Source organism: Mycobacterium kyorinense (assembly GCF_002101735.1).
In the GTDB taxonomy this organism is placed as follows: Bacteria; Actinomycetota; Actinomycetes; order Mycobacteriales; family Mycobacteriaceae; genus Mycobacterium; species Mycobacterium kyorinense.
In genome coordinates, this window is sequence record NZ_LQPE01000010.1 from 52,588 (window position 1) to 93,898 (window position 41,311).

At 66.2% G+C, this 41,311-nt stretch carries 40 protein-coding genes; 24 read left to right on the forward strand and 16 right to left on the reverse strand.

Features of this window, described 5'->3' with window-relative positions:
* Nucleotides 1-559 precede the first annotated feature (559 nt).
* The 14 genes from AWC14_RS02120 to AWC14_RS02185 form a co-directional block, all read right to left on the reverse strand.
* A complete protein-coding gene (locus AWC14_RS02120) occupies nt 560-1,780 on the reverse strand; it encodes a C40 family peptidase (RefSeq protein ID WP_045374717.1) in 1,221 nt (406 codons plus the stop codon).
* Nucleotides 1,781-1,782: 2 nt separating this feature from the next.
* Nucleotides 1,783-3,021 carry a transglycosylase SLT domain-containing protein gene (locus AWC14_RS02125; protein ID WP_048892244.1) on the reverse strand — a complete coding sequence of 413 codons (1,239 nt, stop codon included), beginning with the start codon at nt 3,019-3,021 and terminating at the stop codon, nt 1,783-1,785.
* On the reverse strand, nt 3,011-4,372 hold the full coding sequence (locus tag AWC14_RS02130) for an NlpC/P60 family protein (protein ID WP_053094024.1): 1,362 nt from the start codon (nt 4,370-4,372) through the stop codon (nt 3,011-3,013). Before AWC14_RS02130 ends, AWC14_RS02125 begins: the two co-directional genes overlap by 11 nt.
* 303 nt (nt 4,373-4,675) lie before the next feature.
* Nucleotides 4,676-6,949 carry an FtsK/SpoIIIE domain-containing protein gene (locus tag AWC14_RS02135; protein WP_235216057.1) on the reverse strand — a complete coding sequence of 758 codons (2,274 nt, stop codon included), beginning with the start codon at nt 6,947-6,949 and terminating at the stop codon, nt 4,676-4,678.
* Nucleotides 6,928-7,158, reverse strand: a complete 231-nt coding sequence (locus AWC14_RS02140) for a hypothetical protein (RefSeq protein WP_112650111.1) — start codon at nt 7,156-7,158, stop codon at nt 6,928-6,930. Before AWC14_RS02140 ends, AWC14_RS02135 begins: the two co-directional genes overlap by 22 nt.
* A 150-nt stretch (nt 7,159-7,308) precedes the next feature.
* Complete coding sequence (locus AWC14_RS02145) at nt 7,309-8,118, reverse strand: ESX secretion-associated protein EspG (protein ID WP_045385095.1); 810 nt, start codon at nt 8,116-8,118, stop codon at nt 7,309-7,311.
* Between the two features lie 30 nt (nt 8,119-8,148).
* Nucleotides 8,149-9,495: a C40 family peptidase gene (locus AWC14_RS02150; protein WP_052425703.1), complete on the reverse strand. Its 1,347-nt coding sequence runs from the start codon at nt 9,493-9,495 to the stop codon at nt 8,149-8,151.
* Nucleotides 9,492-10,658, reverse strand: coding sequence for a hypothetical protein (locus tag AWC14_RS02155; protein ID WP_045385092.1), 1,167 nt, complete (start codon nt 10,656-10,658; stop codon nt 9,492-9,494). Before AWC14_RS02155 ends, AWC14_RS02150 begins: the two co-directional genes overlap by 4 nt.
* Nucleotides 10,658-12,832, reverse strand: a complete 2,175-nt coding sequence (locus AWC14_RS02160) for a DNA polymerase thumb domain-containing protein (RefSeq protein ID WP_048892243.1) — start codon at nt 12,830-12,832, stop codon at nt 10,658-10,660. The genes AWC14_RS02155 and AWC14_RS02160 overlap by 1 nt, the downstream gene beginning before the upstream one ends.
* A complete protein-coding gene (locus AWC14_RS02165) occupies nt 12,829-15,369 on the reverse strand; it encodes an ATP-binding protein (RefSeq protein WP_236724303.1) in 2,541 nt (846 codons plus the stop codon). Before AWC14_RS02165 ends, AWC14_RS02160 begins: the two co-directional genes overlap by 4 nt.
* Nucleotides 15,369-15,782: a hypothetical protein gene (locus AWC14_RS02170; RefSeq protein WP_045377901.1), complete on the reverse strand. Its 414-nt coding sequence runs from the start codon at nt 15,780-15,782 to the stop codon at nt 15,369-15,371. The genes AWC14_RS02165 and AWC14_RS02170 overlap by 1 nt, the downstream gene beginning before the upstream one ends.
* A gap of 27 nt (nt 15,783-15,809) precedes the next feature.
* Entirely contained in the window at nt 15,810-16,061 is a 252-nt protein-coding gene (locus tag AWC14_RS02175) for a hypothetical protein (protein WP_045377898.1), read from the reverse strand.
* Between the two features lie 50 nt (nt 16,062-16,111).
* Nucleotides 16,112-17,083 carry a conjugal transfer protein gene (locus AWC14_RS02180; RefSeq protein WP_231113679.1) on the reverse strand — a complete coding sequence of 324 codons (972 nt, stop codon included), beginning with the start codon at nt 17,081-17,083 and terminating at the stop codon, nt 16,112-16,114.
* Nucleotides 17,084-17,697: 614 nt separating this feature from the next.
* Nucleotides 17,698-18,855, reverse strand: coding sequence for a hypothetical protein (locus AWC14_RS02185; protein ID WP_048892242.1), 1,158 nt, complete (start codon nt 18,853-18,855; stop codon nt 17,698-17,700).
* 149 nt (nt 18,856-19,004) lie between these two features.
* Between AWC14_RS02185 and AWC14_RS02190 the strand changes: the two genes are divergently transcribed.
* The 24 genes from AWC14_RS02190 (at nt 19,005) to AWC14_RS02295 (ending at nt 40,126) form a co-directional block, all read left to right on the forward strand.
* Entirely contained in the window at nt 19,005-19,313 is a 309-nt protein-coding gene (locus AWC14_RS02190; RefSeq protein ID WP_045377892.1) for a type VII secretion target, read from the forward strand.
* A gap of 128 nt (nt 19,314-19,441) precedes the next feature.
* The gene (locus AWC14_RS02195) at nt 19,442-20,125 is read left to right on the forward strand and encodes a helix-turn-helix transcriptional regulator (RefSeq protein ID WP_045377889.1); all 684 of its coding nucleotides are present in this window, start codon (nt 19,442-19,444) and stop codon (nt 20,123-20,125) included.
* Nucleotides 20,126-20,367: 242 nt separating this feature from the next.
* Nucleotides 20,368-20,634: a hypothetical protein gene (locus tag AWC14_RS02200; protein WP_045377886.1), complete on the forward strand. Its 267-nt coding sequence runs from the start codon at nt 20,368-20,370 to the stop codon at nt 20,632-20,634.
* Nucleotides 20,622-21,080 (forward strand): WhiB family transcriptional regulator, encoded by a 459-nt coding sequence (locus AWC14_RS02205; protein WP_081264564.1) that lies wholly within the window; start codon nt 20,622-20,624, stop codon nt 21,078-21,080. Before AWC14_RS02200 ends, AWC14_RS02205 begins: the two co-directional genes overlap by 13 nt.
* A 269-nt stretch (nt 21,081-21,349) precedes the next feature.
* Nucleotides 21,350-21,961, forward strand: coding sequence for a DUF1643 domain-containing protein (locus tag AWC14_RS02210; protein ID WP_052425570.1), 612 nt, complete (start codon nt 21,350-21,352; stop codon nt 21,959-21,961).
* Nucleotides 21,958-22,449, forward strand: coding sequence for a hypothetical protein (locus AWC14_RS02215; protein ID WP_045377882.1), 492 nt, complete (start codon nt 21,958-21,960; stop codon nt 22,447-22,449). The genes AWC14_RS02210 and AWC14_RS02215 overlap by 4 nt, the downstream gene beginning before the upstream one ends.
* Nucleotides 22,450-22,628: 179 nt before the next feature.
* Complete coding sequence (locus AWC14_RS02220; RefSeq protein WP_139800160.1) at nt 22,629-23,240, forward strand: hypothetical protein; 612 nt, start codon at nt 22,629-22,631, stop codon at nt 23,238-23,240.
* Nucleotides 23,237-23,494: a hypothetical protein gene (locus tag AWC14_RS27915; RefSeq protein WP_045377876.1), complete on the forward strand. Its 258-nt coding sequence runs from the start codon at nt 23,237-23,239 to the stop codon at nt 23,492-23,494. The genes AWC14_RS02220 and AWC14_RS27915 overlap by 4 nt, the downstream gene beginning before the upstream one ends.
* A complete protein-coding gene (locus AWC14_RS02225) occupies nt 23,491-23,844 on the forward strand; it encodes a WhiB family transcriptional regulator (protein ID WP_045377873.1) in 354 nt (117 codons plus the stop codon). The genes AWC14_RS27915 and AWC14_RS02225 overlap by 4 nt, the downstream gene beginning before the upstream one ends.
* A complete protein-coding gene (locus AWC14_RS02230) occupies nt 23,841-24,263 on the forward strand; it encodes a hypothetical protein (RefSeq protein WP_045377871.1) in 423 nt (140 codons plus the stop codon). Before AWC14_RS02225 ends, AWC14_RS02230 begins: the two co-directional genes overlap by 4 nt.
* 50 nt (nt 24,264-24,313) lie before the next feature.
* Nucleotides 24,314-24,496 (forward strand): hypothetical protein, encoded by a 183-nt coding sequence (locus tag AWC14_RS27920; RefSeq protein ID WP_048892241.1) that lies wholly within the window; start codon nt 24,314-24,316, stop codon nt 24,494-24,496.
* A gap of 437 nt (nt 24,497-24,933) precedes the next feature.
* The gene (locus tag AWC14_RS02235) at nt 24,934-25,872 is read left to right on the forward strand and encodes an alpha/beta fold hydrolase (RefSeq protein WP_052425568.1); all 939 of its coding nucleotides are present in this window, start codon (nt 24,934-24,936) and stop codon (nt 25,870-25,872) included.
* Nucleotides 25,869-28,280 (forward strand): DEAD/DEAH box helicase, encoded by a 2,412-nt coding sequence (locus tag AWC14_RS02240; RefSeq protein ID WP_045377867.1) that lies wholly within the window; start codon nt 25,869-25,871, stop codon nt 28,278-28,280. Before AWC14_RS02235 ends, AWC14_RS02240 begins: the two co-directional genes overlap by 4 nt.
* Nucleotides 28,281-28,486: 206 nt before the next feature.
* Nucleotides 28,487-28,807: a hypothetical protein gene (locus AWC14_RS02245; protein ID WP_045377864.1), complete on the forward strand. Its 321-nt coding sequence runs from the start codon at nt 28,487-28,489 to the stop codon at nt 28,805-28,807.
* Complete coding sequence (locus tag AWC14_RS27925; protein WP_084029025.1) at nt 28,804-28,998, forward strand: hypothetical protein; 195 nt, start codon at nt 28,804-28,806, stop codon at nt 28,996-28,998. The genes AWC14_RS02245 and AWC14_RS27925 overlap by 4 nt, the downstream gene beginning before the upstream one ends.
* 338 nt (nt 28,999-29,336) lie before the next feature.
* Complete coding sequence (locus AWC14_RS02250; RefSeq protein ID WP_045377861.1) at nt 29,337-30,905, forward strand: DNA cytosine methyltransferase; 1,569 nt, start codon at nt 29,337-29,339, stop codon at nt 30,903-30,905.
* On the forward strand, nt 30,902-31,726 hold the full coding sequence (locus AWC14_RS02255; protein ID WP_235215883.1) for a DNA adenine methylase: 825 nt from the start codon (nt 30,902-30,904) through the stop codon (nt 31,724-31,726). Before AWC14_RS02250 ends, AWC14_RS02255 begins: the two co-directional genes overlap by 4 nt.
* Nucleotides 31,726-32,178 carry an XF1762 family protein gene (locus AWC14_RS02260; RefSeq protein WP_045377855.1) on the forward strand — a complete coding sequence of 151 codons (453 nt, stop codon included), beginning with the start codon at nt 31,726-31,728 and terminating at the stop codon, nt 32,176-32,178. Before AWC14_RS02255 ends, AWC14_RS02260 begins: the two co-directional genes overlap by 1 nt.
* A 247-nt stretch (nt 32,179-32,425) precedes the next feature.
* The gene (locus AWC14_RS02270; protein ID WP_052425566.1) at nt 32,426-33,358 is read left to right on the forward strand and encodes a DUF5131 family protein; all 933 of its coding nucleotides are present in this window, start codon (nt 32,426-32,428) and stop codon (nt 33,356-33,358) included.
* Nucleotides 33,359-34,757: 1,399 nt separating this feature from the next.
* Complete coding sequence (locus AWC14_RS02275) at nt 34,758-35,120, forward strand: hypothetical protein (RefSeq protein ID WP_139800161.1); 363 nt, start codon at nt 34,758-34,760, stop codon at nt 35,118-35,120.
* The gene (dnaB, locus tag AWC14_RS02280) at nt 35,117-37,213 is read left to right on the forward strand and encodes a replicative DNA helicase (RefSeq protein WP_045377847.1); all 2,097 of its coding nucleotides are present in this window, start codon (nt 35,117-35,119) and stop codon (nt 37,211-37,213) included. The genes AWC14_RS02275 and dnaB overlap by 4 nt, the downstream gene beginning before the upstream one ends.
* A gap of 56 nt (nt 37,214-37,269) precedes the next feature.
* Nucleotides 37,270-37,569, forward strand: coding sequence for a hypothetical protein (locus tag AWC14_RS02285; RefSeq protein ID WP_045377907.1), 300 nt, complete (start codon nt 37,270-37,272; stop codon nt 37,567-37,569).
* A complete protein-coding gene (locus AWC14_RS02290; protein ID WP_045377845.1) occupies nt 37,566-39,401 on the forward strand; it encodes a hypothetical protein in 1,836 nt (611 codons plus the stop codon). Before AWC14_RS02285 ends, AWC14_RS02290 begins: the two co-directional genes overlap by 4 nt.
* Nucleotides 39,402-39,412: 11 nt before the next feature.
* Entirely contained in the window at nt 39,413-40,126 is a 714-nt protein-coding gene (locus tag AWC14_RS02295) for a hypothetical protein (protein ID WP_235434837.1), read from the forward strand.
* Nucleotides 40,127-40,214: 88 nt separating this feature from the next.
* On the opposite strand, the gene AWC14_RS02300 is transcribed toward AWC14_RS02295, so the two are convergent.
* Nucleotides 40,215-40,796: a helix-turn-helix domain-containing protein gene (locus tag AWC14_RS02300; protein WP_112650133.1), complete on the reverse strand. Its 582-nt coding sequence runs from the start codon at nt 40,794-40,796 to the stop codon at nt 40,215-40,217.
* Between the two features lie 177 nt (nt 40,797-40,973).
* On the reverse strand, nt 40,974-41,222 hold the full coding sequence (locus AWC14_RS02305; RefSeq protein WP_139800162.1) for a hypothetical protein: 249 nt from the start codon (nt 41,220-41,222) through the stop codon (nt 40,974-40,976).
* Nucleotides 41,223-41,311: the final 89 nt, after the last annotated feature.

Consider the following 41,311-nt stretch of genomic DNA (forward strand, 5'->3'; position numbering starts at 1 on the left):
TCTATATATGCTGGCTTTGTGGCCAAGCATCTGATCGACATTCGAGCTGCGGACTTCCACGATCAAGGAGACGGTGGACGCGGCTGTTCGCCGCGCGACGGCGCACCGACAACAGCGCGTGGCCGACGCACTGGACGCACTGGCCAACGCACCATCAGCAGGTCGCGCCGCGGCATGGCGCTGACATTTCTTGTAGACACCAGTGTGATCAAACGACTCGACCAGCCCGCAGTGCGGCAAGCGGTGCACCGCGAGCTGTGGCCGGCGAACTTGCGCGAGCCCGTATCACCGCTCTCGAGGTCGGATATTCCGCCCGCAATGAGGTCGGCACCGGCTAATAGCAGCATTGGATGCTCACCTACGCCCCGATTCCCCCAACCTGCGCTCTTGGGCCCATCGGTGGATATGAGAACGCCGCCCGGGCGGCGCTGGACCCCGATTGTGGCGTCACAGTGACGCAACGGCGTCCGGCTTCTCTGCCGGTGGCTGGGCTGTGGGCCGTCCTGGGCCAAATAGCCGGGCGGAACGGCCATTTGGGCGTTACCGGCCGATCTGAGGATCAAATTACTCGTTTGATGATGACCTGCCCGGCGGGCAGGGGGCTGACCTTGATGGGCACACCGCTCTGCTGGGCTTCGATGACGCGGCCTTGTCCCGCGTAGATCTGGACATGTTCGGGCACCCCTGGGGCGGAGAAGTTGGAGAAGACTAGGTCTCCCGGTCGGGCGTCGGCAAGGTCGGTCAAACGTCCGCAGTTGATCTGCTCGTAGGTGGTGCGGGGCAGGATCAGTTGGCCGTTGGTGGCTTGGGCAACGCTGTATTGGACCAGCCCCGAGCAGTCGAAGCCCCCACCGGTCGGCCCGGCGGCGTTGCCGCCGCCCCAGATGTAGGGCAGGCCCAGCGCCCGGCGGGCGGCGTTGACGATCTTCTCGCCCTCACTGGCGGGGGGGTCGTCATTGTGGTGGCTGGTCTCGGCGCTGGCGGTGGCCGGCGTGGCTGCTTGCTCGACGGCTTGCTCGAGTGGCTGAAGCAGCGCGGAAAGGGCGCTCATCGGTGTTGCGCCGCCGATCGGCATCCCACCCGCCGGAAGACTGGGGCTCATCGGCGTCCCGGCGCCGGTGATGGGGGGCCGTATCGGGTTCGCGGCTAATCCCGTTGGCGCGTTGGGAAGCGATGGTGCGCCGCGGCCGGTCTGGGGCGCGGGTGGGTCGCTGGCTGCCGGCGGGCGGCGCGGGTCGGGGGCGTCGGGCCGGTCGGGTCTGGGGTGTCGGGGACGCCGGGTGGGATCGTCGTCGGGATCGGGGGTGGCGTTGGGGTCGTCGATGGTGGGGAGCCCGAGCTGGGCGGTGCGGACGTTGGCGGCGGCTGTCCCGTATCGGGTTGCGGTGTCGTTGACCAGGGCTTGGGTTTCGGTGATGCGCTGATGGCCCGCCCGGTTGAGTGCTGATTGGCCTTCAGGGGTGTTGGCGAATGGTCCCAGCGCTGCTTTGTCGGATTCCCAGCTGGTTTGGATGGCATTGAGGGCGCGGTGTGCGGTGCGGGAGATGTCGGCAGCGGCGGTGAGTTGGTGGTCGGTGTGTGATTGTGCGGTGGTGAGCTGGCCGCGGGTGTTCCCCAATGTCTGGGTAGTGGCGGTCGCTGTGGTGGCGGCCGGGCCGGTCCAGGTGTGGGGCGTTAGCGGGCCGGTCGGCGGTGGATTCGCTGGTGCGGGCAGGGCTGGTGTGCCGGTGCCCAACAGGCTTCGTGCCTGGTGGAGGTAGTCGTCGACGAGTTGCCACATGGTTAGTAGGCCGCCGCGGGTGCGTGGGGGTTGGCTTGCTGGACCTTGGCCGCGAGGTCGATCGCGCTGGGTTGCACTTTGTGCACGTCCATGACGTAGCGGATGGAGGCGGCGATGTTGGCGATGGGGTCGTAGATGTTGTTGCTCAGGGTCGGCAGGCGGTATTTGCGGAAGTTGTCCGGAGTGAGCTGTGTCAAGCCGCGACTGGAGCCGGCGGGTGCGCCGTCTGGTTCTTTGGGGCCGCGCGCGTTGCGGTCGATCAGGTTGACGGCGTTGGCGTTGTTGCCGGATTCGCGGTGGATCAGGGTTTGGTAGCCGGTGTGCCAACGTTCGCGGGCGGCGGGATCGGTGATGCCGAGTGCGTCGAGGGCGGCGTCGATCGCGGCGTCTATCGAGCCGTTGGGGTATACGCGGGTGGCGCGGATGTCGCCGCCGGAGCCCGGCTGATCAGACGGGCTCGTGTCGACGAGGCCGGCGCCGGGGTGGCTTGCATAACTGGTGAGTCCGGTGAGGCTGCCTATTGCGCCGAGGGGTGTGGTGGCGGCCGCCGGTAGGGCGCCGGCCATCGGCATCAGCGCTGCTGGTGTGGCCAGTGGTGTCATGGCGGCCGGCATCAGCCCTGCGGCCGCGGGCGCGAGCGTGGCAGGGCCAAGGCCACCGGTGGTGGACGGGGCGCCGGCGGGCATTGCGGCAGTAGGTGGGATGGGTTGGTCGCGTGGGGCAGGGGGAGTGGCGGCTGCGGTGTCAGTTGAAGGGTCGTGGCCGTTGTGGGTTTCGTTGAGGTGCTCGGCGAGGTCGGTGGTGAGCGCGCGTAGTGCGTCGGCGGCTTGGTCGTATCTGGCGGCGGTGGTGAAAATGAGGTTCATCGCCTCGGTGATGCGTTGTTGTCCGCTGGCCAGTAGGGCGGCGTCGCGCAGCGGGCCCGGTGTTGTCGCGGCGGCGGCTTTGGTGTGGTTCCAGTCGGCGGCGATCGCGTCGAGCTGCTGTTGGGCTTCGGCGCTGATTCGGGCAGCGGTCGCTGTGATGTCGGCGCTGTTGTGGGCGGTGCTGTACAGGTGGGTGCGGGCCTTCTGTAGCGCTGCGCTGGCGGTGGCGGCGGTGGCGTTGGCGTTGCCGGTCCAGTCGGGGTGGGGCAGTGTGGCTGTGCTGGCCCCGGGCGGGGTCGCTGTGGGCGGGTCTGATTCTCCCAAGATTTGGCGCGCGGCCTGCAGATAGGCGTCGACGACCTGCTCAACCGACATGTTCGGTGGGTCGTGGGGGCAGGCCGAACCCCGGTGAGACCGCTGGAGTGTCGGTGGCTGTGTTCGGCGGGGGGCTTGCGAGGGTTGTGGCGCGGTCGTGTTCTGGCGGCGCGGCCGGCGGGGGCGGGCTGGACGTTGACGGGGTGTCGGCGGGTTCGGTGGGGCGGTAGAAGCCGTTGAAGCCGGGCATGTCGTTGATTACGCCCAGGGGCTGCAGTTTGCCGTCGGGGCCGATGAGTTGGCCGTTGCCGGCGACGATTGCGGTGTGGTCGTCGAAGACGGCGATGTCGCCGGGTTGCAGGTCGGCGGGGTCGATTTTGCGGCCGGGGTCGGCGCCGTCGGTGGGGATGTCGACGCCGGTGCCTGCGTAGGCGGTGGTGGCGACGTCGCCTTTGCCGGCGGGCTGGTTGATGGCGGTGCGCACCGCCTTGGCGGCGGCGGGATTGGGGGCGGTGACCACTTGCCCAGAGGGCAGGGTGATGTCCTTGGATTCCGGTGCCGGGGCCGGCGGCGGCGCTGGGGTGTTGCTCGGTTGCGCAGCGGTGCCCGGGGTTGCGGGTGCTGCTGGCGGCGTCGATGCGGGTTGGGTGGACGGGGCGGTGGACGGGGCGGCGGGCGGTGTCGCCTGGTCGGCGGGTGTGGTCAACTTCGGCGGCGCGAGCGGATCCTTGTCGGTCGCGGTGACCTTGGGGGGTTTCAACTCGTCTGCCGGGTGCGCTGTCACCGCCGGGCCGCCCAGCGGGGACAGTCCTGGTGCGCCGAGACCGCCCAGCCCGCCGAGTGCGGGCATGCCCATCCCGGGCATCCCCATTCCGGGCATGCCCATCCCGAGCGGCGACATGCCCATGTTGCGCAGCGCGTCAGCGATGCCGTTGGCGTTGTTGGCCTTGTCTTGCACGTTTTTGGTCAGGGCGTCGATCTGCTGTTGCATCGCCGCGAGACGACCGGATTCGGCTTCCGGGGTCGAGCCCTGTGGGGCGAGCGCGCCGCCGAGATCGGATCCGTTGCGCAGGATGCGGTCGTTGGTGCGGCGGCCGTCATCGGAATTGGCGCCTGATTGGTCGCTGGCATGGGTGGCGGCGTCGTGCAGCTCTTTGAGCTCCTGCTGCATCTTGTTGATGGTGTCGTTGAGTTTGTCGATTGCGTCCTGAGTAGGGCCGCTTCCGCCGGTCTGCGGCGCCGGCCCGGGCGGCGGGGGCGGAGCCGGCAGGTTGGGGTGCTCACCGGTGCCGAACAACTCGTGACCGCCGTGGCTGAAGCGTTTGAATTCCTCGATCAGAACACTTCCCAGGGGGCCGAGAAACAGGTTTCCGATCCACGAGGGAAAGAGCATGTCGGTGACAAACGACACGTGCGGGAGCCTTCCTTGTCGACGCCGGCATTGCGGCGGTTCTGACTCAAGACGCTATGGCGGTTAGCTGCATGTTCTCAAGAGGACTCTCAACTGGCCGCGGTCTGTTTGGAGGGTTTGCCGGTGTAGCAGACCAGGGTGCGTGTTATAACGAGGTCGATGCGCCTTGCCGGTCGTGATTGGTGATCGTGTTTGCCGGGCGCGGCCCGCGCAGTGCGAGCGTTCCGATGATCGTCGGGTCGCTGCGGCGGTGGTTCAGTGGTGTCGCGCACGACGGCGTGTGACTCGTCGAGCCGGGCATCCTCACGAGGAGCTGCGTTGCACCGTGACCTGGTTGCTGGCGTGAAGCGTCGATAGGCGCAGCCTGCTGTCTTCGTCGTCTTGCCACATGACGGTGACGACTCCGTGTTGGTCGACGTCTATACCGTCGACTTCGCCGGTGCGGCCGTCGAAGGACACGACGTCTTTGGGTTGCAGTTCGGCGGCGGACACGACCAAGTCCTCGGCGGGCCGAGCATCGGCGTCTTGGTCGAACCCCAGCCGGGAGTCGCCCTCGAAGTGGGTGATCTTGCGTACGACCAAGGTCGGGTCGAGGTCTGGTCGCTGCGAGAGCGGGAACCACGGCGCGTTCGCGATGTCGTTCCAGGTGGCGGCGCCGAGATTCGCAGGTAGTTCGGGCACGTAGCGGGGTACGAGCGTCACGGGCGGGCGCAGTTTGGCTATCACGGCCGCTTCCTCGGGGACGGTGCTGTCGGCGGGCGGGGTGAAAAAGTACTGGGTTTCGCGGGGTTCTTGGTGGATGCCGGTCGACATGCCGCGGCCTTTGATGCGGGGCACGAAGCGGCCGGTGTAGCTGTCGTCGAACAGCATTTCGGCGGCGATGCGCGAGATCGGGCCGACGGAAACCCGGTTGCCGAAGTTGTCGCGGGATTCGGTGTCGATCAGGTCGTGGTCGGGGCGCTGCATGCACATGACGAGATGGACACGCGCGGTGCGGCTTAGCCGGGCCATTTCGTTGATTTCGGTGAGGGTAGGGCATTCTTTCGGCCCGTTTTTGGGTTTGAGCCCGTTGTTCCACAGGCGCTCCAAAACGACTTTGAACTGCGCCGCCTCGTCGACGATGACCAGGTAGGGCAGGTTGTCGTCCCACTGAGTTTGATCCCATCGCGCGCGGGCGTTTCGGTCGTCTTGCAGCTTGTACATGCGGTGGATGGTGGCGATGGATTCGTACGGGTCGCTGCTGATGATGTGCACGTTGGGCCAACCGACAAAGTCGGAGAAGGAGCCACCTTTGAAGTCGACGAGGACGATCGCCCAGCCGCGCAGCGCGGCCATCATGATGAGGGTCCGCAGGTATACGGTTTTGCCTGCGCCTGTTTTTCCGCCGACAAGGGTGTGCGGGGAATCCAGCGGATCCCATTCCTGCACGCCGAGGTCTAAGTCCACTCCGTAGGCGAAACGGGTTTGGCGGTATTGGCCGACAGCTTCGGCGATTGATCGCACGGCGGGAACTGGGGTGGGGTAGATGACGCGGTCGAGTTCTGGTTTGGGCATGAAGACGACTTCTGATGCTTGCGTCTTCCACTCGACGCGCCAGTTGCCGCCGATGAGTTCGGTGAGGGTTTGCACGGCGAGGCGTTTGCGGAATTCGCCGGTCAGCTTCTTGGCGATACTGTGTTTGATCGTGAAACCGCTGGTCAGATCGCCCGTTACCGTTGCTGTGGCCTCGAAGACCTCGCGGACTTTCTTGGTCAGTTCGGCGTGGTCTTCGTCGATCTGTTCTGGCACGAAATGATCTGCGGTGAAGCGTAAGCCTGAAGGGTCGGGGCTTACCCGGTAGTGGGCGCCGCAGTGTGCGCGCAGCGTCTTGCGGATGGTGGTTGCTAAGTCGGGGCGGCGGGCCGCCGGCCCGGTGGTGTCGTCGAGATCCACGGGGTGGTGATCGATCGAGGGGTTGCTGAATGTGGGGCGTTTGGCGCGGATGGTCAATTGTTCGGGCACCGCTGACTTGGGTTGCCACCTGGTGGCCGGAATCACGAGCGGGGTTGGTTGCTGGTGTCCGAGGGGGCCGTAGAGGGCTTGGATGAGGGTGCTGCGGGTCTTGGTGCGGGTGGCGCGCAGACGGTAGCGGTCGACGGTCAAGCTGGTCGCGGCGATCGCTGCCGCGCTGGCCAGGCCGATGGCCGGGATCAGGGGTGCGTGCAGCCGCCCGTTGATGACGGCGAACGCGGTGGTGAAGGTGGCTCCGGCGGTGGCGATGGTCGCCGAGGCGACGGGGAATCGCAGCGTCCAGGTGTCGGGCTCGGTTTCGGAGGCCACTTTGGGGTGGGTGGCCCACCACAGGTGGGCTGATGCGGCGATGGTGATGGTTGTCGAGATGGCCAGCGCAAGGGTGGTATTGGTGCGCAAAGCGGCGAGGATGCCGTGGTGGTTGGTGATGTAGCGGTAGCCCAGCCAGGCGCCTGCGGCGACGAGCGCCAGTACTGCCAGCACGGCTTCTGTGGGGTCTTTGTCAGAGGTGGCGCGTGCCGATGGGGATGGGTTGGAGCTGGCTTTCATCGCGGGTCCAGACTCCATCGGCTGGCTTTGGTTGCGCGATCCCAGGTGACCACATATTCCGGTGCGCTCGGGTGGCGCAGCCGGTCGACGATTTTGGTGGGAAGTTGGTTGGCGGGGATCTGGAAGCCGACCTCGAGGGCGGTGGCCGTGTGCCGGCGGCGCAGGAGTGCGGCAGCCGTCAGGGTGGCGGTTAGCGCGGTCAGCCCCGCGAGCAGAACGGTTTTCACCTTTGCAACTTTTGGTTGTGGCCCGGGTGTTCTCAAGAGGACTTCAGGGGCGTTGAGCGGGGCCGGGGCTAGTAAGGTGGACGCAGGCTGGCTTTGTGTTGTGCTGTAGCGCAATGCGTTTCGAATCGTGACTCAGCGCCGGGTTGGTGGTCAAAGGGCGTGTTCGGTGAGTTGCTCGAAGAGCATCTGCACCCCGGTGGCCAGCCGGTGGGGGGCGCCTTCGGCGTAGGTGATCCAGACGCGTTGGTCTGGGCCTGTGTGTGGCCAGGCGATGATGCGGCCTTGCGGGGTGTCTAGCACGGTGACGGCGGTCTTGCCGCGTCGGGTGGTGCCGTTGTGGCGGCGGGCCGCGGTCAGTTCGGTGGCCACTTCGGGGTGGGAGGCGGTGTTGAGGATCTGTGCGTCGTGTTCGGGGATCCCGTAATCGATCAGCAGGTCGGTGATGGTTTGTGGGGGGTGGGTGGCGAGCTGGTTGACGTCGTCTGCGGAGAGTTGGACCGGTGCCGATAGCGGTGCTGGTGGTGCGGTGCCGAGCTGGGTGTCGAGGACCTTGGTGGCGGCGTCGGGCCAGTCGGCGGCGGGCACGGGTTGGGCCAGGACGAGGTCGCGGGTGCGGGCGGCGTAGACGAAACGGTTGTCGTGGCGGCCGATCGCGATCCGCAGCATGGTGTCGGGGATATTCAGCGGGGTGATCCGTACGGCGAGTGTTTCGTCGGCGCGGGCCAGGTCGCGCAGGAGGTTGGCGACTTCGGGCAGCGCGCCGGTGGGGGTGAGGATGCCGCGTTCGGTGAGGCGCTCGTGTTGCAGGGTGTTCCAGCGTGGGCCGAGTTCGGGGCTGGTTATCGGGGTGTAGAGGGCGAGCACGTCGGGCAGGGGTCCGCCGAGGTCGATGTGGTCGATGAGGTAGGCGGCCTCGTCGACGCTGATTTCGAAGCCGTAGTAGTGCTCGTCCGCGGTCATGGGTTTGTCCTTGTGGGTGTGCCGGCGCGGTTAGAGGACGCGGCGGGCCTGGGCGCCGGATGGGAGGGGGCTGATCTGCACGGGTTGGCCCTGCTGGGGCGCCTCGATGACTTGGCCGCCGCCGATGTAGAGCTGGACATGTTCGGGCACGCCGGGTGCGGAGAAGTTGGAGAAGACCAGGTCGCCGGGTTGCAGGGCGCCGAGTGGGACGGCGGTGCCGCAGCGGATTTGGTCGTAGGTGGTGCGGGGCAACATGACTCGTCCGCCGGTGGCGCGGGCGATGGCGTATTGGGTGAGGCCGCTGCAGTCGAACCCGCCGTTGGTGGGGCCGAGTGCTCCGCCGCCGCCCCAGACGTAGGGCAGGCCGAGCGCGGAGCGGGCCGCGGCGACGGCGTCGGCGCCGGCGCCGGATCCGGTGAAGCCGGACTGGTTGATGTCGCCGCCGGCGGAGAGGTATTGGGCGATGAGGTCGCGCACGAACTGGGCGTCGGTGAGTTTGTCGCGGGCGGCGGAGCTGACGACGTTGCCGGCCTGGTCAAGGGCGTGGCGCATGGCGGCCAGGACCGCGGCTTGGGCTTCGGGGGTGTCACCTTGGACGGCGGCCGACATGAGGGCGGTTTCGACGTCGTCGATGATGGCTTGCATCTTTGCGCGGTCGGCGTCGGTTTTGGCTGAGGAGAGTCCGAGGACCTCGCCGAGGCGGTGTTCGACGTCGCGCAGGGCGGCCGCGCGGCGGGCCATGGCGTCGGTGGTGGCGCGGGCCTGGTCGCTGGCTTGCCCGTTTCCGGCCAGGCCGGAGAGGGGACCGGTGAGGCTGTCGGGCCCGGTGCCGAAGCGTGAGGTGGGGGTGCCTGGGGGTGCTGTGGTGCCCAGTTGGGAAGCCAGCGCGGCGAGTTGGGGCAGGATCGCGCCGAGGAGGCCGGGTATGAGTTGGCCGGCGCCCTGCAAGGCGGCGGCCGGCACACCGAGTGCGGTGGCGAGCAGGGGGGCGGCTAGTTGGGGGCCCAGGGCGGCCAGGCTTGAGAGGTCCGGGGCGTTGGGGTGCCCGGGTGCGGCGCTCTCGGAGCGCTCAGCCGTGCTAGAAGGGTCCGGCTTGGTGGTTGGGTCGGTCTTCCCAGAGCCGTCCGGTGGGGTGGCGGGTTTGGTGGCCGGCTGGGACGCGGTGCTATTGGGCGCCGGCGGCGACGCAGTTGCACCGGAAGGAGGGGTGGCCGGGGTGGCTGTGGAGTTGGGGGTCAGTCCGCCGGGCAGCGGGGGCACCCGCAGGGGGACGGCTCCGTTGGGTGTGGGTCGCGCCGGGGCGGGGCCGCCCTTGTGGGGGTCGCCGGCGCCGTCGTCGGTGGCGGTGTCGGTGTGTTCTGTGGCCAGCTCGGTCATCGGGTGCGGTCCACGTCGATGCGGCGCACCAGCCGGTTGGGTCCGATGCGGGTCCATTCGGGATTGGGGTGGCCGGGCAGGACGGTCACCATGGTGTCGGCGTCGACGGCGATGCCCACCAGGTGCGGGCCCGCATCGGCGCTGATGTCGGTGAAGACCAGGTCGCCGGGATCGGGATCTGGTGCGGTCCAGCCGGTTTGGAGCTGCTCGGCCAATGTGGCCGGGTAGGACTTGCCGGTGGTGGAGGTGACCAGGTCGGCGACGAACCGCGCCGATGTGGGTACGGAGTTGTCCGGGTCGTCGGTGTCGTGGCGCGGGTCGGTGCCTACCGCGTGTTGGGCCGCGGCGGCCAGCTGCGGCCCGTACGGGTTGGGTCCGGGCGCGGCCGGGGGGAGGGGGGTGGTCAGCGCGGATAGGCAGGCGGCCGCTTGGGGGGCGGTCTTGGCGGCCGAGCTGGCCTGCGACGGCGCGAGGGGGGCGCTCGAGGTGGGCGTCGGCGAGGGCGACGCTGTCGAAGTGGTGGTGGCAGTGATTGCGAGGTCGGCGCCGGCGCTGCTTGGTGTGGTGGGCGTGGTGGTTGTCAGGGTGGCCGGGATGCGGGTTTGCGCGGCGGCCACCGCGTCGGTGTAGTCGGTGGCGGGCCGGCCGGTGATCTGGGCGGCCAGCGCGGCGGGGTCGGTGTCACGCCATTCGGGTGCGGTGTCCACCATTCGGTCGAGCGCGATCGCCGTCGACACTTCGGGGGTCATTAGCTCTTCGGCGCTGGCCCAGGTCAGGGGGAGGCCGAGCGCGCCGGCGCCGTCGCGGATTTCGGTGCTATGTGCGTAGCGCAGCGTTTCGGGTGCGGCAGGGTTGGCGGCGTTAGCCAGCCCTGTCGCCTCAAGTGCGATCGCTGCGGTCACGGTTGCTCCCTGTCTGCCGAATCCCAGTTTTGTGGCGGTGGTGGTGATTCTCAACAGGACCTCATCGGGGCTCAGGGGCTGCCGGGGCGGGTTTGCCACGATGGCGGCGCGGGTGCCGAGGTGTGTGGTGCAGGCCGCGTAGAAGTCGCGGGTGGATTCGCCTGGGGAGCTGATGATGATGGTCAGCAGCGGGATGGCCAGCACGATGAGCAGGGGTGCGGCTGCTGCCGGCAGCCATAACCATTTGAGGGCGCTCGACATTACGGCCTGTTGGTTGGTCTTAGTATCCGGCGGGACAAGGCATCGTCGGATGCGGCGGTGGTGATGGTGGGGTTGTCGTTGCGGGCGACGGCCAGGATCGCCGGGTGCAACTGCACACGCGCCAAGGGCTGCTCGGCGTGGTGGGTTTGGCCTCGCGCGTTGGGTGCGGCGATGTGGCGCTCAAGCCCTCCTGCGGGATTGGAGGTTGAGGTGGCTGGCTGAGGTGAGCTGCTGGCTGAGGATGCTTGCTGTTGGGTGGCTGACGTTGTGGTTGTCACGTCGACGCCGCCGCCGTTGGCCAGCAGCCACAGGTAGCGGCCCTGCTGCGGCCCGAACGTGGATTTCAGCAGCTCCTGGTCGGCGCGGGCCATCTGTGCGACGGTGGTGATACCAAGGTCGGCAAGTCGGCTTGAGGTGACCGGTCCGATCCCGGTCAGGGCGTCGACCGATTGGTCGCCCATCAGGTTCAGCCAGCTATCCGATGCTGCCGGACTAGGGGGTTGCGGCGCAGACACCTCAGCTCGGCCGGGCTGTCCGGTGCGGTGCGGGGCGCTCGAGGTGTCTGTTGCGGTGGCCGGGGGTGTCGTTTGATCGCGGTTGGCGGCTGGCGGTGCGGTGTTGGGTTGTTGGTTGGTGGGCGTGGTTGTGGTGAGGCCGGCGCGGCGGGAGTTCTTGAGATTGTGGGCGTGCACGCGTGATTGCAGGGTGTCGGCGGCTTGCAGGAACGGGGCGGCTTCGGGGAAGGCTGCGCTAAGACCGACTTTGGCGGCGGTTTTGGCGGTGTGGGCGGTCAGGCGGGTCAGGCGCTGAGCGGTGTTGGGGATCGCCGTGAGCGGGTCGAGGCGGTCCAGTACGCCGGCGATGTTGGATGTCGCCGTGTTGGTGGTGCGGCCGGTGAATGCTTGCACTGCCCGGACTGCGCGGTCGCGTCCGGCGACTAGGCGGCGGCGGATCTTCCACAGCGCGACCACCATCGCGATCAGCAGCATGGTGACGATGGGCATTGCGACGAGGATGGCGTCGCCGCCTGGGTTCGCAGTTGCGTGCACCCGCTGGGCCTGAGCAAACATTGCCCCGGTGAGGTTGCCGGTGATGCCTTTGATGGCGGTGAAGGCGATCATGCCGAAAAACGAGAACACGCCGTCGAGGCTGGCCTTGAGCGCCAGGTCCTGGTTGTCGCCGGGAATCCAGCCGGTGACCAGGGCGATGATGGCGACGATGAACCAGAACAGCGTTGAAAGTGCCAGGATCACCACGAGCAGCGACAAGACGCCGAAGACCACCCACACGGTCACCGCAAAGATGAGTGCGAAGACGACGAGCAGTTTGCGGCTGGTGGGGTCTGCCATCGCGTAGTCATGCAGTCTCTTGCCGTCGGGGCATGTGGCGACGGCGTCTTTGACCTTGTCGATGTCGCCGGCCTCGATGGCATTGGACCATGTGGGGCCGCAGTTGTAGGGCGGCGCGTCGATGTCGGCGCCGAAGTTCATCTCTTGGGTGGGGATTCGGATGAAGTTGTCGGCCAGCGACGCGGACTGGGCGTCGACGGCGGCTTGCCCGGTGGCGGGTTTTCCGGACAGTTCGGCGGCGGCCTCGATGCCGATGTCGCGGCCGGTTGTCAGCAGCCCGGACGGGCCGATCAGGGCATCGAGTGGTTTTGCGCCCAGCGCGACGCTGAGGTAGGCGAGCAGGACGGCGGTGACGATCATCGCGACGCCGCGGCTGAATCGGCCGATCGCGATGGTGACGCCGATCGCGGCGGCGGCGATGGTGCCGACCGTGAGCACTACTGCCGGGCTGTGCACCATGGCGGTGAGTTGTTGGCCGAGGAAATCGAATGGAGCGCCGATGATTTCAAGCCAGCCGAAGCTGTCGACGTTTCTGCCCATCCATAGCGGCACGCTGATGATCGCCAGGTACAGGCTGTAGGCCCAATGCATGGCCAGCGCTGGTGGTGCGGCGGTGGGATCGGTCAGGCTGCCGTTGTTTAGCGAGAGGCCGTATTTTTCGATCGGTACTCCGTCGCTGTCGGCGACCCCAAGCCAAAGCGCCGCCGCGGCGCCTGTGCCGCTGGCCCAGGCCGGCGCGGCCCGAGCGACGCTGTAGACAAGCGGGGTGAGCAGCAGCAGGGTGCGGCGGGCGAGGCGCTGGCACGCGGCATAGGCGTTGGTCATGGCGCGGTGGGGGTAGTGCTGACCGCGGTGGCTCGCTCGACGCGGGCGGGCAGTTGGATCTTGATGGGGTTGAGCCGGCCGCGGATGTCTTTCATCAAGCATTCGCCACGTCTTTCCGGCGGTGTTTCGCCGTCGACGCCGGTTCCAGGGCTCGTGTCGGTCATCAGCTGTTTGACCAAGTTGCGATCTCGGGCGGCGTCTTTGTTGGCCATCCGAAGCTCCTCGGTGGCCAGCCCCTCGTCGACTTGGCGGAACAGAAATAGGGTCGGGATGAGCCCGGTGAATCGGCCGAAATGCGCGGGGTCCTGGGAGGCCAATCCGATCGCGCAGTCGTGTTTGCGGCCGTCAACCACGAAATCTTCGATGATGGCGTTCCCAATGGGTGAGCGGGTGAGGTGACGGGCCTCATCGAGGTTGAACAGGCCGAACCGGCTGGGTTGGCCCGGTTCGGTGAAGAGAACCTGCCGGGCGATCGTGGCGAACAGGTTGTAGATGACATCGCCGAACAGTTTCGTGGGATCGTCTGCAGCGTCTTCGTTTTCGCCGGGCAGGGCCAGCTTGTTGGTGCGCAGCACGATGAGCGGGGCATCGAGCGGAAGCGGTGGCAGGTCGTTGGAGAACAGGACGCGAGCGTAGGTGCGCTGTGACCAGAACCGCAGCTGTGAGGCGACTTTGGCGATGACGGTCGGGTCGGCGTCGGCGATGGGGCCGCTGGCTTGATCGGGGTGGCGGGCCAAGTGGGCGGTGTGGGTGACCAGTTCCGGCAGGCCCTTGATTTTGTGGCGGGCACGGTAGTTCGGTTCGATCAGGTCGGAGAGGAGGTTGGATTCTGGGCTGCCGGCCTTGATCTGGAAAAGCCGCATCAGCACTGGGAGGATCCGTTCGGCGACGTCGGCGCCGGGGATGACTCGCAGCAGGTCCAGTGTGTATTGGGGGTTGGTGGGGTCGATGACCACCGATCCGCGCACCGAGGCGGCGACGGGCACGTATTCACCCATACGGGAGCGGTCGATGGCAAACGCCTGGCCGGCCAAGTCGACGACGACCCAGCCAAGGATCTTCAAAAGGACGGACTTTCCGGAACCTAGGTCCCCAACGAGCGCGTAGCTGGCCGACTTGTTCTTCTCGGTGACGCCCAGTAAGTCGAAGTGCACTGGCTCGTTGAACCCCGACATCCTGTTGTAGCCGATGATGGGTCCCGAGTCGTCGCCGATCTTGGCGGCCGTGATCGGCATGAATTTGGCGAAGATGTCGGTGGCGGTGAAGTGCGTGTAGTCAGCGGTGACCCGTTGTAGCGGGTAGCCGGGCTGGCAGGCGGCCCAGGCCTCTTCCTGCGCGCCGTAGGGGGCGACGAGTTTGATCGGGATGTCTTTGAAGGCGCGTTGGACGTCGCGGACGCGGTCGGTCAGTTCGTCGTAGCTGGGGGCGCTGACGGCGATGATCGGGCAGAAGAAGATCTCGGTTTCTGCGGGGTTGGCCTCGAGGTGGCTGTTGTAGGCGGTGAGAAGCTGGCCGCGGGAGACCAGGAAGTTTTGGGCGTAGCTGATTTCGGCGGAGCGTTCGTCCATTTGTTCGGAGAGTTGGCGCAGTGCGCGTGTATTGGCGGCCAGCGCGTCGGTGCGGTTGCGGACACGGGTGTGCACGGTGTAGTCCACGCCGGCGCCGTCGAAGTGGTTGAGCAGGGCGAAGATTTGGTCGGCGACTCCGGGCCAGGCCAGCCCGGTGGGGAAATCGTCGACGACCAGGAATGTTTGGTAGCTGGCGGGGATGTCGCTGTCGGTGAATGACACCTTGATGGCCCGCGAGAGCCGAGGGTCGATTTCGCCGTCGAGGCGAAATCCCCTGTGGCGGCGCACATCCCGCCGATTGGGGAGTTGGTGGGGGAAGGGGCGGGGAGCTGAGGGGTCTGGGTCGGCGCCGTCGAGGCTGTACTCGTAGGCGTTGTAGTCGATTCCCCGGGTGTGGCAGCGTTCCCAGAGCCAGTGCATCTGGCGTTCGTTGACGCGCTGGGGTCGGAAGGCCCCAGGAATCTTGCGTTCGGTCTCAAATGCGCGGGCGTGGAAGGTTTCGAGGTCTTTGTCGGTTGGCTGGTAGCCGTTGGGTAGCTCTCCGGTGCGTGCCGGGCCGCACAGCGGCACGGACAGCCAATGGATGCGTTCAGCCGGCGGGGGATCTTGGAGCTCGATTTCATTGAGCCGTGCCGACGCCTCAATGGTGTAATCCGGGAATCGGGTCAGATAATCGCTGGCCGGTGTGCCGGCGGACGTGGGGGTGGCGCGGCGGGCGGCGCGGCGGGCCGCCGAGAGCATCTTGTCGGCGATCACGTTGATGCTGAGCGGGGCCACCACACTGGTCAAGATCGTGGTGCCAAGGTCGGTGAAGAGGTGACGGTGTTCATTGGCGACCCGGGTTTTTTCGGCGCGGTCTTCGTAGCCGTTGGGGCGGGCCGCCAGCAGCCACTCGGCGTAGACCACGCCGGAGCGGGTCCAGCGCAAGTTTTCGGTGACGGCCAGGGTTGGCTGCTGCAGGGACACCATCAGTGCAGGAATTCCAGGTCGAGCACGTGGTGGTCCTTTCCGGTGGCGGCCGGGGCGGTGTGCTCGTGGGTGCGGCGTGTGCCGGTGCTCAGCGGGGCGCGATAGAGCCGGGGCCGGATCAGCCAGATCAGTCGTGAGCTGGTGCGGGCCATGGAGAACCCGATGCGCCGGGAGGCGATCACGCCGAGGATGGTGGCAGCGGCCGCGATGAACAGGGTGGGCAGCATCGGCGGGTGAAACGCTTTGAAGACGATGAGCACGGTGGTGGCCGCGGTGACGATGACGCCGCACTGAATGCGGGTGAACGGCCCGAACGGGATGTCTTGTCCGTTGGGGAACTTGCCGATCATCTTGGGGAACTTGCGGGCAAGCGTGTAGACGACGACGTAGATGCTCGGATCGTTGGACGCCATGGGCCGGGCTGGTCGGGGCGTGCGGGATTAGTAGCGGGAGTTGACGCCGGTAAACGAGGGGGCGTCGCTGGCTGCACCTTTGAGCAAGTCCGGCAGCTGGACGATGACGATCACCGCGACGATCGCGCCGGCGACGACGATCAACACCGGGGTAAGCGAGCCCTTGGACTTCACATACACCAGCACGCACAGCCCCAGGGCGGCCAGGCAGACGACGGCGATGGCGGTCCACCGTCCTTGGCTCACGATGTTCATGAGCACTTGGTTGATGAAATTCACGGGTGATTTCCTTTCCGGGGTTCAAGTCAGGTCGTAAATCGTGGCGGTTTTTACCTGACTTTGGGTGGGCTAGTTGTGGTGGGCGTGGCTTGGGTGGGTGTGGCTTTCGTGATGTGGCCGGACAGTTTCGGGGCGAGGTCGATATCGGAGATGAACCATTTGTTGCTTTGACGCGTCAACGTCAGGGGGTAGGTCAGAGTTTGTTCGGTGCGGTCGTCTGCTTTTCCTTTTGCGGTGACGAGGATTCTGGTTGTGGTTCCGTTGCTGGCGTTGGCAGGGATATCTGTCGCGGCGAAAATTGATTGCACCGAAATCGTGGTGAAAGGCGCGTGTTCGAACGGTTTGATTGACGGTGAGGTGCTGTAGCGGCTGATATCGCCGCTGGCGGGATGGTCTCGTGTGGCGGTGAGCCAGGTGGTTAGAAAATCTGCGATGGTTTGATATGCGTCGCCGCCTGGAGTTATTTGCGCGGGGTAGGCCAGGCGGATGTCGTAGCCGAGGTCTGGGCCGTTGATGATGGCCGGGGCACTGGTGGCTCTTGGGGCGCCGAGGATGACGGCGACGGGCACTTGGTAGAAGCGCAGTTCGGGTGCTTTGGCGACGGGTTTGACGAAGGCTCCCACGACGACGGACCAGTAGTCGACGTTGTTGAAGCCGCTGGGTTGCGGGGTTGCTGACCAGGGCGCGGTCTTGATGACGGTGACCGGTAAGGCCGACGCCGTGATGTCGGCGCCGGTGAACGCCGCCAAGGCTGCGGGATTGTTGGTGTTGCCGGCCAAGAAGACGTTGACGTAGGCGTCGGCGAAGCCTTCGACGGCGGTGCTGCGGTTGATGGTGGCATCGAGTTGGGTGGGCGTGACCGCGGCCTGCGGGGAACAGCTGGTGGCGGCAGCGTTCATTCCGCCGTAGGCGCCCAGCGCCAGGCATGCCAGGACGGTTGCGCGTGACACGGTGCGGCGGTCAGGTCGGTAGCGGGTCCAGGCGGCGCGGGCCCGGGCGCGGGGGCTGGGGCGAAAACTCACAGATCACACGATGACGACGGTGGGGACGTTTTTCCAGAGGACCCGAAGCGCGGCGAGCGGGCGGCCGAGCTGCTCAAGGTGGGTCAAGATGCGGACCCGGGACGCGCCGGCACACCGAGGCCAACGGCGGACAAGCCGAGAAGCGGCGGCGGGTTAAGGGGGCCGGAGAGGGTTAGCTGGTCTTGACACCGTGTGCTATGCTCAGCGGCTGAGCTTGTATTACAAGCGATAAGGTCGCTGAGATGCTCACAGCGAGGGTTTGCCGGATAGCTTGCTAGCTTTCTGAATCGCCATCTTGGCCAGCTTGTTGGGTCGCAAGCGGGCTAGATTGCGGGTGTGCTGGCATGGCAGCGTTGCTGGCGGGCTAGCTGACCAGCATGGATAACTGCTACCAGACCAGCGCGGCTAGCGAATTACCTAGTTAGCTACCGGCGCTGGGTAAGGGTGTCCCGAATGGCTTACCGAGCCCATCGAAAAGCGGGTCACAGCCAGGGTGTGTCGTGGGCGCGCAGGTGCGGGATGTCGACTGTTGGTGCCGGGCAGGCTGCGGCGACCTGCGCAACTAACAGGGCGGATAGCCGGGTGGTGTGCTACCACCGGCGTTGGGGCCGCGTTTAGCGGGCTGGGTGGCCGATGATCTCGATGCGGCTGACCCCGAAGGCCGAGAAGTCGTCGCCGCCGGCGCCGCCGGCCGCTGCTGTGGGCATGCTGTTGGGATTGGCGGGTTGGGTGGTTTTTACGATGGTCAACCACACATGCGAGGCGACCAGCCGGCAGTCGGCGTTCGGCTTTGAGGCACAGCTGGCCGGTGCCACTGGCTGCGTCAGCAGTTCGCGGCGATCCCCGGTGACCTGGGGAACTTTGGTGTGCTCGGGGTCGTCAAACGACCACAAGCCTCGGCTCACTGTGCGGTAGCGCAGCCACTGGTCTTGGCCGTCGAGTTCCCTGTCAACCCCTGGCAGGATCCGCACCGCGGTGATGACGTAGGGGCCGTCGAGGGTCAACTCGAGGATCTGTCCGTCGATCTGCCAGGCACGCACGCAGATCCATGGTTGGTCGCTACCGGGCCGCACCGCGTTCATCGGGTCGGAGCTGGGGGCTGGGCAGTGGGCCTTGGCCGCCTTGATTGGGATCGCTGCCTCGGCTGGGGCCGGGGCTGTCTCGGCGGGCTTGGCGTCGCTGGTGGGGGCGCCCAGTTGGGCGGTTGGCTGCGGTGCGGGTTGGGTTGTCGAGGTTGCCCAGACCCCTAGGGCGGCGACACCGATAATGGCTGCGGCGGCGGCTCCCAGTATTTTCGGATTTTTCCAATTCTGGCCATCTTTGAGCCAGTCTTTGGCTGCGCCGAATTTGTCGGCTATTGCATTGGGTCGGCGGGCGATGTCATCGAACGACATTGCCGCGCTTGGCGCCCGCGCTGGCCCCTCGGCAGGATTCGTCTCGGCGGCGCTGTCGTCCGGGTCGTCGCGGTCGGCGTCATCGTCGGAATTCAGGTCGGGCGGCGGTGGTTCGGGTGGGGAATCGCGGTGGCCGCGGTCGGCGCTATCGGATTCGAGCGCGCCCGGTGAATCCTCGGTGTGGTCGATAAGTGCGCGGACCTTGTTAATCGCGACTTCGCGGTCATCGGGCGCGGCGGTATCGATTTCCTCGGCGCCGTGCGCGGCAAGGCTGCCGTCAATGTCGCAGGCGTCGACTGCCGGAACATATTCAGCGTCTCGGTTGGGCCACTGCTGTAATTCCGGGTCGGCAAGGATGGTCTGCAGCACATCGCTCATAGATATCGATGCTGGCAGCCGGCACCACGGTTCTCCAGAGCCGCCGCCGGTCCGACGCCTGGTGAGGCCGGGGCGCCCGTTGGGGTTCGCTGGGACAGGCTCCCTGGTGGTCTTGCTCGGCGTTTCACGGCGGCTATAGCCTTCTAGGCATGGGTTTACGGGTTAACACAGACGACCTGATCCGCTTCGCCGAGGCGCATGAACAGGTGGCCGGCGAGGTCCAGGCCGCCTGCCAGCCCGACCCGGCACTGATCGAAGCGATGACATCCGGCTACGGTCCGGTCGGTGCAGAATTCACCGCCGCCGTCGCCGAATTCCAGAGCGCCTTTTTCGAATCGGGCAGCCAACTATCTCGGCGTTATCAGAGCCACGCCGAGCACATTCGTCAGGCGTCCGGTCGCTATGTGGCAGGCGACGACGACGGCCGCGCGGGTGTCGACAACTCGACGGCCATCTGAAAACCCCGTTGTGACACCGTGTCCCGGCATGGCCAGCACGGGTGGGTCTCGCTGTGTCCAGACCGGCTGGCGTGGGCTGTCGCCGGCTGGGCAGACTCTTTGGCTGCAGATCCCGACCGGGCGCCGCGATGGCCGATAACACCTCCGACTTCTTCTCCGCCAAGGCGTTCCATCGGGCGTGTGACCGCTCAGGGATGACCAAGAAGGCCATCGCCGCCGCGTTAGGCGTCACCCCGACGACGTTAAGCAGCCTCTACAGCGGGCGCTCCACACCCTCGATGAAGCTGCTGCACAAGATGGTTGAGTTCTTCGGCGGCGAACTCGTTGATTTCCTGGAGTTGCCGTCGCGGCAGCGCTGGGAACTCAAGCACTACCGCATCGCGGCCGGGCTGACCCAGGCCGCGCTGGCCAAGCGACTGGAAGTGGCGCCGTCGGCGGTGTCGGGCTGGGAGCTAGGTAAATATGCGCCGGGGCGGACCCTCATCCCGAAGTTGGCCGAGCTGTACGGGGTTTCACAAGCCGATATCGAGGCCGCTATCCACGTGTCAGCGCCGTTGGCTTCGGCGGATGCGACCTTGCAGCTGGCCGAGACGGTGCTGGGTTTCGCCGAGAGCGCGGTCGGCCTGGCGGGGCGCCAGGGGATGCCCGAGCCGGAGCGGCAGGTGATGTTCGCCGAGATCCGCAGCCGCGTCGAACAAGCCCTATCACTGTTGGCTCCTTTGATTCCGCAGCTGCCCGAGGATTCTCGCTCCCGCGCTGTCTCCCTGGTCAGACGCTTATCCGAGGTCCACGAGGCGGTAACTTCAAAATAGTTGTTGCCAACCTGTTTAGCGCTTTGATACCTTCATCTCGTCAGGCCACCCTGAAGACGAAGGGAGCCACCTCGAGAACAAGCACAAGACCCCGCCGCACGCGGCCACGCTGACACGCGGTTAATCACCGCATTTCATACGCAAAATTTGCCGACCTCATCCGGTCACGCAAATAGTTTCATTTTCGCGGTTCATTTCTGCGATTCACCTCCATTCATGGCAATTCGTTCGAGGAGACACTTGTGCCCATTTCGCCCCCGGCGGGCCCCGAGATCACGACCTTGAGCGCCGCCATTAACCCCTCTGACCTGCGGCAGGGTGATATCGCCGTGTTCGGCGACCACACCGCGATCATTTCCGGCAACGGCCAACTGATCGGCCCCGCCGCCACATTGCAGCCACCGGACGAGATCAACGACGTGCCCGGATCGAACGGTTGCTATCGGCCCTTCGCCAGCCCCGCCACCCGACCGAACCGCCGACAGGAGAACCGGCCATGCACAAGGTGACCAAGCACGTCATGCCCCCAGAGGAAGCCCGCGCGACCACGCCATGCAAGGCCGATCCCGAACGGTGGTTCCCCGATGAGCAAAAACCCGACCCCTACGCGGTGGCGGCCTGCTGGTCATGTCACTTCCAGCGCGGCTGCGCACGACGCGCACTGGCTCAACCCCTGCCCGAGTTCGGCATCTGGGGCGGATACCGGCTTGCGCCCGGCCCGGGCCTGAACCGCACCCGCGCGCAGTTGGCCATCGTCGCCGGTCTGGCCATGGGGCCACCCGCTTCACCCGGCAAGGAAGTCGCGGCCGCGCTCGAAGACCTCGCCGCCAAGCCCACCGATCCAGTCCCCGCTGCCGGCGAGCGCACGCCGGCGCGGCGCGCCGCGGCCCGCAACCCCCTACTCCGGCAGCCCTGCGCAGCAACGCTTCTCGCCCCGGCTGCCAACGCCGGATAGGCGGGGCCGCAGCATGGCCATCTCTACGGCGACGCTCGCACCTCCCATCCTCAGGAGCGAGCAGTCTCTCAACGACACCGTGGCTTTCGGACCTGCCGGACATGTTTTTCATGGCGGCATCGCGGTCAGCAGCGACGACGATGCAGCCAAGTGGAGCGGTTGGTGGGTGGACTGCGAATGCGGATGGAGCGGCCCGCCGTGCTCGTCGCAAGCCGCGGCCTGGAGTACACACCGGGCGCACCTGGAGGACTGTGATGCCTAGCCGACTAATGACCGACCTTCAGCTGCATCTGCCGTTTCCCCGCGCTGCTGCGCGCGATTCGTGGGCGGTGTTTAGCCCGTGCCGGCGCTACCGCTACCGGCTGGTGCGGGTATGGGACTCCACCCAGCCCAGGCTGGGTTGGGTGATGCTCAACAGCTCCGATGCCAACGAGCACCGCGACGACCCCACCGTGCGGCGAACCATCGGTTTCGCCCGCGCCTGGGGCTATGGCGGCATCGACATCGCAAACCTGTATGGGTTCGTGTCGAAAACTCCTGCCGCACTGCATGATCAGGACGACCCGATCGGGCCTGACAACGATGCGCACCTTGCCGCGGTTTGCGCCGACAATGACCTCACCGTGATGGCGTGGGGCGCGGGCGCCGAGCCTGGCCGCGCCCACGATGTCGCGGTCCTGTTGTGGCGGCTCTGCATTGAACACCGGCGGTCATTGGCCGTGCTGGGCTGGACGCTTGGTGGACAGCCCAGCCATCCGCTCTACGTGCCGACGTCGACGGCACCCGAATGCTTAACCACCGCACCGGTTTCGCGGGAATGCCCGGTATGGGGTTACGCCGATGACCCGCATTGGGCCCAGCTACTGGGGTACGCCGCATGAACGCCGCTGCACAGTGCGCCGGGTTGTCGGTGGCCTGGTTAAGTGAGGTCGAAGTCGCGGCCCGCAGTGGCCTGCCTGGGCCTTTGGTGGCCGAGCTGTTGCCGCAGCTTCCCACCCCACCGCAAATCGGTTACGACCGCACTGCCGCGGTGTATACGGCCGACGCCGTCTTGAAGGCCCAAATTGCTGTTCTCATGCTCGATTTCGGTATCCGGTATCGCTATGTGCGCGCTGCGGTGCTGCAGCCGCGCTCAACCGCGCAGCTGCGCGAAAGTCTTGAGGTGTGGCAGCAGTTGCTTGCCGGTAGCCGCCAGTCACGCAGGCCTGGTCGCGTGGCGGCGGGCCGTGCAGGTCGTTGGCCGGCAGGAGTGTTCGCCGCTGCCTTCGCTGTTGTGCGGCAACCTTTTCACAGCCGTGCGCATGCGCTTTCACGCCCCGATGTCACGTCTGTGCAGCACATGTTGCTGACAACACCATCCGATAAGTGAGCGGACAGGAAGCACGCCGATGTCACTACTGATTTCTGAAAGCGTCGAGACGCGGTGCTTGATTTGCGGGCATCTGCCGGGCGAGCCGGTGTTTTTCGACGGGCAGGTGGTGTGCCTTGAGCATCTTGCGCCGTGCGGCGCGTGCATGGGTGGCTGGCGGTTGCGCGAGGAGCCTGCGTGTGGTCCGTGCACTGCTGTTATTAGACCGGCTTCGGCGCGGAAGGCGGCTTGATATGCGGGCTTTTTCGCCAACCAAATCCGCATACCGGGACACGGCTCGCCATGATGCTCACTGTCGCGCCGGTGAGCTCGTTTTCGCCGAGTTGCGGCGTTCCCGGACGCGGTTTCCTGACCGGTTTCATTCCCTGCCAGAAGCCGTGTCGGTGCTCGAGGAGGAACTCGATGAGCTCACAGACGCGGTCCGCGCGAACATGATTGAGCATGCCCGTGCCGAGGCAGTGCAGGTCGGCGCAATGGCTTTGCGGCTCATCGTCGACCTCGAACCACATGCACTGTCGGATGCCCGTGACCGGCTCGCTATGCAGGCCGCGGTGTCGAAAACGGTTCAGTTGGGCCAGCCGGCTAAGCCATTGGTTTCGGCGCATGAGGGTCGGGGGTTTATCCGGTGCCGGCACGAGCAGCTATGTGCGGCACTGGTTTCGGAGGACATCGAGCCTGACGAGCAGATGCGCAAGGTGGTTTTGGCGGCGTACGGGATTGCTGTGCTGGCGTTGCGGTTCGTCGCTGAAGTCCCCGTTGATACACACCGGCAACTGGAGGGCCGGCGATGAACACTGACACGGCTGGCAGCACGACACCCGGTGCGGCCCATCCTGGCTGGCTTTTGATCGCCCCCGATAACCGGCCATATGCCTGGTACAGCTACGACCGGGTGCTGTCCTATGACGAGATCTCGGCGATGGCGCGGTTTGAGCCCAGTGACAGTGTCCGCGACGACATGGTCCGGGCTGGATGGGCGGTATGTGCCGGTAGCGGCGTCGAACTCGTCGGCGATGGATGTGCTTTCACGAAGGCCTCAGCATGACCGCCTCCTGTGATGGTGAACGCCGTGGCACCACTGTGCCAGCGGGGTCGGATGGCTCGTTCCCAGGTGGTGGCCGGCGAGGTTGGGCGCTTATCCCTTCCGGATTTGCCGGCTTGCTGCCCGCGGACGATGACTGCCAGTGGCAGGACCGTGCGCTTTGTTGCCAGACCGATCCTGAGGCGTTTTTCCCTGAGAAGGGGGGATCTACCCGTGAGGCCAAGCGGATCTGTCAAGGCTGCGAGGTCAAGACGGAGTGCCTGGAGTATGCGTTGGCCCACGACGAGCGGTTCGGGATCTGGGGTGGGCTTTCGGAGCGGGAGCGGCGCCGGCTCAGGCGAGGCATGGCATGACCGCCGTTTTGGATGCTGTCCAGTTGCGCAGCCTACTGCTTGAGGAGATCGAGCGCGCCGGCGCCATCACCACCGGCGCGCTGGCCGCCCGCCTGCCCGCCAAGGATGTGGTCGTTGATGTGCCGTGCAATCCGGTGTGTCAATACGCAACCCGGTGGAGCCAGGCGGCCGCGGTCCTCGACGACCAGCCCGGCCGTTATCGGACCCGCGCCCGGCGCACCACGAAAAGCATCTACCGGCAGTTGCGTGTCCTTGAGGACAGCGGCCTGATTACCGGGCTTCGCGGAACCGGCGCGCGTGGAGTGCTGTGGGTATGCGGCGGCGACGACGTCGACGGCCTGGGCGAGGACTTCGTGTCCTGCGGTGCCGGCGCTGGCCGGCCGATCATCACCCCAACCTTGAAGGAGGGCCTGCTGTGACATGCCACCTTTTTGGCGCTGCGGTGACAACCACAGGGCCAGCTGGGGTGATGAGATCACGCCGGCTTTGCGGGGTTTGGGACAGCATCCCCAGTCACGCCGGCCTTGTCGGTGACATCGAGTCGCTGCGCTGGGCGCTGGTGGCGTATGTGCGGGCACACAAGGCGGCCAGGCGTGATCACACGATCCATCTGTTGACCGGCGAACCGCCAGCGGTGAGGGCAGCGTCGTGACCACGCTACCCGTTTACCGGGGCCCTGACGCTGTGCCGCTGATGGCCCCTTCTCTTCGCGGGAAGGCTTGCGCTGCCAAGGATTTGGTGCCGAACCATATTTTGTCGGCCCGTGACCCCCAGCGGGGCCGGGTGCGTGGCGTCACCACATACCCGGACGTGGTAGCGGTCACTGTTCACAGGCTCGGCTGCGGCGGCGTGTACCGGTTCTGGGCTGCCCCAAATGACGGTTGGCGCACGCTTGTCGATGCGGGGCGACGAGCACCGCGGGATGCTCACGCCGCTGGCTGCCCTGGGCATATGACGGGGTGCGTGTGCTAAATGTTCGCCAACGCAACAGGTTTCGATTACACGCCGCCGCTTGGGGGCTCTCGTGCATCGAGGCCAGCCGCCGCCCGAGCCGAAATCCGCGGCACCAGGCCTGCGCCGCTAAGCCAGGTGGTCACCACCAGCGATGGGGTGGCGCTGTCGGTGCGTGAGTACGGTTCGTGCACGGCGGCGCGCACAGTGGTTTTACTGCATGGCTGCTGTTTGAACCGCGTCTCGTGGAGCCTTCAGATCAGGGAACTGCTCCGCCGGTGGGGCACCGATATTCGCATCATCGCCTACGACCACCGCGGCCACGGCGATTCCGGGCAAGCGCTGATGAACACCTACACCGTTGAGCGGCTCGCCGCGGATCTCGCCGAGTTGCAGGTGGCTCTTGGGGTTAGAGGCCGGGTTTGTTTCGTGGGTCATTCTTTGGGCGGCATGACCGCGCTGGCCTACCTGGGCCGACCCGCGTGTGATCGTCCGGTCGAGCCCAAGGGGCTGGTTCTTGTCGCCACCGCTGCAGGCAGGCTCGCCGAGCGGGGGTTGGGGCGGCTGCTCGCCACACCTGCCGTCGACATTGCCTATGGTCTGGTGCGCCGGGCACCAGCGGGCTGCGATGGGGCTGTTCGGGCTGTTGCCAGGCCGATCTGGCGGCAGCTGGCACGGTGCGGGTACGGCCCCGGCGGCATGGGGAGGGCGGCGCTGGTCGAGGTTGCCGCCGGGGCGATCAACGCTACACCGCTAGCCACCAAGGCTGGTTTTCTGCGGTCTTTGCGTGGCTACGACCAGTATTCGACCCTGGCGGGCATCACCGCGAAGTGCATCGTCGTCGCTGGTGACGCCGATTTGTTGACACCGCCGTCGCACGCCCGTGATCTGGCCGCCGGAATTGGGGGCGCCACCTTGGTGCAGATCGCCGGGGCTGGGCACATGCTGCTGCAGGAAGCGCCGCAGGTGATCACCAACGCCATCGATGCTGTCATCTGGGGCAATAGCTGTGACGCGTCGCAGGGCGGGCACAACACCGCACAGCCGATGCCGGATGCCGCGGGGGCCGCATCATGACCGCGACTGCGGAGCTGCTGCCGCTGAGGCTCGAGGACACCGCCGCCGGTGAGGGCGGTGGGCCGGCTACGGCGGTGTCGTTGGCGCTACGGCCGCATCAACAGGCGGCGTTCACCGAGGCGATGCGTCATCTCGGCGAACACGATCGGGTGACGGTCGCGTTGCCGTGCGGCACCGGCAAAACCCTTCTCGGGCAACGCCTTGCCCAGTATCTGGGGCGGCATGGTCGGTCGGCAATTCTCGTGTTAGTGCCGTCAGTGGCGTTGCTGGCGCAGACGATGCGGGCCTGGGTGCGCCACAGCGCCCGGCCGCTGGCGGTGTTCGTGTTGTGCCATGACCGCAGCGTGTCCAGCACGGATTTGCATGTTCCGGTGTCGACTAGTGCGGCGGCGCTGGCGGGCTGGGTTACACGGGAGCAGCAGCAGATCCGCCGCCCGACCGATCCGCAGGTTGTGGTGTTCGCGACCTATCAGTCGAGCCCCCGCATCGCTGAAGCCCACCGCGATCACGGGTTGGCGCCGTGGCATGTGGTGGTCGCTGACGAGGCGCACTGCGCAGCAGGGCAATTCGAGGCTGCTTTCGCCACAGTGGTGCACGACAGCAAGGTTCCGGCGGCGGTGCGGATCTTTTTGACGGCCACTCCGCGGATTCGCGGCCGCTCGGCTGGCGCGTTGTGCATGGACGACCCCGGCGCGTTCGGGCCGGTGGTGGCGCCGCTGGCGGTGCGGGCGGCCATTGACGCGCGGCTGCTGTCGGACTACGTGGTGGCGGTGGTGACGGTCACCGACGCCGAGGTGCGGGCAGCAATCGGTCCACTGCAGCCGATCAACATCGGCGGCCGGGTGGTGTCGACGGATCAGGTCGCCACACAGCTGGCGGTCGCCTCGGCGGCCCGCACCTACGGACTGCGGCGAACCATGGTGTTTCACAACAGTGTTGAGGCGTCGCGGCGGTTCAGCGGCGGGCTCGCCGATACGCTGGCGCAGGCCGGCGACGAGCTCGCCGACCGGGTGGTGGCCATGCACATCGACGGCACCACGAGTGCGCGGCGGCGCGCAGAGTGTTTAGCGGTGCTGGCCGAACCTGGCGGCGACCGGTGGGCGGTGCTGTCCAATGTTCGCTGCCTGGGTGTGGGGGTCGACGTTCCCGCACTCGACGGTGTGGTGTTCGCCAGCCCCCGCAGTTCACAGATCGACATCATCCAATCTGTGGGGCGGGCGCTGCGGGTGGATCCGTCCCGCCCGGAGCCAGCGGTGATCGTATTGCCGGTGTTCCTCGAGGCCGGCGGTCCGGATGTCGCGCAGCAGGTGGCGTCCTCGAGTTTTCGGCACGTGTATCGCACGCTGTTGGCGTTGGCCGACCAGGACGCCGAGCTGGTGGCCGAGCTGCGCCGCGGTGCGCGTCGGCGCCGGCACACACCGGACTGCAGTCATGGGGGCGGTCACGTCGGTGGGGGGCGGCTGGAGGTGGTTGACGTCGGCGGCGGCCTGGCTGCGGACGCGGTGCTGGCCGCCCTGCAGGTGGAAACGTTACGGCTGCTGTCTCCGGGCTGGGATTTCGGGCTCGAACAACTGCATGCCTACGCCGAGGAGCACGGCCACACCCGCGTGCCCGCATCGTATGTGACCGAGTCGGGGTACCCGCTGGGGGCGTGGGTGCGTGGGCAGCGGCGCCGCCGCGGCCAGCTCACCGGCGAACGGATCGCCGCGCTGGATTCCACCCCCGGCTGGGTGTGGAATCTGCACGAGGCGGCCTGGGCCGACGCGTTCGACAAGCTGGCGGGCTTCGCCGGCGAGCATGGCCACACCCGCATCCCGCGCGACCACCGCTGCTATGACGGGTTTTTGCTGTTCCAGTGGGCCAGTGATCAGCGCCGCGAATACGCCGCCGGCACGCTCGACGCGCAGCGGACGGCGGCACTCGAGTCGCTGCCCGGATGGCAATGGCGGCCCGCCGGGCAACGCTGGGAGTACGGGTTCGCGCAATTGGCGGAGTTCGCCGCCGACACCGGGCAGGCCAGCCCGTCGCAAAACTACGTCACCGAGCAGGGCTACCGGCTCGGGGAGTGGGTCAGCAAGCAGCGCTACGCGCACGCGCGCGGCCAGCTCGACGCGCAGCGGACGGCGGCATTGGAGTCGCTGCCCGGATGGCAGTGGGACCTGCTGGAAGCCCGGTGGTGCGCCGGGCTGGCCGAGTTGGCCCGTTTCGCCGCCCAGCACGGTCACCTGCGTGTGCCCCGCAACTACCGCACCGCTGGCGGGGATCCACTCGGCAAATGGGTCGATAACCAGCGCAGCGCCGAGCGCGCCGGAACCCTTGCCGCGCATCGTGTTGCGGCGCTCGAAGCGCTGCCCGGCTGGAGCTGGTCAGCGCCTGCCGCGCCGGGACTCAAAGGTGCACCCCGATGACCGCCCACCACATCCATACCCAGTGCCGCTATTGCAAGACAGACCTCACCGGGTCTGTCAGAAAGGACGATCGCCATGTGTAGGAGCACAGGCAGGCGGTGCCCTGGCCGCATGGAGCAGAACGCTGCCGTGGTCCCCGATGGGCCGCCCATCGCAGTGGCCAGCCGACGCGTCGACAGCCAGCGGGACACCGCGAGGTCCGAGCGGTGAGGCCCGGGGGTAACGCGGTGCCGGCCGAGTTGGCCGGGCTGGATTGGTCGGTGATCACCTGCCAGTGCGGCCACGGTTGTTCGCGGCCCGCCCGGTATGTGGCCGAATTCCATGCGGTCGACCACTGCTGCTGCAGCGGGGTCAACGAGCTGGGCAACGTGGTGCTGATCGTGTGTGGCCACTGTCTGTCGACATTGCGGGTGTCAGCGGCGGTGTTTGCGCGGCGGCTATCGCGCTGCGGGCGCCCGGCCTGCCGGTCGTGCGGGGCACCGATCGCGATGGCCGGTGACATTTTGCGGTCGGTGAGGCCGCTGTGAGCGCGTCTGTCAGTGTTGCCGAGACGGTTACCGCTCGAGGGTTGGTGCGGCGGATCCGCTGCGGCGGTTGCTATGTCGATGTCGGCGGCCGCCTCATCGACGTCGGGACCCAAACGGTGACCACCGAAACCGTCGACGCGTTGATCGCGGCGCTACGTCTCGCCGCCGCTATGGCGGAGCCCACCCAATGAGCGTAGGCCTGCAGTTCAACGTGCCGCTGTCGTCGGCGGCTGAAGCTCGGAACCCACGCCCCGGCAGCGGCTTTCGCACGTATGGCGTTGCGGTAGGACAACTGGATTGGTTGCTTGACCGCAGCGACCCTCGAGTTGTCGCGGCGCTGGCCCACACCTGTTCGGTGTGTAACGCACCGCCAGGCGATGACTGCGGCTGGCGGGATCCACGTCACCACGCTCGATTAGCGCTCGTAGGCGGCGCTGTCATCCACCACATCCGCGTGCCGCAAACAGTGTCGTTCGGCGACCACCTACTGGTCGCGCACCGCGCAGCCCTCTTCGAGGAGGAGTGACTCATGACGCTGACGTTGACCGACCTGTTCGCCGGAGCCGGCGGTTCATCGACCGGCGCGGTGTCGGTGCCGGGCATCGAAGTCCGGGTCGCTTCCAATCACTGGAGCCTGGCCATTGAGTCACACGCGGCGAATCACCCTGAGACAGATCATATTCAAGCCGACCTATCCCAAATCGACCCCCGCCTCTTCCCACGCACCGACGCTCTGTGGGCGAGCCCGAGCTGCACGCATCATAGTTCCGCCCAGGGAAAGAAGCGCACGGATTTGCAACAGCCCGACCTGTTTGGCGACACGCTGCCCGAAGAGGCTGCAGAGCGCTCGCGGGCCACGATGTGGGACGTGGTGCGCTTCTCTGAGCACCACGAATATCAAGCGGTGATCGTAGAAAACGTCGTCGAGGTCGCGTTGTGGCGGCCATTCCGCGCGTGGCTTTCCGCAATGGATTCCATCGGCTACAACCACCGCATCCTCTACCTGAATTCCATGCATGCCCAGGTCTTCGGATCCGGCGCGCCACAGTCGCGGGATCGGATCTACATTGTGTTATGGCGCAACGGAAATCGTCCACCAGACTTGGATCGGGTGCTGCGGCCGCGGGCCGTGTGCCCCGACCATGGCGAGGTCGATTCTCGGCAGGTATGGAAGAAGCCGGTTCATTGGGGGCGGTATCGGGCGCAATACATCTATACCTGCTCCCGGACCGGATGTCATCGAGTCGTTGAGCCGTTTTACCGGCCGGCCGCGGAGGCCATCGACTGGGCGATCCAGGGCCAGCGGATCGGCGATAAGCCGTTGCGGGAGTTCAAGAACAAGACGACCGGTGAGGTGGTCTTGTCGCCGCTGGCCCCGAGGACCATGGCTCGGGTCGAAGCCGGCATCCAGAAGTATTGGGCGCCGCTATTAGTGCCGGTCGAAGGCCGCGCCGGCGAGACCGCCGCCCGCCCAGTCGCTGATTCCGCCCGCACCATGACGAGCCGCAACGAAACTGCGTTGCTGGTGCCGTGTGGTGGCACCTGGCGTGACAAGCCGACCTCTGCTCGTGAGCCGATGCCGGCCCGCACTACGCGGGAAAATGACGGGCTCGCGTTCATCGCAGAACTGCGCGGAGGGGGAAGCAAGCACCGCCCGGTCTCAGCAGCGCTATCCACCGTGACAGCGTCCGGCAACCATCACGGCCTGGTAATGACCTACTACGGCAATGGCACGAGCAGGTCAACCGACGCTGCCCTGCCGACTGTCACTGCGGTGGACCGACACGCGCTGCTGATGCGACACAACACCGCACGTGGCAACCCAGCTCAGATGATCACGCCAGTAAGCGAGTATGCCCGCACTATCACCACGCGCGGCCATCAATCGTTGCTCACCTGCGCGACTCTCGACATCAACGATGTCCTGTTCCGCATGTTGGAGCCACATGAAATCTCGGCGGCAATGGACTTCCCGCGCGGCTACATCCTCAAAGGCAACAAGCGGGCTCAGGTTCGCCAGGCCGGCGCGGCCGTAACTCCGCCGTGCTCACGGGATCTGATCGGCGTGGTGGCGGAATCGCTGGGGGTTGCGTTGTGACTGCACCACCTATGGCCTATTTCGGCGGCAAGACACGGCTCGCCGCGAAGATCGCCGCGCTGCTACCACCCCACGAGCACTACGTCGAACCATTCGCTGGCAGCCTCGCAGTGCTGCTCGCCAAACCGCCGAGCCGGATTGAAACAGTTAACGACATCGACGGCGGCCTCATGTGCTTCTGGCGCGTGCTGCGCGACCGGCCAACCGAACTCGCCCGGGTCTGCGCGCTGACGCCGCATTCACGGGCTGAGCACGCCGCGGCAGCGACATCGTTCGATGATGCTCTCGATGAGTTGGAGCGGGCACGCCGCGTCTGGGTACAGATCAGCCAGAGCCGCACCGGAACGCTGCGTAAGACCGGCTGGCGCTACTACATCGACCCATCCGGCACACATACGTCGATGCCCGGCTACCTCGAGGCCTACGTCGAGCGCATGGCCGCCGCGGCCGAGCGCCTGCACAAGGTTGGTCTCGAATGCCGCCCAGCTCTCGAGGTAATCGCGGCCTACGGGACGTTCGAGGCGGTCTGCCTCTACGTCGATCCGACGTACCTCGGTAGCACGCGGCACCGCAACTATCGATTCGAGATGACCAGCAAGTCGGAGCACACCGAGTTGCTCGAGGCTCTGCTCGGGGCCCGGGCCGCCGTCGTTGTCAGTGGCTATTCCAACGAGCTCTACGATGCCGCGCTCGGCGGATGGTGGCGAATCGAAATCCCAACCATGAGCGGACATGCACGCTGCGATCAAGCCCGCACTGAAGTCATCTGGTCTAACCGGCCGTTAGGCCACCCGTCGCTGTTCGACCTGGAGGCGGTTTAATGTCTGACCTCTACTTGTGTCCCGTCACTTTCGATGAAGCGGTTGACTTCGTCGGTTGTCATCACCGGCACCATCCGGCGCCGACCGGTCACAAGTTCAGCATCGGAGTCGCCCGCGGCGGCGAAATTGTGGGCGTCGCGATGGTCGGTCGTCCTGTGGCGCGACTTTTCGATGACGGCTGGACTCTTGAGGTGAATCGAACATGCACGAAAGGCTTGCCCCGCAATGCTAATTCGATGCTTTATGGCGCCGCGTGGCGCGCTGCCAAGGCGCTGGGCTATCGGCGACTGATCACTTACACGCTGGCGAGCGAGTCTGGTGTCTCGCTTCGCGCCGCCGGGTGGCGTGTAGTCGCCGAGCGAAAGCCTCGGAAGGGGTGGAATATGCCCGGCCGCCCACGGATCCACACCACCGAACATAACGTGCAGCGGACGCTATGGGAGGCGGTGTGATGCCTGACCAACTCACCGTCGCCGATCTCGTGGCCGCCATGGCGCGGCACAGCGGACTGTGCTTTCGCCTCCGCCCGGCACCCGGCCGCGCCGCCACGGCGGCACCATCGGTTCAAGATGCGGCCGGCTCTGTAGTACTCAATGCGCCTTTGCCCGAAACGATTTCGCCCGAGGTTACGGCCGACGAGTACCTCGAGACAATTCGCGAGCAATGGGTGAGGCCCGCCGCCCTCATCAGGAGGTCCGCATGAGCGCATCGGGCATCGAGTGGACCGAGTCGACATGGAATCCGACGACCGGCTGTGATCGGATCTCGCCCGGGTGCGATCACTGCTATGCGTTGGCGCTGGCTAAGCGTCTGAAGGCGATGGGGTCCGCGAAGTATCAGGTCGACGGCGATCCCCGCACCAGCGGACCGGGGTTCGGTGTCACCGTCCATCCCAGAGTCATGGATGAGCCGTTGTGTTGGCGAACACCACGAAGGGTGTTTGTTAACAGCATGTCGGACGTCGGACATGTGCACGTCAGCAGCGTTGCACTAGCACGGATCTGGGCGGTCATGGCGCTTACAGCGCGCCATGAGTACCAAGTTCTGACTAAGCGGCCGCGGCGGTTGGCGAAGATGCTGGCGGACCGAGATTTCGTTGCCGCGGTGGCGCGCGAGGCAACCGAGATCATCGCCAGAACACCCGCGCACCTGGGCCGGTGGCGCCTGGATTTAGGTGGCGCACGGGTGGCCGGCGACTCGGGGCGCGGCTGCAGGTGGACCATCATCAAGGCTGACCGCGACAACCTGTGGTCACCACCGTGGCCCCTTCCCAATGTTTGGGTCGGCACGTCGATCGAATCGGACGATTATTGCTGGCGAGCTGATGTTCTGCGGGCCATCCCTGCCGCTGTGCGGTTTCTCTCGCTGGAGCCGTTGCTTGGCCCGCTGACGAGCCTTGATCTCACCGGGATCGATTGGGTGATCGTGGGTGGGGAATCAGGGCCCAGAGCGCGGCCGATGGATCTTAAGTGGGCTCGCCTTCTGCGCGACCAGTGTGCTGCTGCTGGCGTGGCTTTTTACTTCAAGCAGGCCGGGTCGGTGCTTGCCCGCCAGTGGGGCTGCAGCGGCAAAGGAGCTGAGCCGTCCGACTGGCCGGAACCGTTTCCGCGGCAATTCCCCGAGGTGTCGTGATGGCCGTCAATCGACCGTTTGTCTACCTTGAATGTGGTCGCCGCAGAGTCGGCGGGGACTGGACCGGCGACAAGAATCTCAGGCGGCCTCCGCGTGTCGTGCGCGGGTACCCGCGCATTGTCGTGCGACCATCCCGGTGTGTAAATGTCCACACTCGGGAGGCCGGTAGGCGGCGGGCCGTCAGGTTGTTCACTGATCGTGGCGGCTCAATGTCGCAGCACTACGGGCTATTCCAATACCAGCGGCAGGACCAACCCATGACCGCGCATGCGATGCGTCTTGTTCTGGTCCACGAAAGCCATTGCCGCTCCGCGGTGTTCGCTTTGCAGCTTGCGCGCTCGGGCGATCAACGCTGCTCGTCGATACGCTGGGCACGGCAATTCCTTTGCGCCGCTTGCCGTATCAACCAAGAGGCCGCATCGGCATTCACCGCGTCTGGCTCATGTCGATCAGTCACCACCCAAGGGCATGGGTGCGATGACGACTTATCGCCGTTCGAGAAAGGAGCCGACCTTACTAACTGACGCGGCCGGCATCGCTGGCCGCGAGGACAGAACAACTACATAGAGGGGCTGCCATCACAGGCCAACCCCCGAAGGGGTTGGGATAGCAAGTTGTAGCGATCCCCGGAGCGCGACCTCCGGGCCTGTGAGATTCGAGCGCCAACTCGATATCTCGGTGCCCCTCGCGAACCGAAGGGACTTTCACCTTGGACGGGTGCCGGTCTCAGGGTAAGTCATACCCTGATAGCAATTCAAGAAACACGCCGCAATGGTCCCCTGGCGGCCTTTTGACCAGCGGGGACGGGCCGGTTGTGACTGTGCGGGTCGCGCGCCGGCAAGAATTCGCGGCCTGGCTTGAGCAGCATGCCGCGGTGCCGGCTGCGGTGCCGCAGTGGCTCTCGCGGCGCGTGTGGATCGCGTCGGTAATTGCGTGGGCGGATACCGAGGAGGGCCGGGCGGCGCTGCGCGCTGCACATTTGAGCGCCGCCCGATTCGCCCGAGTGGTGCGGGTGCTGGCACGTTTCGCCGACGGGGCTAGCGGACGCAATGTGGCGGTGACGAATGCGCGGATCGCCGACTCGGCCGTCGTGTGTGTGCGCATTGTGCAGACTGCACGGCGCATCCTGGCTGCCGCCGGGTGGGCCATGGAGGCTTCCCGTGGATACGGTCATGCTGGCGGCCGCCGTAACCGGCCGTCGGTGTGGCATCTGGTGAGTCGGCGCACACAGGTTTGCGCCCTTCCCTCTCGTAGTTCTTATCAGCGTGTTTGTCACGCTGGTAAGAACTCTCCAAGCGGCGCCCCTCGGCGCCGCCGGGAAAATCACTCACCAACCAAAAATCCGCGACGGGGTCGGCGCCCACAACAGACCGAGCCGCGCAACTTACACACCCAACGCTTGGCGGCGTATCTGGCCGCGCACTGCGTCGGTCTGCGCACAGCGCACCCAGGCCGCTGGTGTGATGTTTTGCAGCGCAGCCATCTTCGATTGGCCGATTGGACCGGCAACCAGCTGGTTTCGGCGATGAATGCCACGATGCGCGAGCGGGGCTGGCATTGGCCAGACCGCATCGCTAACCCGGCTGGCTTCTTGGCATTTCGGCTCGCGCAGTTGCCGGCGACCCCGGCGGTCGAGGCCTGCGGCCCGATTGCGCCGCCAGACGACTTCAAGCCGGCGGTCGTGTGTGCAAGCGCGGAAGTACGCGCTGCGGCGCTTGCGGAAATCCGAGAGATTTTGTCGCGCAGGAAGTGTGCCGCATGAGCGTCGTAGGGGTTGATCGACCCGCTGCTGTTGGTGGTGACATTGGTCGCCAACCGCCGCAGGATCTGGCGGCTGAACAGTCTGTGCTCGGCGCAATGTTGCTGAGCAAGGATGCGATCGCCGATGTCGTCGAGCGGATCCGGCCGGATGATTTTTACCGACCGAATCACCAGGTGATTTTCGATGTCATCGTGGGTCTGTACGGCCGCGGGGAACCCGCTGACGCGGTAATGGTCGCTGCCGAGCTCGATCGGCGCGGCGCGCTGGCCCGCATCGGCGGCGCACCGTATCTGCACACGTTGATCGCGTTGGTTCCCACGGCGGCTAACGCGGGGTACTACGCCGGAATTGTCGCTGAGAAGGCAATACTGCGGCGGCTGGTGGAAGCCGGAACCCGGGTCGTGCAGTACGGCTATGCCGGCGCGGAGGGCGCCGAGGTCAGCGAGGTTGTCGATCGCGCCCAGGCCGAGATCTACGGCGTAACCGAGCAGCGGCTCAGCGAGGACTACGTCGCGGTGGGCGATCTGCTGCAGTCGACGCTCGACGACATTGATGCGTTGTCCAGCCAGGGCGCCCTCAACGTTGGCGTGCCTACCGGTTTCGTCGAGCTCGACGAACTCACCCAGGGGCTGCATCCGGGCCAGTTGGTGGTGGTGGCCGCGCGGCCCGGGGTGGGCAAGGCCTTGGCGTTGGACACGGCGCTGCCGACACCGGCGGGCTGGACCACCATGGGCGACGTCAGGGTGGGCCAGCAGCTGCTCGGTGCCGACGGTCAGCCGACACGGGTGGTTGCCGCCACCGGTGTGATGCTGGGGCGGCCCTGCTTTGACATCACCTTCGGTGACGGCACGGTCATTACCGCCGACGCTGAACATCAGTGGCCCACGACCGCCGGGTTACGCACCAGCAGTCAGCTGCGGCCTGGCGATCGTGTGCGGGCGGCCGCGGCCGTGGAACTGCCGCCGGCCGCGGCCTTGGCGGTATCGCCATATGCGGTGGGGCGCTGGCTGGGCGGAGAAACCACAGCCTCGGGCGCGGTCAGCAATTACACGGTGTGGCACTACCTGCGCGGCTCACTGGCTCAGCGTCGTGACATGTTGCGCGGATTGCTGGACGCCAGCGGCGCTGATCGCAGGGGGCGCGCCGGCGACGGGTTCTCGATCGCACCAAGGTGGCGTGCTCCCCAAGACCGGACACTGGCAATCGATTTACTCGGATCACTGGGCTATGTCGTCGCGCGAGGACGGTTGGGCGAGCGCATCGACGTCGTTGGCGGCGCCCACGAGATCGTCGCCGTGGAAGCCCGCCATCCGGTGCCGGTGCGCTGCGTGCAGGTCGACAACGCCAACCACCTGTATCTGGTGGGACGGGCCATGGTGCCTACCCATAACTCGACTCTGGCCTTGGATCTGCTGCGGTCCTGCTCGATTAAGCACCGCCGCGCCGCCGTGATCTTCTCGCTGGAAATGAGCAAGTCCGAGATCGTGATGCGGCTGCTGTCCGCGGAGGCCAAGATCAAACTGGCCAATCTGCGGTCGGGGCATCTCAGCGACAACGACTGGGTGACTCTGGCGCGGCTGATGGGCGAAATCTCCGATGCGCCACTGTATATCGACGACTCGGCCAACCTCACGATGATGGAGATCCGCGCCAAGGCCCGTCGGCTCAAGCAGAAGGCCGACCTGTCACTGATCGTCGTCGACTATCTGCAATTGATGACCTCGGGCCGCCGTTACGAATCGCGCCAACAGGAAGTGTCGGATTTGTCGCGCTGCCTGAAGCTGCTCGCCAAAGAGCTCGAGGTGCCAGTGGTGGCGCTCAGCCAGCTCAACCGCGGCCCAGAGCAACGCACCGATAAACGTCCGCAGCTATCTGACCTGCGTGAAAGCGGCGCGATCGAGCAGGATAGCGACGTCGTGATCCTGATTCACCGGCCGGATCTGGTCGACCCGAACGATCCCCGCAGCGGCGAGGCCGACCTGATCGTGGCCAAACACCGCAACGGGCCCACCCGCCGAATTACGTTGGCCCACCAATTGCACCTGTCGCGGTTCGCCAACATGGCTAACCCCTCAACCTCTGTACCTTTTTAGGCTGAGGGCATACGATGGGGATTACGATTTCCGGCGCGAGCCAAAGGTTGCTCAAATTGGTTGAATCACAAAAGCGTCGGCGCTCTGCGGCTGAACGGCGCCGCTACGCCGAGAACCGGGCGCAACGCACCGCCGGCGGCGACAAGCAGCGCACCCCATGGTCAATCGACGACGCGCGCGCCGCGCTCGACGAGTCGCTGACGGTGACCGAGGCCGCGCTGGCCGTGGGCCGCACCGCAGTCGCGGTAGAGCGGCTGCGGGCCAAGTGGCGTGCCGGACGCTTGCCGGCCGGCTTGGTCAACCAAGTGCCGCCGCCGGCCCGAACAACCCAACGCAACACGAGGAGCCGAGGATGAGCACCTATCTGATCACCGAGGATGGTCGCCGGTGGCTGCTCGAGCAGGGCGACGACGTCGACGACGTGGTCACGTTTCTGATCGAAACTCGCGCCACCACGGCGTCATCGCCGATAGTCGCGCTCTCACGCCAGCAGGTTGTCGCACGTATCGGCCGAGGCATCCCCACCGACTTTCCCGACGCGGACGTCCTGATCGGCGACCCTGATCAGGGAGCCACCCGTGGCTGGTGGGAGGCCACCGTGCAGCGCTGGCTCGGAAAGGCCACCGAACCCGCAGCCACCATCACAGAGACCGCGGAGCCGGCGGCCGACGACGAGCAGGCATCCCCGGGATGGCCGCGGCGCTCACGCCAGTGGGACGACGTCGACTTCTCCGCAGCCGACCGGCGCGCGCTCATCGCCACCAGTCAGGGCATCGTCACCCCTGCCGGCCTGGTGATCTCACGCCCACTCAGCCAGGGCAGCGACCTGGGCAAGCTCGCCGCGAACTACCAGTGGGCACACAAGCCCGACGATTGCGCACCGCAAATCTGGATCACCCCAGAAGCATTGGATGCCATAGGTTTTCCCATCGACGGGCTGACCGAGGACACACTGGCCGACACCGTCGAAAAGTTCTTCAGCGCCACCATCAAGTACCACAAATCAGGTTTCTTCACCTGCCAATGGCCCGGCGCTGACGACGCCGAGATTCGCCATGAGGCCGACGTCGTGCTGATGCCCTTCACCCACCTCGACCCCTCCCCGTCGCGTCCGGAGGACCGAGGCGTGATCGGCATCGCAGGCACTCCCACCGAACTGCCCGACGACGAGATCGAGGCCGCGCACCTGCTCGCCGATCGCATCGAATGGCTACACAGCATCGAAGGGGCACTACCCGCACCCCGCTGGTCACGGGTGGGCGTACAAATCGCCGAGGCATGGATGAAACGGGCCCGCCCCAAGCCCAAGAACTCCCGCACAGCGCCCCCACTGCTGCCGAGCCCGCTGCCGGCCGAGATCGCCCCGAACGGCAGGTTTCCGTCTCCGTGGTGGAACCCCGACAGCTGGAGACGACGCCACCGCTCACTCGGCGAAGGCATCGACGTTGAGCTCGACCAGCAGGCCGCCTACCTGCCCTCGGCCGAGGGACTCTACCTCGGCTACGGAAAACCAGCATGGATGCGGCCGGATCCGGGCGTATTCAACCAGCAACGCCCACCGTTCGGGATGTTTAAGGTCAGCGTGCCCGCCGGCGACGACCTCGACGGGCTGCACCGCCGCCTGCCCGTCCCGCACCCCGGAATGTCCTGGAAAAAGCCCACCACCTTCTGGGCCACCACTGTCGATGTCCAGCAGCTCATCGCACCCACCGAGAACGGCGGCGCCGGCATCGCCGTCGCTGAGCTCCAGATCGAGGCGGCCTGGGTATGGCCCGAACAGCACCAATGGCTCAAAGGGTGGGCAGGGGCGCTGCGGGCCAAGCTGGCCGCCGCACGCCTGCAGGGCCGCGACGACTACGAGGAAATGATCAAGGCCATCTACACCAGCTACCTTGGTCGGCTCGCCGCGGTCGGGCCCGGCGCGTGGAAGTACCCGTACCTGCACCATCAGCAGCCGGCCTGGTACGCGGCGATCGAGGGCCTGACCCGCTGGCGCGCCCTGCGCTACGCCACCCGAATCGCCCGGGAACACGACCTATATCCCAACGAATGCTTGAACGACGCCTGGTTCTATCGCGTCCCCGCCGACACAGACACCAGCGTCCTCGAGGACCCGCTTCGCGATGACGGTACCCGCGCCAACGGCTCCTATCGGATCAAGGCCACCACTGCGGCAACACCGGCATGAGATTCGCCCGCATGGCCCAGACCGGGCCCGAACAGCCTCCCGAACAGCCTGTGGGGGAAGGGTTTCGGGCCGCCATGGACGCGTTGACCGAACGCCGCTACCGCGAGATGCGAGGAGCGTGGGCCCGAGCGCCCGAGCGACTGCGCCGCGCCGAAGCCGCACGCCGCGCCCGCAACGAGATGGCCCGCCGCGTCGCCCAACACACCGGCCGGCCGCGGGTCTCCGCGCGCACCATCGCCCGCCGGGCACGCCATGACGCAATGCCACCCGGCGTCGAACGCATGTGGCTCGAGCGCTGGGCCGCCATCGACCGCGCCGGCGGAATCCGGGCCATGGCCCGCCAAGTCGGCACCACCCCTCAGCGGGTAACCTCCTGGCGCGACTCTCCCCGGCCCGAAGCCCCGCTGCCGACACCGCCGCCGCCAGAACGGCTGCCAGTGGAGGCGCAAACCGTCGGCGTGGAAACCCAGGGCGTTGTCATCATCAACGGCAAGGCCTATCCAAAACGAATCCCCGAAGGCAGCGGAGCCGAACAGGCAGAGCTCGAAATTCAGCCAGACAGCGGCATAATGGAAGCCTGGCTGGCCGAGGACACCGAAACACTCTACGAACTGCTCAGCGACCAAATTGTCATGCAGATCATCGTCCCGCGCTGGAACCTGCCCCCGACCTACAGCATCGACTACCAAATCGAGGAACTGCGAAAGTTCGTGCCAGGCCTATGACCGGGGCCAAATGCGATTCGTTATGTGCGCATTATCCAATGTCCATGCGCCAGACGGGGATCCGGCAGGGAGTCCGCCCCGGCTGCACTCACTCATCAGTTAGCGAGCCGAGATTGCCGGGCGTGGTGAATTGCGACAGCGCATCGCGATACTGGGCGATCACACTCATCAGCCTTTCTGACGTGGCCTGAAACCCCGTGGCGGCCTGGCGGTAACGCTCGGCAGACACCTGGTAACCCTCGGCGGCCATTCGGTATCCATCGGCTGCGCCGGCCATCTCCACGGCCGATACGCGATGCTGGTCAACGGCCTCCAAAAGCATTGCATGCGCGGCCATCATCAGCCGGGCAGCCTCGTTTGCTGCAACGACTTGCGCCCGCAAATCGTCGTTTTCAGCCCGCAGAACGCGTAACTCAGCGTCCAGCGACGCGTCGCCGGCGTGATCGCCCCCGACCGGCAATACCCTGGCTGGACCAGACGTCGAGGTGAGTTGGTCGAGGTAGACATACCATCGTCGCTGTTTGGGCCCCAGGTGCGCCCCTCCCTCGATGTCGCCGGCTTGGATCATTCGACGGACTGTTCGCACGTCTCGGCGCAGCATGCGGGCGGCTTCGCGGGCGCTCACGACGGCACGGCCTGGCTGAGGCCGATTCTCAATCGCCATCCGCATTAAATCCTTCGCACCGGCTGATGATGAAGATCGTAGCCGAGGATCGCCGTATCGACTGGCAGTGACCAGCTGCAATGCGCCGTTAAAGAGCATTACATGCCCACTAAGTGGACAACACGCCGCACGCGGGTACCCGCACGGTAGGCACGTGCCACCTATGATCATCATGAACGTCCACTAAAAGGACATCACAGCAGCTAGACCAGCAGAATCGGGATCATCAGCACGAGAGGGATCAGGATGAACAAACGGCAGGAGCTCAGCCCAGAAGGTTCGGCGCCGGCGGCCAAGAAGCGTCGCAGCGGCTCCGAAAACCGCCAGCGGAACCACCAGGTAAAGCTGAGCCTGCTCGGTATCGAGCACGCACGCCTCCAGCAGCTCGCTCGCGACGCTGGTCTGCCTAACATTCAGCAATACATCCTGCACCGACTCGAGCCCAGTTGAGTCCCGCATAGTGGTGTAGCGCGGTTGCTGGGTTCGTCATCGTGTCGGTGATGGACGTAAAGCGGCCACCG

Bases quoted from the DNA above. Each gene is read 5' to 3' on its own strand.
- AWC14_RS02300 (WP_112650133.1), bottom strand. From the start codon at position 40,796: ATGCGGATGGCGATTGAGAATCGGCCTCAGCCAGGCCGTGCCGTCGTG.
- AWC14_RS27915 (WP_045377876.1), top strand. From the start codon at position 23,237: ATGAACACTGACACGGCTGGCAGCACGACACCCGGTGCGGCCCATCCT.
- AWC14_RS02185 (WP_048892242.1), bottom strand. From the start codon at position 18,855: ATGAGCGATGTGCTGCAGACCATCCTTGCCGACCCGGAATTACAGCAG.
- AWC14_RS02150 (WP_052425703.1), bottom strand. From the start codon at position 9,495: ATGACCGAGCTGGCCACAGAACACACCGACACCGCCACCGACGACGGC.
- AWC14_RS02170 (WP_045377901.1), bottom strand. From the start codon at position 15,782: ATGGCGTCCAACGATCCGAGCATCTACGTCGTCGTCTACACGCTTGCC.
- AWC14_RS02190 (WP_045377892.1), top strand. From the start codon at position 19,005: ATGGGTTTACGGGTTAACACAGACGACCTGATCCGCTTCGCCGAGGCG.
- dnaB (WP_045377847.1), top strand. From the start codon at position 35,117: ATGAGCGTCGTAGGGGTTGATCGACCCGCTGCTGTTGGTGGTGACATT.
- AWC14_RS02295 (WP_235434837.1), top strand. From the start codon at position 39,413: ATGGCCCAGACCGGGCCCGAACAGCCTCCCGAACAGCCTGTGGGGGAA.
- AWC14_RS02125 (WP_048892244.1), bottom strand. From the start codon at position 3,021: ATGTCGGTTGAGCAGGTCGTCGACGCCTATCTGCAGGCCGCGCGCCAA.
- AWC14_RS02205 (WP_081264564.1), top strand. From the start codon at position 20,622: ATGCACAAGGTGACCAAGCACGTCATGCCCCCAGAGGAAGCCCGCGCG.
- AWC14_RS02160 (WP_048892243.1), bottom strand. From the start codon at position 12,832: ATGACCAACGCCTATGCCGCGTGCCAGCGCCTCGCCCGCCGCACCCTG.
- AWC14_RS02135 (WP_235216057.1), bottom strand. From the start codon at position 6,949: ATGGAGTCTGGACCCGCGATGAAAGCCAGCTCCAACCCATCCCCATCG.
- AWC14_RS02215 (WP_045377882.1), top strand. From the start codon at position 21,958: ATGAACGCCGCTGCACAGTGCGCCGGGTTGTCGGTGGCCTGGTTAAGT.
- AWC14_RS02195 (WP_045377889.1), top strand. From the start codon at position 19,442: ATGGCCGATAACACCTCCGACTTCTTCTCCGCCAAGGCGTTCCATCGG.
- AWC14_RS02210 (WP_052425570.1), top strand. From the start codon at position 21,350: ATGACCGACCTTCAGCTGCATCTGCCGTTTCCCCGCGCTGCTGCGCGC.
- AWC14_RS02165 (WP_236724303.1), bottom strand. From the start codon at position 15,369: ATGGTGTCCCTGCAGCAGCCAACCCTGGCCGTCACCGAAAACTTGCGC.
- AWC14_RS02250 (WP_045377861.1), top strand. From the start codon at position 29,337: ATGACGCTGACGTTGACCGACCTGTTCGCCGGAGCCGGCGGTTCATCG.
- AWC14_RS02290 (WP_045377845.1), top strand. From the start codon at position 37,566: ATGAGCACCTATCTGATCACCGAGGATGGTCGCCGGTGGCTGCTCGAG.
- AWC14_RS02260 (WP_045377855.1), top strand. From the start codon at position 31,726: ATGTCTGACCTCTACTTGTGTCCCGTCACTTTCGATGAAGCGGTTGAC.
- AWC14_RS02145 (WP_045385095.1), bottom strand. From the start codon at position 8,118: ATGACCGCGGACGAGCACTACTACGGCTTCGAAATCAGCGTCGACGAG.
- AWC14_RS02270 (WP_052425566.1), top strand. From the start codon at position 32,426: ATGAGCGCATCGGGCATCGAGTGGACCGAGTCGACATGGAATCCGACG.
- AWC14_RS02120 (WP_045374717.1), bottom strand. From the start codon at position 1,780: ATGTGGCAACTCGTCGACGACTACCTCCACCAGGCACGAAGCCTGTTG.
- AWC14_RS02225 (WP_045377873.1), top strand. From the start codon at position 23,491: ATGACCGCCTCCTGTGATGGTGAACGCCGTGGCACCACTGTGCCAGCG.
- AWC14_RS02230 (WP_045377871.1), top strand. From the start codon at position 23,841: ATGACCGCCGTTTTGGATGCTGTCCAGTTGCGCAGCCTACTGCTTGAG.
- AWC14_RS27920 (WP_048892241.1), top strand. From the start codon at position 24,314: ATGAGATCACGCCGGCTTTGCGGGGTTTGGGACAGCATCCCCAGTCAC.
- AWC14_RS02240 (WP_045377867.1), top strand. From the start codon at position 25,869: ATGACCGCGACTGCGGAGCTGCTGCCGCTGAGGCTCGAGGACACCGCC.
- AWC14_RS02155 (WP_045385092.1), bottom strand. From the start codon at position 10,658: ATGTCGAGCGCCCTCAAATGGTTATGGCTGCCGGCAGCAGCCGCACCC.